The sequence below is a fragment of the Lelliottia nimipressuralis genome, from assembly GCF_004115925.1.
GTDB lineage: Bacteria > Pseudomonadota > Gammaproteobacteria > Enterobacterales > Enterobacteriaceae > Enterobacter > Enterobacter nimipressuralis.
The window spans coordinates 1-57,671 of sequence record NZ_SDDX01000014.1; the positions used below are offsets into that span (position 1 = coordinate 1).

The following is a 57,671-nucleotide window of genomic DNA, read 5'->3' on the forward strand; positions in this document are numbered from 1 at the left end:
TCGAAAAAGAGCCGCGCCAGCCGAGGGAATTCAGGCTGTAGACCGCAATCAGCGGCCCGGCAGTCATGGCGAAGCCAGCCGAGGAGAGCAAAATCGACTGTGCGAAAGTTCTCTTCTCCAGGGAGAAGTTCGAGACCACCGCTTTGGCGCAGGAGCAGGGATAACCGGAATGGCCGATCCCGGATAAAAAACGAAAAGTGACCAGCAGCCCCAGGCCGAATCCCAGCATCCCAAAGCACAGGGCGAAGCCGCCGAGCAGACAGAGTGAGACGCTCAGCACTTTCTTGTAGCCGAAGCGATCGTTCAGCCAGCCTGCGGGGATTTGAAACAGCGAATAGGCGAGAAAGAAGATCCCGGTGATATAACCCAACTGCTCAGGCCGAAGATCAAATTCACGTTCAATGGGCAACAGCGCAAAACCCATCACCGTCTTGTCGAGATACACCACCACATAACCGACAAAGAGCAGGAAGATCATCAGGAAACGATTTTTCATAGCCGATATCCCTTTTGTTATCACCCCGCCAGAGAGTTGTCGACAGGTGAAATTAAAATGCGACATGCATCACATAACAGACTGAACAACAACAGATTATGTGGATTCTTCATCGACGTTAGCAGCTTTGCCACCCGGCCATAAGATACAATTTTTGTACAGGTGATACTTTTTACTGATAGGGGTACGGGTTGCGCTATCTGCCGAAATTACAGCAACTGAAGGTTTTCCAGCAGGTTATCCGCAGCGGCAGTATTCGCGGTGCGGCCAGAGCCTTAGGGCAATCTCAACCGGCGGTCAGCAGAACGCTGCGCGAACTGGAACAGACTCTGGAGACGCGGCTGATTGTGCGCGGGAATCAGGGGATGACGCTGACGGAAACCGGGCGGGCGTTTTCTCAGCGGATGCAGTTTATTCTGGAGGAGCTGGAGCGGGCGGCCGATGAAATTCGCCAGATCGATCAGTTTTCCCAGGGGGCGGTGGCGATGGGCATTTCCTCTCTGCTGGCCCTGACGGTCTTTCCGGCACTAAACGACGCCTTCAGGACGCAGCTTCCTCACTCCACGCTGCTGGTGAAAGAGGGGCAGCTTTCGATGCTGTTGCCCGCACTGCGGGAGGGGCGACTGGATTTCGCCGTCGGGACGGCAGGCCCAGGCTTACCCCTGGACGATCTCGTGCGCGAGCCGCTGTTCAATGCCTCCTTCGGCATTATTGCCCGCAAAGGCCATCCTCTGGCGCAGGCCACCACCTTCGATGCGTTGCAAAATGCGCGCTGGGTGTTGCCGGAGACCGATATGGGGTATTACCAGCAGCTTCGGCTTTCAGCGAACGATTTTCTGCCACAGCTGGCGGAAACGCCCGTGCGCACAGACTCGATGATCTCAGGGCTGAGTCTGGTGTTACAGTCGGATTATCTGACCATTGTGGCGCGTGCGATGCAGGCTCCGTTCGGTTTACAGGATCAGCTCTGCCTGCTGAATATTGACGGCCTTCCGCAAGCCGAGTATCACGTGCTGTATTCGCAAAAATCGCCGCTGACGTTCGCGGCGCGCCGACTGCTGGATCTGCTGCGTCACCATTGTCAGGCGTATGACTGGCACTAACTTTTCAACGGGCACCGAAGATGCGTCAACTCAACAGACTGAATCAGTTTCAACGCCTCTGGCAACCCTCTGCCGGTGAGTCGCAGCAAATTACCGTCGCGGAGCTGGCGGAACGCTGCTTTTGCAGCGAGCGGCACGTGCGTACGCTGTTGCGCCAGGCGCAGGAGGCTGGGTGGCTAAGCTGGAGGGCACAGTCCGGGCGAGGCAAACGCGGCACATTAACCTTTCACGTCACCCCGGACCGCCTGCGTAATGAGATGATGGAGCAGGCGCTGATGCGCGGGCAACAGCACGATGCGCTAGAGCTGGCGCAGCTGGCCGCACCGGAACTGCGCGCCTTGCTGCACCCTTTCCTCGGCGGCCAGTGGCAAAACGATACACCCACATTGCGAATACCCTACTACCGTTCCCTTGATCCGCTCCATCCTGGCTTTTTGCCGGGACGCGCGGAACAACACCTGGTCGGACAGGTCTTTTCCGGGCTGACGCGCTTTGACGACGACAGCCGCGAACCTGCCGGGGATCTTGCCCATCACTGGGAAGTGTCAGCCGATGGCTTACGCTGGCATTTTTACATCCGTTCGACGTTGCACTGGCACAACGGCGATAAGGTCGAAACCACACAGCTGCGCGCGAGCCTGCTCGAACTCTTTGCCCTCCCCGCCCTGCGACGGTTGTTTAACAGCGTGCTGAACGTTGAGGTAACGCATCCCCAGTGCCTGACCTTTGTATTGCATCAGCCTGATTACTGGCTGGCGCATCGTCTGGCCAGTTACTGCAGCCGTCTCGCCCATCCGAAACGCGCCCTGACAGGCTGTGGCCCGTTCCGGTTGACGGTGTTTGAACCCGATCTGGTGCGCCTGGAAAGCCATGAGCAATACCATCTCAGCCACCCGCTGATCAAAGCCATTGAATACTGGATCACTCCGCAACTGTTTGAGCAGGATTTAGGCACCAGCTGTCGTCATCCGGTACAAATCGCGATAGGGCAGCCGGACGAACTGGCTAATCTGCGTCTGGTCAGCAGCAGCACCAGTCTTGGCTTTTGCTATCTCACGCTCAAGCAGAGTGGCCGCCTGAGTAAAAGACAGGCGCAGCGGCTCATCACGATTATCCATCACACGACGCTTCTGCACACCCTGCCGCTGGATGAAAACCTGATTAACCCCGCGCACGAATTGCTGCCGGGCTGGACCATTCCCGAATGGCCGCAGTTGCGGGATGTTCCTCTCCCCGACACGCTGACCCTGATTTACCATTTGCCCGTTGAATTGCACACCATGGCTGAACAGCTCAAACAGTATCTGGCAAAGCAGGGTTGTACGCTCAACGTCATTTTCCATGATGCTAAAACCTGGGACGGCTGCGGCAATCTGGCCGAAGCGGATCTGATGATGGGTGACAGACTGATCGGCGAAGCGCCGGGATATACGCTTGAGCAGTGGCTGCGTTGCGATACCCTGTGGCCGCATCTGCTCAGCGCGCCGCAGTATGCTCATCTTCAGGCAACGCTGGATGCGGTACAGACGCAGGTCAGCGAGCACACGCGGCACAGCGGTTTGCAGTCGATTTTCACCCATCTGATGGAGAATGCGGTTTTAACGCCCCTCTTTAACTATCAGTATCAAATCAGCGCTCCGCCGGGAGTGAACGGTATTCGCCTTAATACCCGCGGCTGGTTTGATTTTTCGCAGGCCTGGCTTCCTGCCCCGAACGCGTGAAGAAGCTGGTCGCCAGGCGTGCCAGACGTTACCATATTGTTTTTACCGATACTGTTGAGACCTATTTATGAAACGTGCCGTCGTCGTGTTCAGCGGAGGACAGGATTCCACCACCTGTCTGGTTCAGGCCCTACATCAATATGATGAAGTGCATTGTGTGACGTTTGATTATGGTCAGCGCCATCGCGCTGAAATCGACGTGGCCCGAGAACTGGCGCTGAAACTGGGCGCACGTGCGCATAAAGTGCTGGACGTCACGCTGTTAAACGAACTGGCTGTCAGCAGCCTGACGCGCGACAGTATTCCTGTCCCTGACTATGAGCCCGATGCCAGCGGCATTCCCAATACCTTTGTACCGGGCCGCAATATCCTGTTCCTGACGCTCACCGCGATTTATGCCTACCAGGTGAAAGCGGAGGCGATCATCACCGGCGTGTGCGAAACCGATTTTTCCGGCTACCCGGATTGCCGCGACGAGTTCGTGAAAGCGCTTAATCACGCCGTGGATCTGGGTATGGCAAAAGAGATTCGCTTTGAAACGCCGCTGATGTGGCTCGATAAAGCCGAGACCTGGGCGTTAGCCGATTACTGGGGCAAACTGGATCTGGTGCGTAATGAAACGCTGACCTGCTACAACGGCATCAAAGGCGACGGCTGTGGGCAATGTGCCGCCTGTAACCTGCGCGCCAACGGTCTGAATCATTACCTGGCCGATAAGCCAGCAGTGATGGCGCTGATGAAGAAAAAAACTGGGCTGAAATAAGCCCTGGCGCGACCGGGTGAAGGACATTCACCCGGTCACAACATTATTCGATTAACAGATCGAGCTTCTCGCGTAACTCGCCTTCTAACGGCAGCGCTTTCTGCGTTTTTAAATCAATGCAGACAAAGGTAATCAGCGCATCAGCCACCACCTGCCCTTCCGGGTCCAGCGTCACGACCTGACTCAACACGCCGCTTTTACCGTTTAACTGTTGCAACTGGCTCGTCACCGTCAGGCGATCGCCCAGCACCGCAGGACGGCGGTAGTTGATATTGATATTGGCAACCACAAAAGCGATGTTGTGCGCCGTGAGCCACTGGAAGCTTTCGCTGTTTTCCAGCCCGTCCCAGCGAGCCTCTTCGAGGAATTCGAGATAACGAGCATTATTCACATGCTGGTAAACATCGAGATGGTAACCGCGTACTTTGATCTGAGTCTGCATAGCGCACTAGCCCTGAAATTGTTATAGGATGAGAGGTCATAACTGGTATGACCTCTTTATCCTGGCAAAATTTTGCCACTGTGCAAGTTATTGTGTGATTACAGTGTCAGGTGCGTGAGGTTGCGCTCAACCAGCGCGTTACCGATCCCCGGTACCTGCTTCAGATCGTCGACGGTTTTAAACGGACCGTATTCGTCACGATAGCCGACAATGGCCTGCGCTTTTTTCAGCCCAACGCCATTCATGACACGCGCCAGATCCTCTGCCGAGGCAGAGTTGATACTAACCCGGGTACCTTCGTCGTCGGTCGCTTTAGTGCTGGCTGTCGCCTTAGGCTGGGAAACTGCCGCGTCCGACGTGGTGGCTTCAGCCGTCGTCGCAACGGTATGCGCCTTCGCCGCCGGTGTCGCCGCCAGTGCGCTAAAACTCATCCCCGTTGTGGCGATCGCAAGCGTCATTAAAAGTGCTTTGATTCCATGTTTCATGCTGTTTTCTCCTTGTTTGTTGACAGCGAAGCCACAATACCCGCCCTCAAAAACAACAACAAACAGCAGATTTCAGAAATGGAAAAGGCCGCGTAAGCGGCCTTTAAATATTGCAGTGCGTTGCGAAAATCTGCGAGCAGCGCCGTAATTACTGCTGCTGCGTGATGATATCGCCCAGCTTGATTTTAGCGTCTTTGCGCAGGTTGCTCATCAGTGCTTCGAAAGCGATCTGGGCATTGTTCTGGGTGATGCCCTGAACCATCGCTTTTTTCTGCTCTTCCGGCATGGTGCCTGCTTTCACTTCGTCAAGCGCCAGCAGAACGATGTTGCCCTGCATGTCAGACGCCGTACCAAAGCTCGGTTTGTCTTTCGCAGGCAGGCTCAGGCCAAACGCCGCCTGGCTCACCGGATCCTGACCTGTACGGCTCAAGGTTTTCGCCTCACCGAAGCTCAGCCCCGCCGCTTTCAGCGCCGCATCACCTTTACCTGCTTTCAGCTCAGCCAGCAGTTTTTCTGCATCCAGCTTCGCCTGCTGTTCAGCTTTGTTGTGTTTGACCAGAGTAGCAATCTGATCTTTCACAGCATCCAGCGGTTTGATGGTTTCGGCTTTATGCTCCGCAATACGCAGAACAAACGCACGATCGCCGTCAACGGTGATAATGTCAGAGTTGCTGCCCGGCGTACCGTTCTCACCCACCAGACCACCGTTGAAGATGGCATCGGCAACCGGTTTGAAGTTCAGCTCTTCAGGCAGGTTATCGTGACCGAACCAGCCTGTTTCTACGGCTTTCACGCCAGCAGCCTGCTCAGCACCCGCCAGAGATTCGTTGTCGTTGCTTGCCGCGTCGCTCACTTTCTGCTGCAGCGCGTAGTACGCATCCAGCGCTTTCTCTTGCTTCACTTTCGCGGCGATATCATCGCGAACGTCAGCCAGCGGTTTAGTTTTAGCAGGCTGGACATCATCCAGACGCGCCACCAGGAAACCGACAGAGGATTTGATCACACTGGACAGCTGGCCTTTCTCTTTCAGGCCCGCGTTTTTCAGCTCGTCTGGTGTGGTAGCGTCTTCCAGCCAGCCCATATCACCGCCGTTTTTCGCAGAGATGATGTCGGTGGATTTCGTTTTGGCCAGTGTCGCAAAGTCGGCGCCTTTAGCCAGCTCGTCGACAACCGCCTTAGCATCGGCTTCAGTTTTGGTCTGAATGACGCTGTAACGGTTACGCTGCGCCTGAGTGAACTGATCCTGGTGCTGGTCGTAGTAAGACTGTACTTCGCTGTCAGACGCTGTTTCCGGCATCGCTGCGGCGTCCAGCTTGATGTAGCTCACGCGGAACTGCTCAGGTGCGGTGAAGTTGTTTTTGTTCTGCTCGTAGTAGGCTTTGATCTCGTCGTCGCTGACTGACTGTTTTGCCGCCAGTGCGTTGACATCAATCGTTGCGGTGCGAACGACACGCTGCTGAGCCACCAGGGCTGCCAGCTCGTCGGTTTCGCCCTTAAGCATGAAATCGGTACCGACTACCGCGTTAATCAGTTGCTGAGTGGTCAGCTGATTACGCAGCGCTTGAGCGTATTGATCCGGCGTCATCCCCATCTGATTAACGATGGCGGTGTAGCGGGAGTTATCGAATTTACCGTTAGACTGGAAAGCCTGGGTCGCGAAAATGGCCTTTTTGACCTGCTCATCGCTAATGCCCAGCCCCAGGTGTCGGGAATACTGATCGAGCAGCGCTTCGTCGATAAGACGATTCACGGTCTGCTGACGGAGGGTTTTCATATAGCCTTCGTTCGCTGCAAGCTCAGAGAACTGTTCGCCGAGCTGTTGCTGCATGCGATTACGTTCCCCGGCAAAGGCATTTTCAAACTGCCCGCGGCTGATTTCCTGGCCATTCACTTTCGCGGCGTAGTTGCTACTACCGCCAATCAGGTATCCACTCACACCGGTCAAAATAAACGACACGATAATGATACCGAAAATAATCTTGAGCACGAGACTGTTAGCAGCCGTGCGTAAGTTGTCCATCATGGTGAAACCACACTCCGCTGTAGGTGACTGGTGACCTCACGCTGGGCAAAATCCTGACCGCAGCGCGTAAGGTTGTATTGTGACAAGAAACCGGGGTAAATGTCAGCCCACAACGCGCATAAACTCGCATAAAGTCGCGCTGGACAAACAAAAAAGGCACATCAAATGATGCGCCCTTGTACTTTTCAACTTCCCTTGAACGAGAAAGCGATCAGTTTACTGCGTCTTTCAGTGCTTTACCTGCACGGAAACCTGGCACTTTAGCGGCAGCGATGGTGATCTCTTTACCGGTCTGAGGGTTGCGGCCAGTACGGGCAGCACGCTCTTTAACAGCAAAAGTACCAAAACCTACCAGCGCAACGTCATCCCCGGATTGCAGAGATTCAGTTACAGAGGCAATTAATGCATCTAACGCACGTCCAGCCGCAGCTTTAGAGATATCAGCACCCGCAGCAATTTTGTCAATCAGTTGAGATTTATTCACTGTTCTCTTCCTCTCTTTATAATTTATATCGCGCCTGAATCCTTCACGACGCGACCGCGCAGCAGTTATATCAGGCCTGCCATGACCTTACAACACCCGTTGTTGATGGCTAACCCAATCAGCAATCTAAATTAGCTATACAAAAAAAGGCTGGCAAGTGAGAAATCACCTGTCAGCCTTGTTTTTCTTAGCGCTCTTTGCGCGAGGTCACTATTTTGCGGTTACGACCTGCATTCCAGAGGGCTCATTCTGCAGCGCGAGGCTCAGAACTTCCTCAATGCGTTTCACCGGATGGATATCCAGATCGGCGATAACATTGTCAGGAATCTCTTCCAGATCACGTTTGTTCTCATGCGGGATCAATACGGTTTTAATACCACCGCGGTGTGCAGCCAGCAGTTTTTCTTTCAAACCACCGATCGGCAGCACCAGACCACGCAGCGTGATCTCACCCGTCATCGCCACATCAGCGCGAACCGGGTTACCCGTCAGACAGGAGACCAGCGCGGTACACATCGCGATACCGGCACTTGGGCCGTCTTTCGGCGTAGCCCCTTCAGGAACGTGGACGTGAATGTCGCGTTTTTCGTAGAAGTCAGGATTAATACCCAGCTTCTCCGCACGCGCACGGACCACGGTCAGCGCTGCCTGAATGGACTCCTGCATGACTTCGCCCAGAGAACCGGTGTAAGTCAGCTTGCCTTTGCCTGGCACACAGGCGGTTTCGATGGTCAGCAGATCGCCGCCCACTTCCGTCCATGCCAGACCGGTCACCTGGCCCACGCGGTTTTCGTTATCGGCACGGCCATAATCAAAGCGCTGTACGCCCAGATATTCGTGCAGATTGTCGCCGTTGATCTCGATGTGCTTCAGGGATTTATCCAGCAGAAGCTGTTTAACCGCCTTACGGCACAGTTTAGAGATTTCACGCTCAAGGCTACGCACGCCCGCTTCGCGAGTGTAGTAACGGATAATGCTGATAATCGCACTATCGTCGACCGTAATCTCGCTCTCTTTCAGCGCGTTACGCTCAATCTGTTTCGACAACAGATGGCGCTTGGCAATGTTCAGTTTTTCGTCTTCGGTATAACCGGACAGACGGATCACTTCCATACGATCCAGCAGCGGAGCCGGAATGTTCATGGAGTTGGAGGTCGCAACGAACATCACATCGCTGAGATCGTAGTCCACTTCCAGATAGTGATCGCTGAACGCCACGTTCTGTTCTGGATCTAACACTTCAAGCAGAGCAGACGCCGGGTCGCCACGCATGTCCGAAGACATTTTGTCGATCTCATCGAGCAGGAACAGTGGGTTTTTAACGCCCACTTTCGCCATTTTCTGAATCAGTTTACCCGGCATGGAGCCGATGTACGTGCGACGGTGACCGCGAATTTCCGCTTCATCACGCACGCCGCCGAGCGCCATACGGATGTATTTACGTCCGGTAGCTTTGGCGATGGACTGACCCAGAGAGGTTTTACCCACACCAGGAGGCCCTACCAGGCACAGAATCGGGCCTTTCAGCTTGTTCACACGGCTCTGAACCGCAAGATACTCAAGGATACGGTCTTTGACGCGCTCAAGGCCGTAGTGGTCGGTATCGAGGATCTCTTGCGCCTGACGCAGGTCTTTTTTGACCTTGCTACGGGCATTCCACGGTACCTGTACCATCCATTCGATATAGCCGCGAACCACGGTCGCTTCGGCCGACATCGGAGACATCATTTTCAGCTTCTGCAGTTCTGCTTCAGCTTTCTCTTTTGCCTCTTTCGGCATTTTCGCCGCGTCGATCTTACGCTTCAGCGCTTCGTTTTCGTCTGGGGCGTCGTCCATCTCGCCGAGCTCTTTCTGAATGGCTTTCATTTGCTCGTTCAGATAGTACTCGCGCTGGGATTTCTCCATCTGCTTTTTGACGCGGTTGCGAATGCGTTTCTCAACCTGCAGCAGATCGATTTCGGATTCCATCATCGCCATCAGATATTCCAGACGCTCGTTCACATCGGACATCTCCAGCACGGACTGTTTATCAGCCAGCTTCAGCGGCATGTGTGCAGCGATGGTGTCCGCCAGACGCGCAGGATCGTCGATGCTATTGAGCGACGTCAGCACTTCTGGTGGGATTTTTTTGTTCAGCTTGATATAGCCTTCAAACTGGCTAATCGCCGTGCGCACCAGCACTTCCTGCTCGCGCTCGTCGAGCTGCGGCGACTCAAGGTACTCCGCTTTGGCAGAGAAGTGTTCGCCATCGTCAGAAAGCGTAGTGATACGCGCACGCTGCAAGCCCTCTACCAGCACCTTCACGGTGCCGTCAGGCAGCTTCAGCATTTGCAAAATAGAGGCCACGGTCCCGACGGTGAAAAGATCGTTTACACCCGGCTCATCCGTTGATGCTTCTTTCTGCGCCACCAGCATGATTTTCTTATCATGATCCATGGCGGCTTCAAGGCAACGGATAGATTTTTCCCGCCCTACAAATAAGGGTATGACCATGTGCGGATAAACCACCACATCGCGCAGCGGCAATACGGGGATTTCAATGCGTTCAGAACGCTCAGGATTCATAGAGCTCTCTCTTAGTTTAGTGTCCGCCAGGTAAGCAGGTCATGTCACTGTGTTACACAACCATAAACATGTAACCAGTATATGGGGATGTTTCCCACACATTCAACGCTATGAATAAGGAAAAATAAAAGGGGAGATAAAATCCCCCCTTTTTGATTAACTGCTTGTATGATTTGGCTAATTATTCGCCAGACGCCTGCTGGGCTTCCGGTTTGCCATACATCAGCATTGGTTTAGATTGGCCGCTGATAACGGATTCGTCGATCACCACTTTTTCGACATCTTCCATGGACGGTAAATCGTACATGGTGTCGAGCAGCGCCGCTTCAACGATAGAGCGCAAACCACGCGCACCCGTTTTACGGACCATCGCTTTCTTCGCGATAGCGACCAGCGCTTCGTCACGGAACTCCAGATCCACGCCTTCCAGATTGAACAATGCCTGATACTGCTTGGTCAGCGCATTTTTCGGCTCTTTCAGGATCTGAATCAGCGCATCTTCACTCAGCTCATTCAGCGTTGCCACTACCGGCAGACGACCGATGAATTCAGGAATCAGACCAAACTTGATCAAATCTTCTGGCTCAACCTGCGACAGCAGTTCGCCTTCGTTCGCTTTCTCGGACTTGGCTTTCACCGTCGCGCCAAAACCAATGCCGGAGCCGGTTTCAACACGGTTGGCGATCACTTTATCCAGCCCTGCGAACGCGCCACCGCAGATGAACAGGATCTTAGAGGTATCAACCTGCAAGAACTCCTGCTGCGGATGTTTGCGTCCACCCTGCGGCGGAACCGCGGCAACCGTACCTTCGATCAGCTTGAGCAGAGCCTGCTGCACGCCTTCGCCCGATACGTCACGGGTGATGGACGGGTTATCGGATTTACGAGAGATTTTGTCGATCTCATCGATATATACGATACCGCGCTGGGCTTTCTGCACGTCGTAGTCACACTTCTGCAGCAGCTTCTGAATGATGTTTTCAACGTCTTCACCCACGTAACCGGCTTCGGTCAGCGTGGTAGCATCAGCCATGGTGAACGGAACATCCAGCAGACGTGCCAGCGTTTCGGCCAGCAGCGTTTTACCGGAACCCGTTGGGCCGATCAGCAAAATGTTACTTTTGCCAAGCTCAACGCCATTGCTGGTATCGCCGTTACGCAGACGTTTGTAGTGGTTGTACACTGCAACTGCCAGCACCTTTTTCGCCGGTTCCTGGCCGATGACGTAATCATCAAGATGATGACGGATCTCGTGCGGAGTCGGCAATGCGCTGCGCTCACGATGAGGCGCTACTTCTTTAATCTCTTCGCGGATAATGTCGTTACATAAATCGACACATTCGTCGCAGATATACACGGACGGCCCGGCAATCAGTTTTCGCACTTCATGCTGGCTTTTGCCGCAAAAAGAGCAGTACAGCAGTTTGCCCGAACCATCTTTGCGTTTATCTGTCATGAGTCCAAACCTCTTTTTAAGTTCTTTGTGCCGCACATGACGACGCAAATGCCATTCTCAGACGCAAGTTACTGTGAAGCAAAATGCCGCCTACCTTAGTATAGCGGCACACTCGCGCCGTGGGCATCAATTACGATGGGTCAAAATGGAGTCGACTAAGCCGTACTCAACTGCCTCTGATGCGGAGAGGAAGCGATCGCGCTCGGTATCACGCTCGATCTGCTCAAGTGATTGACCCGTGTGGTGCGCCATAAGTTCATTCATGCGCCCTTTCACTTTCAGAATTTCACGCGCATGAATTTCAATGTCTGTCGCCTGGCCCTGGTATCCGCCCAGCGGCTGGTGAATCATCACGCGGGAATTTGGCAGACAGAAACGTTTGCCTTTTGCCCCTGCAGTCAGCAGGAACGCACCCATCGATGCCGCCTGCCCCATACAAATGGTGCTGACGTCAGGCTTGATGAACTGCATGGTGTCATAAATGGACATCCCGGCAGTGATCACGCCGCCAGGGGAGTTAATATACAGGTAAATGTCTTTTTCCGGGTTTTCCGCTTCCAGGAACAGCATCTGCGCCACGATCAGGTTCGCCATATGGTCTTCCACCTGGCCGGTCAGAAAGATAACGCGTTCCTTGAGCAGACGGGAATAGATATCAAAAGAACGTTCACCGCGAGAGGTCTGTTCAATAACCATTGGCACCAGAGCCATATGGGGTGCAAAGTTATCTCGTTCGCCACTGTATGACATTTCCGTCTCCTGGATAAAAATTGGAAAATACCTGCTGTACTGATTGTAACCTTATGGACGGATTATCAGCCAGTCTCATTCATCGTGATTACACACTTATGGGGACGGCATCGCCATATTTCAAGCATAACAATCTTTTGTTGTAACGCTAACACTGAAAGGGCGTTTTAGCACTCTTCCTGGGCTATTACTGCGATAAAAAAAACCCGTTACCAAATGGCAACGGGTTTTTGTTCAAACTTTAAACCGTTGGGGCAGAATTACGCCTGCTGGTTCATCAGTTCGTTGAAAGAAGTGGCTTTTTCAGTCACTTTTGCTTTAGCCAGAACCGCTTCAACAGCCTGCTCTTCCAGGGCTACGTTGCGCATGTTGTCCATCAGCTCTTTGTTGCTGCCGTAGAACTCAACCACTTCACGCGGATCTTCGTAAGCAGAAGCCATCTCTTCGATCAGGCCTTTCACGCGATCTTCGTCAGCTTTGAGCTCGTGGGTACGAATCACTTCGCCCAGCAGCAGACCGACTACAACGCGGCGTTTAGCCTGCTCTTCGAACAGTTCGCGAGGCAGTTCCAGCGCTTGCTGCTGGTTGCCACCGAAGCGCTGTGCAGCCTGGCGACGCAGAACGTCGATTTCGCTGTCAATCAGTGCTGCAGGAACGTCGATTTCGTTCGCTTTCACCAGACCTTCGATAGCCTGAGATTTCACACGGTTACGCACGGCGCCGTTCAGCTCGCGCTCCATGTTTTTACGCACTTCTGCGCGCAGACCGGCTACGGAGCCATCTTCAACGCCGAAACGTTTGATGAACTCTTCAGTCAGTTCTGGCAGTTCGCGCTCTTCAACTTTCTTCAGGTTGATAACGAACTTCGCTGCTTTACCTTTCAGGTTTTCAGCGTGGTATTCTTCAGGGAAGGTCACGTCGATGGTGAACTCTTCGCCCGCTTTGTGGCCTTTGATACCGTCTTCGAAGCCTGGGATCATACGACCCTGGCCCATCGCCAGTACGAAGTCAGTCGCTTTGCCGCCTTCGAACTCTTCGCCGTCTACAGAGCCGGAGAAGTCGATGGTGACACGGTCTTCTGCTTCAACAGCGCCGTCTTTGTCTTTCCAGTTCGCCTGCTGCTTACGCAGAGTATCCAGCATACCGTCAACGTCGGTGTCGGTCACTTCAACGATTGGTTTTTCAACTTCGATGGTGTCCAGACCTTTCAGCTCAACTTCTGGGTAAACTTCGAACTCTACGGAGTAGGTGAAGTCTTCGCCCAGTTTGTATTCGCCCGGAACGTAGTTCGGTGCGCCGGCTGGATTGATTTTTTCTTTGATGATGGCATCAATGAAGTTGCGGCTCATCAGGTCACCCAGCACGTCCTGGCGAACAGAAGCGCCATAACGCTGAGCAACGACATTCATCGGTACTTTACCCTTACGGAAGCCGTCAATACGTACTTTTTTTGCTACGTTGACCAGCTCGCTTTTCACAGCAGTTTCGATGCTGTCAGCAGCGATAGTAATCGTTACACGGCGGCCAAGGCCTTGAGTGGTTTCAACTGAAACTTGCATCTTGTTACCTCAAAAAAATCACAGTGCTCGGTCAACTCTGAATTTGTCTCGCAATACCGGGATGCTCACTATTTAGCAGATTCACATTCCCTGTCGCCAGAATCATCCCGAAGACATTCATTAAGACGCGGCATTATAGCGGCATCACTTGGGTGAGTCGAGAACGGTTGGGGCATCTAGCTGCGGCTTTTTTCACAATTTAAGGCTATTTTTGGCCTAAAATTCGCCCCACACGTTCAAAACGCAGACAAAACAAAACGGCCCGCAGGCCGTCTTGACATCATTCTGTATGCAACATACTGGAAAAACTCCAGCGGTTGCAACCCGGATCGATTACGCGATGCTTCCCGCACCCCGACAAGGTGGTGAGGCGAAGATCGTATCCTGCAACCCTTCCCACTCCTTAATGGTGTAGGTATGAAGGGCCAGCGCATGCACTGTGGAGGAGAGTTCTTCCGTCAACGTTCCGTAGATCATACGGTGACGATTAAGGAAGCGTTCCCCTACGAAGCGGTCGCTAACCAGTACAACTTTGAAATGGCTTTCAGAACCGGCCGGCACGTTATGACGGTAGCTCTCATCGACAACTTCGAGGAACACGGGATTAAACGCTGTCCTTAGTTTTTCTTCGATCTGTTCACGTATCATCATGATATTACTCCTCTGACAACGCTGAGATGTCACCCATCCCTTTAAATGTTAGCCGCTTTTACCGCTTCCATTACATCAAGACAACAAATATTTAGCTTTCGTCTGATTTCCTCATTCAAATGGATGAAGTTCACTGTCTCCCTCATACGTTTTGTCCCTGGTGCAGTAAAGAAAATGTCAGTGGTGGTCAGATTTCAGACAAGACGATGAATTTACATGCGTTGACCACTTCCCCTTGCCGTTAGCGATGTTATGATGGCGGCAATTTTTCTCTGTATATGCTAACGATCCGTTGAGAACCTGAAATGTTAAAAAAACTCTTCTTTCCGCTGGTAGCTCTCTTCATGCTGGCTGGTTGCGCCACTCCGCCGACCACCATTGACGTTTCGCCAAAAATTACCCTGCCACAGCAGGACCCGAGCCTGATGGGCGTCACCGTGAGTATCAACGGTGCCGATCAGCGTCAGGATCAAGCGCTGGCAAAAGTGACTCGCGACAACCAGCAGGTAACGCTGACCGCTTCCCGCGACCTGCGCTTCCTGCTGCAGGAAGTGCTGGAAAAACAGATGACCGCTCGCGGTTACATGGTTGGCCCAAGCGGTGCCGTTGATCTGCAGATCATTGTCAACAATCTGTATGCCGACGTTTCTCAGGGCAACGTGCGTTACAATATCTCCACCAAAGCGGATATCGCCATCATCGCCACCGCGAAGAACGGCAACAAGATGAACAAAAACTATCGTGCAAGCTACTCGGTTGAAGGTGCCTTCCAGGCCTCCAACCAGAACATTGCTAACGCAGTGAATAGCGTGCTGACGGATACCATCGCCGATATGGCGCAGGACACCAGCATTCACGAATTCATCAAGCAGAACGCGCGTTAATCCCGCACACTGACCCGGCGCTTCGCCGGGTCAGTCATATAGAAACATGTCCAGTCATTACTTGCGCATTTTCCAGCAGCCAAAATCAGCGATATTGCTGATCCTTGGTTTCGCCTCCGGTTTACCTCTCGCCCTCACCTCCGGCACGCTTCAGGCCTGGATGACGGTCGAGAATATCGATCTCAAAACCATTGGTTTCTTCTCCCTTGTCGGCCAGGCCTATGTCTTTAAGTTTTTATGGTCGCCGGTGATGGACCGCTATACCCCGCCATTCCTCGGCAGACGCCGTGGCTGGCTGGTGATGACTCAGATTCTGCTGTTGCTGGCGATCGCCGCAATGGGGTTCCTGGAGCCATCAACACAATTACGCTGGATGGCCGCCCTGGCGGTGGTGATCGCCTTCTGTTCAGCCTCGCAGGATATCGTTTTTGATGCCTGGAAAACGGATGTGCTACCGGCAGAAGAGCGCGGGACCGGCGCGGCGATTAGCGTTCTGGGCTACCGCCTGGGGATGCTGGTGTCCGGCGGGTTGGCCCTGTGGCTGGCCGACCGCTATCTCGGCTGGCAGGGGATGTACTGGCTGATGGCCGCCCTGCTTATCCCGTGCATTATTGCGACCTTTTTCGCCCCTGAACCGAGCGATGTTATCCCGGTTCCCCGTACGCTCGAACAGGCCGTCGCTGAACCGCTGCGAGACTTCTTTGGGCGCAACAACGCCTGGCTGATTTTACTGCTGATCGTCCTTTATAAGCTCGGCGACGCGTTTGCCATGAGCCTGACCACCACGTTCCTGATTCGCGGTGTGGGGTTTGATGCGGGTGAAGTCGGCGTGGTGAATAAAACGCTGGGGCTGTTTGCAACCATTTTGGGCGCGCTGTATGGCGGCGTATTGATGCAGCGTCTGTCGCTGTTCCGCGCCCTGCTGATTTTCGGCATTTTGCAGGGCGTCTCCAACGCCGGTTACTGGCTGCTCTCTATTACCGATAAACAGATGTTCAGCATGGCTGCCGCCGTGTTCTTTGAAAACCTGTGCGGCGGGATGGGGACAGCGGCATTTGTCGCCCTGTTAATGACGCTCTGCAATAAGTCGTTTTCCGCGACACAGTTTGCGCTGCTCTCTGCCCTTTCCGCCGTCGGCCGTGTGTATGTCGGGCCGATTGCAGGCTGGTTTGTCGAAGCGCACGGCTGGCCAACGTTTTATCTGTTCTCCGTTTTTGCTGCGGTTCCAGGAATATTATTGCTGCTGGTCTGCCGACAGACGCTGGAATATACCCAGAAGACGGATCACTTTATGCCGCGCACGGAATATCAGGGTGCTTATCGTTTTGCCCTGCGGCTGTTGCTGGTCGGCTGTGTGATGCTGGCGCTGTGGCTGATCCTGTTGATTATCAACGCCTCCACGGCGCTTGAACTGCCGTTTGAAGCGATCCTGCTGGACGTCGGCGGGTTACTTGCTGTCATCGGGATTGTCACCGGGGGTCTTCTCGATTTCATGGCACTGCGTAAAACGCGGCTGACCTGAAGCTAAAACCGAAAGGTTATTTACCGTGGTAATAACGATATGAAATTATAACGGAGAAATAACCGACCTCGGCTAGAAAAAATATTTGTTGTTTTGTGCTGGATAGGTTCCGGAAATTATTGGAACCTCCCCTGCTTCGCTATTTTTCGTTAAACGATTCAGCTTCTGGCAGATTAAATTTTCGTATTTCAATTGTCTTTTAATTGATACTTTTTTGTTAATTTATTGTTTATTTTTAACAATGGTTATACCAATTGCCCCGTTTGCGGTATCCTTGTAAGCCCTTTCGTTATAACTCCCGTACCATCGGGCTTTTGTCTTAAAAATAGACATAATTTGCAACACATGTGACACGTGCGGCAGAACCCGGTAACACCTTCCTGACACAGGGCTAATGATGTTTACAGTAATGTAACCTTCCCGTAAAATGCCCCCACACTTTAAACGCCACCAGGTCCCCGTGGAATTGAGGTCGTTAAATGACACTTAGGAAATACAATAAAAGTTTGGGATGGTTGTCGTTATTTGCAGGCACTGTTTTACTCAGTGGCTGTGATTCTGCGCTTCTCGACCCCAAAGGACAGATTGGACTGGAACAACGTTCACTGATTCTGACGGCCTTCGGCCTGATGATGATTGTCGTTATTCCTGCCATTTTGATGGCAGTTGGTTTCGCCTGGAAGTACCGTGCGAGCAATAAAGATGCGAAGTATAGCCCTAACTGGTCACACTCCAATAAAGTGGAAGCTGTGGTCTGGACGGTGCCTATCCTGATCATCCTGTTCCTTGCCGTGCTGACATGGAAAACCACTCACGCGCTTGAGCCGAGCAAACCGCTGGTTCACGATGAAAAACCGATTACCATTGAAGTGGTCTCCATGGACTGGAAATGGTTCTTCATCTATCCGGAGCAGGGCATTGCTACCGTGAATGAAATCGCCTTCCCGGCGAACACTCCGGTGCAGTTCAAAGTCACTTCTAACTCCGTGATGAACTCCTTCTTTATTCCGCGTCTGGGCAGCCAGATCTACGCGATGGCCGGTATGCAGACAAACCTGCACCTGATCGCGAATGAAGCAGGCACCTACGATGGTATCTCCGCCAGCTATAGTGGCCCGGGCTTCTCAGGTATGAAGTTCAAAGCTATCGCGACGCCGGACCGTGCCGCTTTCGACCAGTGGGTCGCTAAAGCGAAACAGTCTACTAACACCATGTCTGACATGGCGGCATTCGAGAAAGTGGCAACACCTAGCGAATACAACAAGGTGGAGTACTTCTCTAACGTGAAACCTGATTTGTTTAAAGACGTTGTGAACAAATTTATGGACCACGGGAAGAGCATGAACATGACTCAGCCAGAAGGTGAGCACAGCTCGCACGAAGGTATGGAAGGCATGGACATGAGCCACGCGGAAACCTCTCACTAAGGGGCCGAGGAAGAAAATGTTCGGAAAATTGACACTGGATGCAGTGCCGTACCATGAACCGATTATCGTGGTTACGATTGCTGCAATTATCATTGGTGGCGCGGCCTTACTGGGCCTGATCACTTACTTCGGTAAGTGGAGCTACCTGTGGAATGAGTGGCTGACTTCGGTTGACCACAAAAAACTCGGTATCATGTACTGCATCGTCGGTATCGTCATGTTAATTCGTGGCTTTGCCGATGCAATCATGATGCGTAGCCAGCAGGCACTTGCTTCGGCAGGTGAGGCAGGCTTCCTGCCACCGCACCACTACGACCAGATCTTTACCGCGCACGGCGTGATTATGATCTTCTTCGTGGCGATGCCGCTGGTTATCGGTCTGATGAACGTGGTTGTGCCGCTGCAAATCGGCGCGCGCGACGTAGCGTTCCCGTTCCTGAACAACCTGAGCTTCTGGTTTACGGTTGTCGGCGTTATCCTGGTTAACCTGTCACTGGGTGTGGGCGAATTCGCACAGACCGGCTGGCTGGCTTACCCGCCGCTTTCGGGAATTGAATACAGTCCAGGCGTAGGCGTCGATTACTGGATTTGGGCGATTCAGCTCTCCGGTATCGGTACGACCCTGACCGGTATTAACTTCTTCGTGACCATTATCAAGATGCGTGCCCCAGGCATGACCATGTTCAAGATGCCGGTATTTACCTGGGCATCTCTGTGCGCCAACATCCTGATTATTGCCTCCTTCCCAATTCTGACGGTTACCGTCGCGTTGCTGACCCTGGATCGTTATCTGGGCACCCATTTCTTCACGAATGATATGGGCGGCAACATGATGATGTACATCAACCTGATTTGGGCATGGGGTCACCCTGAAGTGTACATCCTGGTTCTGCCGGTCTTCGGTGTGTTCTCCGAAATCGCCGCGACCTTCTCGCGTAAACGCCTGTTTGGTTACACCTCACTTGTGTGGGCAACCGTGTGTATTACCGTCCTGTCGTTCATCGTTTGGCTGCACCACTTCTTCACCATGGGTGCGGGCGCGAACGTAAACGCCTTCTTCGGTATTACCACCATGATTATCGCCATCCCGACCGGGGTGAAGATCTTCAACTGGCTGTTCACCATGTATCAGGGCCGTATCGTGTTCCACTCAGCAATGCTGTGGACCATCGGCTTCATCGTCACCTTCTCTGTAGGTGGGATGACCGGCGTACTGCTGGCGGTACCGGGTGCTGACTTCGTTCTGCACAACAGTCTGTTCCTGATTGCGCACTTCCATAACGTTATCATCGGCGGCGTCGTCTTCGGCTGCTTCGCTGGCGTAACTTACTGGTGGCCTAAAGCGTTTGGCTTCACGCTGAACGAAACCTGGGGCAAACGCGCATTCTGGCTCTGGATCGTTGGTTTCTTCGTGGCCTTCATGCCGCTGTACGTGCTCGGCTTCATGGGTATGACCCGTCGCCTGAGCCAGCAGATTGATCCACAGTTCCACCCAATGCTGGTTGTTGCAGCCTGTGGTGCGGTACTGATTGCAATGGGTATCGCATGCCAGCTGATTCAGTTCTACGTCTCTATTCGCGACCGCGAGCAGAACCGTGACCTGACCGGTGACCCATGGGGTGGCCGTACGCTGGAGTGGGCAACCTCTTCCCCGCCTCCGTTCTATAACTTTGCCATTGTGCCGCAGATCCATGAGCGCGACGCATTCTGGGAAATGAAAGAGAAAGGCGAAGCGTACAAGCAACCTGAGCATTACGAAGAGATCCACATGCCGAAAAACAGCGGTGCGGGCATTGTGATTGCCGCCTTCGCAACGGTATTTGGCTTCGCCATGATCTGGCACATCTGGTGGCTGGCGATCGCGAGCTTCGCTGGCGTGATCATTAGCTGGATTGTGAAGAGCTTTGACGAGGACGTGGACTACTACGTACCAGTCCGTGAAGTCGAAAAACTGGAAAACCAGCATTTCGATGAGATTTCTAAAGCGGGGCTGAAAAATGGCAACTGATACTTTGGCGCACCCAACTGCCCATGCGCATGACCACGCGCACCACGATACAGGGCCGATGAAAGTCTTCGGCTTCTGGATCTACCTGATGAGCGACTGCATTCTGTTCTGCTGTCTGTTCGCAACCTATGCCGTTCTGGTGAACGGCACAGCGGGCGGCCCGACTGGCAAGGACATTTTCGAGCTGCCGTTCGTTCTGGTTGAAACCGCTCTGCTGCTGTTCAGCTCCATCACCTACGGCATGGCGGCGATCGCCATGTACAAAAACAACAAGAGCCAGGTTGTCTCCTGGCTGGCGTTGACCTGGTTGTTTGGTGCTGGATTTATCGGGATGGAACTCTATGAATTCCATCACCTGATTGCTGAAGGCATGGGCCCGGATCGCAGTGGCTTCCTGTCAGCGTTCTTCGCACTGGTAGGTACCCACGGTCTGCACGTAACATCTGGTCTGATCTGGATGGCGGTGCTGATGTTCCAGGTTTATCGTCGCGGCCTGACCAATACTAACCGCACACGTATCATGTGCCTGAGTCTGTTCTGGCACTTCCTGGACGTGGTGTGGATCTGCGTGTTCTCGGTTGTCTATCTGATGGGGGCGATGTAATGAGTCATACTAACGATCATGGCGCTTCCCACGGTAGCGTGAAAACCTATATGACAGGTTTCATCCTGTCGATCATCCTGACGGCGCTCCCGTTCTGGATGGTGATGAGCGGAACGGCTTCTCACACGGTGATTCTGGGCACAGTCCTGATCTCCGCTGTGGTGCAGATTCTGGTGCATCTGGTTTGCTTCCTGCACATGAACACCAAATCCGATGAGGGCTGGAACATGACGGCCTTCATCTTTACCGTGATTATCATCGCTATCCTGGTAGTCGGTTCCATCTGGATTATGTGGAACCTGAACTACAACATGATGGTTCACTAAGAGCGGCGAGTATGTTTAAGCAATACCTGCAAGTAACGAAACCAGGCATCATCTTTGGCAACCTGATCTCCGTGATCGGAGGGTTCCTGTTGGCCTCTAAGGGCAGCATTGACTACACCCTCTTCGCATCCACGTTGATTGGCGTGTCACTGGTGGTTGCGTCCGGTTGTGTATTTAACAACTACATCGACATGGATATCGACAGGAAGATGGAAAGGACCAAGAATCGGGTGCTTGTCAAAGGCCTGATATCTCCTGCCGTCTCGCTGGTGTACGCCACCTTGCTGGGCTTTGCTGGCTTTATGCTGCTGTGGTTTGGTGCCAACCCTCTGGCCTGCTGGCTGGGGGTGATGGGTTTCGTGGTGTATGTGGGCGTCTACAGCCTGTATATGAAACGTCACTCCGTCTACGGTACGCTGATTGGTTCTCTCTCCGGCGCTGCGCCGCCGGTGATTGGCTACTGCGCCGTCACGAACGAGTTCGACAGCGGTGCGCTGATTCTGCTGGCTATCTTTAGCCTGTGGCAGATGCCGCACTCCTACGCCATTGCGATTTTCCGCTTCAAGGATTATCAGGCAGCGAACATCCCGGTTCTGCCGGTCGTGAAGGGTATTTCAGTCGCCAAGAATCACATCACGCTGTACATCATCGCCTTCGCCGTGGCGACGCTGATGCTCTCTCTCGGAGGCTACGCTGGATACAAATATCTGGTGGTGGCTGCTGCGGTGAGCGTCTGGTGGCTCGGTATGGCGCTGCGCGGGTACAAAGTGGAAGACGATAAAGTGTGGGCACGTAAGCTGTTTGTGTTCTCGATTGTCGCTATCACCTCCCTGTCCGTGATGATGTCCGTCGACTTTATGGTGCCTGATTCACACAATCTGCTGACTTACGTCTGGTAAGCACGCTGATATGAACAAGCCGGGTGATGATAACCCGGCTTTTTTTTGCCCTGTCGCGCTCCGCTTGCACAGGCCTGCGTAACCGCCAGGCCGGGTAAAATGAAGCCGCCACCGGCAATGTTCAGCCCCCGTAATATCTCTTAAACAAACACCTATTTACCGCACTTAACACCCCGCCTACACTAGTGCCTGCTTTTGAACAGAGGTGGTAATGAACGATTATAAAATGACACCAGGCGAACTGCGCGCAACCTGGGGTTTAGGGACTGTTTTCTCGCTGCGCATGCTTGGCATGTTTATGGTCCTGCCTGTTCTGACTACCTATGGTATGGCACTTCAGGGCGCCAGCGAGGCGTTAATTGGTCTGGCAATTGGCATCTATGGCCTGGCCCAGGCGATATTTCAGATCCCCTTCGGACTACTCTCCGATCGCGTTGGCCGTAAGCCACTGATTGTCGGTGGCCTGCTGATCTTTGTCCTCGGCAGTATCATTGCCGCGCTGTCACACTCTATCTGGGGCATTATTCTTGGCCGTGCGCTACAAGGCTCAGGGGCGATTGCCGCCGCCGTAATGGCGCTGCTCTCGGATTTAACCCGCGAACAGAACCGAACCAAAGCGATGGCGTTTATTGGCGTCAGCTTTGGCGTCACCTTTGCTATTGCCATGGTGCTTGGCCCGATCATTACCCATAAGCTGGGCCTGAATGCCCTCTTCTGGATGATTGCCGTGCTGGCGACGATTGGCATTGCGCTAACGATTTGGGTGGTGCCGGACAGTAAAAATCACGTTCTGAACCGTGAATCGGGCATGGTGAAAGGCTGCTTCAGCAAAGTCATCGTTGAACCGCGTTTGCTGAAGCTCAACTTCGGCATCATGTGTCTGCACATCCTGTTGATGTCCACCTTCGTGGCCCTCCCCGGCCAGTTGGCGGCAGCCGGATTCCCGGCGGCGGAGCACTGGAAGATTTACCTGGTAACGATGCTGATCTCCTTCGTTTCCGTGGTGCCGTTTATCATCTACGCCGAAGTAAAACGTCGCATGAAGCGCGTATTCCTGGGCTGTGTGGCGCTGCTATTAATCGCAGAAATTGTGCTGTGGGGCTCCGGTCCACACTTCTGGGAGCTGGTGCTGGGCGTGCAGCTGTTCTTCCTCGCCTTTAACCTGATGGAAGCCCTGCTGCCATCGTTAATCAGCAAAGAATCCCCAGCCGGATACAAAGGTACGGCGATGGGCATTTACTCCACCAGCCAGTTTTTGGGCGTCGCCATCGGCGGTTCGTTCGGCGGCTGGGTAGACGGATTATTTGATTCGCAGACCGTATTTCTTGCCGGCGCGCTGCTGGCGATGGTCTGGCTGCTGGTTGCCAGCACCATGAAAGAGCCGCGCTACGTAAGCAGCCTGCGGGTGGAAATCCCAGACGGTGTGGAGATAAGCGACGCGCTGAAACAGCGGCTGGAAACAACAGAAGGGGTCAGCGAAGTGCTGATCGTCCCAGAAGAGCGTAGCGCTTACGTCAAAATCGACAGTAAAGTCACCAATCGCTTCGAAGTGGAACAGGCTATCAAAGCCTGAAAAAATGCCCGGCTTGCCGGGCATTTTCGTTTTTAATCGCGAAAGTTCTTAAACTGGAACGGCTGACCCAGGTCGCCGCCGCGCACCAGCGCCATAACGGCCTGCAGATCGTCGCGCGCTTTACCGGTGACACGAATCTCTTCGCCCTGAATTTGCGCCTGCACTTTCAGCTTACTGTCTTTGATGAGCTTAACGATTTTCTTCTGCATCGCGCTCTCAATACCCTGCTTAAGTTTGGCTTCAACAAACCAGGTTTTGCCGCTGTGAACGAACTCTTCCGGCACATCCAGAGACGTCCCTTCAATGCCGCGTTTTAACAGCTTGGCACGCAGAATATCCAGTAACTGATTGACCTGGAAATCGGACTCGCTCAGCACCTTGATGGTCTTATTCGCGTCGTTCAGCTCAAAACTCGCCTCTACACCACGAAAATCGAAACGTGACTCAACTTCACGGCTGGCGTTATCCACACCGTTGCGGACTTCCTGGATATCAACTTCTGAAACAATATCGAAAGATGGCATCTTTTCTTCTCCCTTTACTTTTGTTGCGTTGCATAATACCCGCAACGAGGCATAACTCAACAGAAGCTTAGCTGACGGCGCTATACTTAACCGACACGCCTGGCGCAGTTGCAGGTGAGGAGGAACAATGAAAATTACCGTGCTCGGATGCGGGGCCCTGGGCCAGCTTTGGCTCACCGCATTGTGCAAACATGGACACGAGGTACAAGGCTGGCTACGCGTCCCCCAGCCGTATTGCAGTGTAAACCTGATCGATGAAGATGGAAGTATCTTTAACGAATCGCTCACCGCCAACGATCCAGATTTCCTGGCGCAAAGCGACCTGCTGCTGGTTACCCTTAAGGCCTGGCAGGTCTCGGATGCCGTCAGAGCACTGGCGAACACCCTGCCCCGCACCACGCCCATTCTTCTGGTGCATAACGGCATGGGCACCCTCGAAGAGCTCAAAAGCATCCCACAACCGCTGCTGATGGCGATCACCACCCATGCGGCCCGTCGCGACGGTAATATCATCGTCCACGTGGCAAGCGGCGTCACCCATATGGGACCGGCGCGCGAGCAGGATGGCGATTACAGCTATCTCGCCGACGTGCTGCAGCATTTGCTGCCCGACGTTGCCTGGCACAACAACATTCGCCCACAGCTGTGGCGCAAACTGGCGGTCAACTGCGTGATCAACCCGCTGACGGCGCTCCTGGACTGCCCGAACGGTGAACTGAAAAACCATCCGCAGGAAGTGGCGGCCCTGTGCGCTGAAGTCGCGGCCGTGATTGAGCGTGAGGGCATCCACACCTCGGAAGACGATATCCGTTACTACGTCGAGCAGATTATCGACAGCACCGCTGAAAATATCTCATCGATGCTGCAGGATGTGCGCGCACAGCGGCACACAGAAATCGACTACATCACCGGCTATCTGCTCAAACGAGCCCGCGCACATGGCATCAACGTGCCGGAAAATATCCGCCTGTATGACCTGGTTAAACGTAAGGAGAGTGAGTATGAGCGCGTCGGCACTGGTATGCCTCGCCCCTGGTAGCGAAGAGACAGAAGCAGTCACGACCATTGATTTGCTGGTTCGCGGCGGGATAAACGTCACCACCGCCAGCGTCGCCAGCGATGGCAATCTGACTATCGTCTGCTCGCGCGGCGTGAAGCTGCTGGCCGATGCACCGCTGGTCGAGGTGGCGGACGGCGATTTCGATGTGATTGTTCTGCCCGGCGGCCTGAAAGGAGCGGAGTGTTTTCGCGACAGCCCCCTTTTGGTCGAAACCGTGCGCCAGTTTCATCTCTCCGGGCGAATTGTCGCCGCCCTCTGCGCTGCGGCAGCCACCGTACTGGTTCCCCATGACCTCTTCCCCATCGGCAACATGACCGGCTTCCCGGCGCTGAAAGACCGCATCCCCGAGGGACAGTGGGTCGATAAACGGGTGGTCTGGGATCCGCGCGTCAACCTGCTGACCAGCCAGGGGCCGGGAACCTCGATTGATTTTGCACTCAAGATTATCGATCTGCTTGTCGGGCGAGAAAAAGCCTATGAGGTCGCGTCCTCGCTGGTGATGGCCGCAGGGATTTATAACTACTACGAAGCGTAAATAGACACTGATATTCCCCTCAGGCTGGCCATCGCGCCGGCCTTTATTTTCTCTGCTGATAATTGCGGCGGGAATCACAATTCTTATCTTTCTTTCTGACACTGATTCTCATCATGCCCTTTCACCGTCACTAAAACTGCTTATTTTCATTGAGATACGGATTCCCTTTGTCGTTTCCCCTCTGTTTGACAGCCACAGGCTTCCGTGAAAAACTCACCTCAACTGGCATATACCAGTTAAACACTTCGCCCACTAAAGCGGTCTGGAAATGAAGAATGGCGAAGAACAGAAATCTCTTCTGGAGTAAGCAATGTGATTACATTTCTTGAGAACAGAGTCATTCCTGTCCTGATTCGCGTCGGTGAAAACAAAATCCTGGTGGCGGTGCGTAACGGCATTGCCCTGACGCTCCCCTTCACCATTACCGGCAGTCTGTTTCTGATCCTCGCGAATTTACCGATTCCGGGCTGGACCGACTGGCTTGGCCCTTACGCCGAGAAGCTCAGCGCACCGGTTGCCGTGACCTTCGGCGCCATCGGGCTGATTTCAGCCATCGGCATCAGCTACAACATGGCGAAAGAGTACAGCCTCAACGCCCTGACCTGCGCCATCATCACCATGGTGGTCTTTTTACTGGCCCAGCTTAACGATAAGTACCAGCTCAATGTCGATAACCTGGGGGCTGCCGGGCTTTTCTCCGCCATTATTCTCTCGATTCTGACGGTGCAAATTGTCCGTTTCTTTATTCATCATAACGTGGTGATTAAACTCCCCGAGGGCGTTCCCCCTGCGGTCGCCCAGTCTTTCGCAAGCCTGATCCCGGCGGCGGTGGCGATTACGTTAATCTGGTTCGTTAGGGTCATTCTTAACTTCGATATTAATAATTTCTTTACGCTTATTCTCAGCCCGCTGGTCACCGGCTTAGGATCGCTTCCCGGCATGCTGGTCTTAATCTTTTTGATCTCACTGCTCTGGTGTTGCGGTATTCATGGCGACAACGTCCTCTCCGGCATCACCGCACCGATCTTCCTGAAATACATCGCCGAAAATACCCAGGCCTATTTACACCACCAGCCTATTCCGCACATCACCGCCGACGGGTTTTATATCGTCTTTATGTGTCTCGGCGGCACCGGGGCGACGCTCGGGTTAGTCATGGCGATGATGCGTTCGCGCAGCAAGCTGTATAAATCGGTCGGCAAACTCTCTTTGCCCTCCGCAATATTTTGCATCAATGAGCCGGTGATATTTGGCTGCCCGATTGTCTTTAACCCGTTACTGATGATCCCCTTTACCTTAACCCCGATGATTCTCTGTACGTCGACTTACGCGCTGATGTATTTCGACATTATTGGCCGCCCGGTACTGCAGATCCCATGGACTATGCCGCCTATTTTCGCGGCCTGGTTTGTCACCGGAGGCAATATTCCGGCCGTGATTTGGTCAGTCTGCACCATTGCCATTTCAGCCCTCGTCTGGCTGCCGTTTTTCAAACTCGCAGAACGCAAACAGTTAGAAACAGAAGCGGCGGAAGAACACTCGCGCCGTGAAGCTGAAAAACTCCCCGATCCCATCTTGTAAAAAGGATTCACGATGAAAAAGCTCAAAATTGTCACGATTGGTGGTGGCTCAAGCTATACGCCGGAATTGATCGATGGATTTATCAAACGCTACGACGAACTGCCGGTCACCGATTTCTACCTGCTGGACATTGAAGAAGGGAGAGAGAAGCTGGAGATCGTCGGCAAGCTCGCCCAGCGCATGGTGGCGCAAGCGGGTATCCCGATGAACATTCACCTGACACTGGATCGGGAAGCGGCTCTGAAAGATGCCGATTTCGTTACTACTCAGTTGCGCGTCGGCTTCCTTGATGCGCGCATTAACGATGAGAAAATCCCGCTGAAATACGGCGTGCTCGGCCAGGAAACCACCGGGCCAGGCGGTTTTATGAAAGCCCAGCGCACCATTCCTGTGCTGCTGGATATCTGCAAAGCGATGGAAAAATGGTGTCCGAACGCGTGGCTCATCAACTTCACTAACCCGGCGGGCATTGTGACAGAGGCCATCACTCGCCACTCTGCGATTAAGACCATCGGGATTTGCAGCGGTGCAAACAGCATGATGATGGACATCGCCAAAGCTTATGATGTCCGCAAAGCGGATATCAACGCGCGCATCATCGGCCTCAACCACCTGATCTTTGCCGATAAAATTTACGTGAAAGGCGACGATTGTACCGATGATTTTATCGAAAAACTGGCCGTTGGCAGTGCCAATAACTCGCTGAAAAATATTCCGGATATCGGCTTTACCGCGCGCTTTGCCCGCGCGCTGCACATGTATCCGATCTCCTATCTCAAGTATTACTTCCTGACCCGCGAAATGACGGAAACGGCTATCCGCGATTCCGCAAATAAGGGCACTCGCGGTGAGCAAACGCGTGAAATCGAGCGCAAACTGTTTGAGCTGTACCAGGACCCGAACCTGAACCACAAGCCGAAAGAGCTGGAGCAGCGCGGTGGTGCGTGGTACTCCGACACGGCCTGCTCGATCATCAGCTCGATTTTCAACGACAAAAAAGAAGTGCACGTGGTCAACACAGTGAATAACGGCGCGACGCCAGATCTGCCGGATCACGTCACCCTGGAAACCAATGCCGTCATCGATAAAAACGGTGCCCATCCGCTGGCCTACGGCAGACTGCCGGTGAAAATTCGCGGGTTAATCCAGAGTGTCAAAGCCTACGAAGAGCTGACCGTCGAGGCCGCCGTCACCGGAGATTATGCCACCGCCCTGCTGGCGCTGAGCATCAACCCCATCGTGCCCTCCGCCGCCATTGCCGAGCAGATCCTCGATGAGTATCTGGAAGTGAACCATGCCTATTTGCCGCAATATACGAAACGCTAAGGAACTGCGATGAACGTTGAAATTGTTGAAGATTACCAGGCGCTCAGCGCCACTGTGGCCCAGCGCGTGATCGACACCGTCACCCGCAAACCGGATGCTCTGATCTGCATTGCCGGGGGCGATACGCCGCTGGGCGTGTTTGATGTTCTGGTTCGTGCCAGCGAAGAGGGCAACGTCGATTTTTCCCGCGCGGCGTTTGTCGGCCTCGATGAGTGGCTGGGGCTGGGAAAAGCCGATAAGGGCAGCTGTCGCGAGATGGTCTGGGGGCATTTCTTCAGTCGTCTGACGTTACGGGATGAACAAATTTGCTTCTTTGACGGCCTTACGACCGACCCTGAGCAGGAGTGCCGCCGCGTGGATCGTTTCATTGCGGGCCACGGGAGCATTGATATTATCGTGCTCGGCATCGGCATGAATGGTCATATCGGCTTTAATGAGCCAGGCGCGGCACAGGATACGGAGTGTCACGTTGTCGATCTGGATGAGGTCACCCAGTCGGTTTCCGTGAAATATTTCGGCCAGGCGCGCGACGTGAAACAGGGGATTTCTCTGGGGATGAAAACGATTCTGGCGGCGAAGTCTGTGGTTGTGATGGCCAGCGGTGAGAAAAAGGCCGCTATCGTGGCGCAGACTCTGCGCTCAGATATCGACGCCAGTATTCCGGCGACCCTGTTAAAAGCCCATCCACAGGTGCAAATGCTGGTAGATAAAGGCGCTGCAGCTCAGCTATAAACGCTCCGACAGGCGCGCTCGCGCCTGTCATCTTTCAATGCGTAGATTCTTAACCCGAAACAGATCCGCACGGTTATAGCTAATCGAATAGTTAAAGGCTTTTTTATCACTCAGGCGGGTGACTTCCGTAATTTTCAGCATCGCTTGCCCCGGTGTAATATCCAGCAGCGTAGCCAGCTCGCGGTCGAACAGCGCCGCTTCAATTAACGAATCCGCATCGCTGATTTTTTTCCCGGTGTACTCTTCGATATAGCTATACAGCGATCCTTTTTCGAGAACGGACTGTGGAATCACCGCGATGGTTTGCACTGGAATATTGGTGTCTTCGACCAGAACCGGCTGTCCATCCAGAAGACGCACGCGGCGGATAACCCAGACGTCGTCGCCAGGCTTAATCTCAAGGTGTTGTGCCAGCGAGGGATCGGCCTGAATAGTCGTGAAGGTAATTAAGCGGCTGGTGACCTTGACCCGCCCCTGGAATTCGCGAGAAAACCCCAGAATGCTGTCGCTCTTTTCATTGTTGAGGATATAAATATTGCTGGCGGTATTTTTCAGCACAAACATGCCCTTACCATGAATGCGCTCGATATACCCTTCCTGAACCAGATTCGCCATCGCTTTTTGCACCGTCACCCGCGTCACGTGATACACGCTGGCGAGATCGCGCTCGGAGGGAATACTTTCTCCGATTCGATACTTCTGGTCGAGAATATCCTTTTTTATCTTTTCTTTTATTTCCAGGTATTTATGCATACTACCCTCGCGGCGTCCTGACGGATCGTTACTTTACCATGGGCGCAAAATTTGGAAATAAAAAAGCCGGGTAGCGGCTTCGCCTTACCCGGCCTGTTCGTGCAGCGCGCCCCGAAGGGCATTGGTTACGGGCGATAGACCTTCACATTGGTAAAGCCCTGCTCGCGCAGGTAGAGCGCCTGCAGGCGGCTCATTACGCCACGCTCGCACCACAGGAGATAGGTTTTGTCCTTCTCCAGATCGCCAAACTTGGTGCTCAGCTTATAGAACGGCAGGGAGACAACTTCAACGCCCTCCACGCTCAGCGGGCTGGCATCCTGCTCGTCGATAGCGCGGATATCCACGATCACGTCGTTGGCGCTGAATCCGCTTACGGTTTCTACTTCCACCACGTCCTGATCGGTCTGCTGCGCAATTTCACGGATATCAACGTTCGTTGCTTCAGCAACCACTTTTTCGAGGATCTCGAAATCGAAGTTTTGCTCTTCCGCTTCGATCTTCGCCTTCACCGCTTTCACGGTCGGGCTTTTCGAGATCACACCGCAGTATTCCGGCATGGTACGGGCAAAATCTTCCGTACCGATTTTGCGCGCCAGATCGATGATGTGCTCTTTGTCGTGGGAGATCAGCGGACGGAGGATCAGCGTATCTGAGACGTTATCGATCAGACGCAGGTTGGTGAGGGTCTGGCTGGAGACCTGGCCCAGGGCTTCGCCTGTTACCAGCGCCTGCACGCCGTAGCGCTCGGCCACTTTCGACGCCGCACGCATCATCATGCGTTTCAGCACCACGCCCATCTGGCCGTCGTCCACTTTTTCGAGGATTTCGCCGACCACAGGCTCAAAGTTGATCGCCACAAAACGCACGCGGTGGGAACTGCCAAAACGGTTCCACAGATAATGCGCGACCTGACGAACGCCGATCTCGTGCGCCGCACCGCCCAGGTTAAAGAAGCAGTAATGCACGCGACAGCCGCGACGCATCAGCATGTAGCTGGAGACGCCAGAATCGAAACCACCGGAAATCAGGGACAGCACATCTTCTTGCGTCCCAATCGGATACCCGCCAATCCCTTCGTAGCGGCCTTTGACCAGCAGCAGGCGATCGTTTTCGATCTCAAGATTGACGGTCACTTCCGGGTTGGTCAGCTTCACGCGCGCCGTTTCAACGTGCTGGTTCAGACCGCCGCCAACATAACGTTCGGCTTCGATCGAGCTGAATTCATGTTTACCACGACGCTTTACGCGCACGCAGAAGGTTTTGCCTTCGATCTGATCGCGGTACTGGGCCAGCGACAGTTCAAAAATATTGTGCAGTGAGGTAAACGGAACGTCCTCAACTTCCAGAATATGGTGAATCCCGGGAATGCGGGTCAGCGCATCGCGAATATCCAGACGCTTGTTTTCGTCCTTGGCGCGCACTTCAACGTGATCCCAGTGACGAACCACGGCAAGGGTTTCGTCATAATTTTTTAAAACGTTACGAATGTTTCCGGTCAGAATTTTAATAAAGCGCAAACGCACAGATTGGCTTTTGATGGTGATTTCCGGGAACAATTTAATGATAAACTTCATGGCGGCAATGTTTCGTTGGCAAGCCCGTAAAGGCTTGTGATGGAAAAGAGTACAGCAGCCCACACCCGTGGCTGCATCCAGGCGCGGAAGTATACCACTATAGCGGTGCTCCTGTGCACATTGCGCGTTATTTGCTTATCCGCCCGAGTCCGCTACCATGACGGGGCTGAAAATATGAGAGTCTACATTCACTATGCCGAAGAAAAATGACGCACCAGCCAGTTTCGAAACTGCGCTGAGTGAGCTGGAGCAAATTGTGACTCGTCTGGAAAGTGGCGACCTGCCGCTGGAAGACGCGCTCAATGAATTCGAACGCGGCGTGCAGCTTGCGCGCCAGGGGCAGGTTAAATTGCAGCAGGCCGAACAGCGTGTGCAAATTCTGCTGTCCGATAGCGAAGACGCCGCCACAACCCCTTTTACACCGGACGCTGAGTAAATGGATTTCGCCAAAGCGCTTCAGGAATGTGTGGAACGAGCCAACGACGCGCTGCGTCGTTTTATTGAACCACAGCCTTTTCAGAACACTCCACTGGTTGAAGCCATGCACTATGGCGCACTCTTAGGTGGAAAGCGTCTGCGCCCGTTCCTCGTCTATGCTACGGGCAATATGTTTGGCATCAGCAATGACACGCTGGATGCGCCAGCGGCCGCCGTTGAGTGCATTCATGCCTACTCGCTGATCCACGATGATTTACCGGCGATGGACGACGACGATTTACGTCGCGGCCAGCCGACCTGCCATATCAAGTTTGGCGAAGCCAACGCCATTCTGGCCGGTGATGCTCTGCAGACGCTGGCGTTCTCTATTCTGAGCGATGCGCCGATGGTTGAAGTGGCCGACCGTGACCGTCTGGCGATGGTTTCTGAGCTGGCGATGGCCAGCGGCATCGCTGGTATGTGCGGTGGTCAGGCGCTGGATCTGGAAGCGGAAGGTCGTCAGGTTAATCTGGAACAGCTTGAGCGCATCCACCGTCATAAAACAGGTGCGCTGATCCGTGCAGCCGTTCGCCTGGGCGCGCTGAGCGCGGGTGAACAGGGGCGTAAAGCCCTGCCCGTTCTGGACAGATACGCCGAAAGTATCGGTCTGGCTTTCCAGGTTCAGGATGACATTCTGGATGTGGTGGGCGATACTGCAATATTGGGAAAACGTCAGGGTGCAGACCAGCAGCTTGGCAAAAGTACCTACCCCGCCCTGCTGGGCCTTGAGCAAGCCCAACGTAAAGCCCGGGACCTGATCGATGATGCCCGCCAGTCGCTGAATCTGCTGGCCGCACAATCGCTTGATACCTCGGCACTGGAAGCGCTAGCGGACTATATAATCCAGCGTGATAAATAAACATACTAAATCTCGATGAGCCTTTGATGAGTTTTGATATTGCCAAATACCCGACACTGGCGTTGGTTGACTCCACCCAGGAGTTACGTCTGTTGCCGAAAGAGAGCCTGCCGAAGCTGAGCGACGAACTGCGTCGTTACCTGCTCGACAGCGTGAGTCGTTCCAGCGGACATTTCGCCTCCGGGCTTGGCACGGTGGAGCTGACCGTTGCGCTGCACTACGTCTACAACACCCCGTTTGACCAGCTGATCTGGGATGTCGGTCATCAGGCTTATCCGCACAAAATTCTCACCGGCCGTCGCGATAAAATTGGTACCATCCGCCAGAAAGGTGGGCTGCATCCGTTCCCATGGCGCGGTGAGAGCGAGTACGACGTCTTAAGCGTCGGCCACTCCTCCACATCAATTTCTGCGGGTATCGGCATTGCCGTGGCGGCGGAAAAAGAGAACAAACAGCGCCGCACCGTCTGCGTGATTGGCGATGGCGCGATCACGGCGGGTATGGCGTTTGAGGCGATGAACCACGCGGGCGATATCATGCCCGATATGCTGGTGATCCTTAACGACAATGAAATGTCGATCTCAGAAAACGTCGGTGCGCTCAACAACCACCTGGCGCAACTGCTCTCCGGCAAACTCTACTCCACCCTGCGTGAAGGCGGTAAAAAAGTCTTCTCCGGCGTGCCACCGATCAAAGAGCTGCTGAAACGCACCGAAGAGCACATCAAAGGCATGGTGGTTCCCGGCACCCTGTTTGAAGAGCTGGGCTTTAACTACATCGGCCCGGTGGACGGGCATGACGTGCTGGGTCTGGTCTCTACGCTCAAGAACATGCGCGACCTGAAAGGCCCGCAGTTCCTGCACATCATGACTAAAAAAGGGCGTGGCTACGAGCCCGCGGAAAAAGACCCGATCACCTTCCACGCCGTGCCTAAATTCGATCCGACCAGCGGCTGTCTGCCAAAAAGCAGCGGCGGGATGCCAAGCTATTCGAAAATTTTCGGCGACTGGCTGTGCGAAACAGCGGCCAAAGACAACAAGCTGATGGCCGTGACGCCTGCCATGCGTGAAGGCTCCGGCATGGTGGAGTTCTCCAAAAAATTCCCGGGCCAATATTTTGACGTGGCGATTGCCGAACAGCATGCGGTGACGTTCGCAGCCGGTCTGGCAATTGGTGGCTATAAACCGATTGTGGCTATCTACTCGACTTTCCTGCAGCGCGCCTACGATCAGGTGATCCACGACGTCGCTATCCAGAAGCTGCCGGTGCTGTTTGCTATCGACCGTGCTGGTATCGTCGGTGCCGACGGGCAGACGCACCAGGGGGCGTTTGATCTCTCCTTCCTGCGCTGTATCCCGGACATGGTCGTGATGACGCCAAGCGACGAGAACGAATGCCGTCAGATGCTCTTTACCGGCTATCACTATCAGGACGGCCCAAGCGCAGTGCGTTATCCGCGCGGCAACGCCGTGGGCGTCGAGCTGGAACCGCTGGCGAAATTACCTATCGGGAAAGGCATTGTTAAACGTCACGGCGAAAAACTGGCGATCCTCAACTTCGGTACATTGATGCCTGAGGCGGCGAAAGTCGCGGAATCGCTCAATGCGACCCTGGTGGATATGCGCTTTGTCAAACCGCTGGATGAAACGTTAATTCTGGAGATGGCGGCGCGTCACGATTCGCTGGTCACCCTGGAAGAGAACGCCATTATGGGCGGCGCAGGCAGCGGCGTGAACGAAGTGCTGATGGCACATCGCAAGCCAGTTCCGGTGCTGAATCTCGGCCTGCCAGACTACTTTATTCCGCAAGGAACCCAGGACGAAGCCCGCGCGGCGATTGGCCTGGATGCTGCCGGAATTGAAGCGAAAATCCGTAGCTGGCTGGCGTAACATCTCCCCTCTTTTCCCTCCTGCTATGCTTAAAGATAGTATTTTAAGCAATCAGCAGGAGTGGAAGCATGCAATACAACACGTTAGGAAAAACAGATCTTAAGGTTTCCCGCCTTTGTCTGGGCTGTATGACATTTGGCGAACCTCAACGGGGAAACCATGCCTGGACGCTGCCGGAAGAGAGCAGCCGCCTGATCATCAAACATGCCCTCGATGGCGGCATTAACTTCTTCGATACGGCGAACAGCTATTCCGACGGCAGCAGCGAAGAAATTGTGGGCCGCGCGCTGCGGGATTTACCCGTCGCGACGAGGTGGTGGTTGCCACCAAGGTTTACTATCCCTCAGGCGATTTAACTGAAGGGCTGTCCCGCGCGCAAATCCTGCGTTCAATTGATGCCAGCCTGAAGCGGCTGAACATGGATTATGTCGATCTGCTGCAAATCCACCGTTGGGACTACAACACCCCGATAGAAGAGACCCTTGAAGCGCTGGACGACGTGGTAAAAGCGGGTAAAGCGCGCTACATCGGTGCGTCGTCAATGCACGCCTCGCAGTTTGCCGAAGCGCTGGATCTTCAGAAGCAGCACGGCTGGGCGCGATTCGTCACTATGCAGGATCACTACAATCTGATCTATCGCGAAGAAGAGCGCGACATGCTGCCGCTGTGCTATCAGGAAGGCGTGGCGGTGATCCCCTGGAGTCCGCTGGCACGCGGTCGGTTAACCCGTCCGTGGGGAGAAACCACCGCGCGCTCCGTTTCCGATGAAGTGGGTAAAAATCTGTATAACGATACCCAGGCGAGCGATGCGCTGATCGCCGAACGTCTGGCCGGTATCGCCGAGGAGACAGGGGCTACCCGCGCGCAGGTGGCGCTGGCGTGGCTTCTGAGCAAACGCGGTGTGGCGGCACCGATTATCGGTACGTCGCGGGAAGAACAGCTGGATGAGTTGTTGAATGCGGTCGATTTGACGCTGACGCCGGAGCAGATTGCCGAGCTGGAAACACCCTATCAGCAACATCCGGTTGTCGGATTTAAATAAAAAAAGCCGGGCGGCGGCTTCGCCTTACCCGGCCTGCAATGCGTGTGATTTTATCAGCCGGGAAGCCCAGCGCGACCCGGCAGCAAACCACACGACATCACGCGAAGTGATCGTACCCTTTCCAGTCGAGTGTCACAGGGGTGCCGTTTTGCACAAACTGCATCCCCTCGCTCTCAGGCAAAATCTGCCCGATACAGGTAAACGGCGCGCCGAGATTGCCCAGCGCAACATCCAGCGTACCGCGGTTCAGCTCCGGGACGGTAAAGCAGAGTTCGTAATCTTCACCGCCGGACAGCGCCCAGCGCAGCGCCTGCTCAGGCTCGACGTGTTTACGCATCTGCTCTGACAGCGGGAAGGTATCGAGATCGACTCGCGCCCCGACGCCACTTGCCTTAAGAATGTGCCCGAGATCGGAAATCAAACCGTCAGACAGATCGATCGCCGAGCTGGCGCGCTCGCGCAGCGCCTGGCCGTGCAGAATGCGTGGCGTTGGGCGCAGGTGGCGTTTCACCAGATACGCGGCGTCATCGGCGTCGTTCACGGTTAAACGATCCTGCAAAATCGCCAGCCCCGCCGCGCTGTCGCCTGGCGTACCGGTGACATAAATCCAGTCGCCCGGCTTCGCGCCCGAGCGTTTCAGCGCGCGTCCGACTGGCACATAGCCGTGGATCGCCAGCGTCATCGACAGCGGACCGGCCGTGGTATCACCGCCAATCAGCTGCATATCGTAATAATTCAGTTGTTCAAACAGCGCGTCGCTGAAGGCTTCAAGCCAGGCTTCATCGACGCTCGGCAAGGTAAGAGCCAGCGTCAGCCACGCCGGATCGGCGCCCATCGCCGCCAGATCGCTTACGTTCACCGCCAGCGCTTTGTAGGCCAAATCGGCCGGATCGATATCCGCCAGGAAATGGCGCCCACACACTAAGGTATCGGTGCTGATAGCCAGGGTCTGTTTTTCGGGAATATTGAGAAGTGCGCAGTCGTCGCCAATGCCCGTTTCAACATCAAGACGGGAGCTACGAACGCGGTCAAAATAACGGGCAATCAGGGAGAATTCGCCGCATGCCATACGTTATGCCTCAGCAAATAAAAATAAAAAAACCGGAGCCGCACAGCCAGGCGGCAGTGCGAAACTCCGGTTTGCGGATCACTTTTTGTGGGGACGGATCGCAGGTGCGGCTTTATCCAGCACGCCATTCACAAATTTGTGGCTGTCTTCAGCACCGAAGGTTTTTGCCAGTTCGATAGCTTCATTGATGGCCACTTTGTATGGCACATCCTGACGTTTAGACAGCTCAAACAGCGCAATGCGCAGCACTGCTTTCTCAACCTGGCCCAGCTCTTCAAGCAGACGGGACAGGTACGGCTTCATCAGACCGTCGAGATACGCGCTATTAGTCGCCACTCCCGACAGCAGTTCACGGAAGTACAGGACGTCAACGTCTTTGACGTCTTGTTCCGCCAGGAACTGGTATTCAACATCAGCGATGTCGTTCTGGGACAACTGCCAGGAGTAGAGCGCCTGGACGGCACACTCACGGGCGCGGCGACGAGCAGCAGGTTTCACGGAATTCCCCTTACAAAAAAATCAGGCCTTAATGGCTTTCAATACGTTGATCATTTCAAGCGCGGTCAGTGCAGCTTCTGCACCTTTGTTACCGGCTTTGGTGCCAGCGCGTTCGATGGCTTGTTCAATACTTTCAGTAGTCAGTACGCCGAATGCGACAGGAATTTCAGCATCCTGTGCCACGTGCGCCAGACCATTGCTTGCACCACCCGCAACGTATTCGAAGTGAGCAGTACCGCCACGAATCACCGTACCCAGCGCAATCACCGCGTCGTATTTACCGGTTTTCGCCAAAGCGCCCGCTGCCAACGGCAGTTCGTAGGCACCTGGAACCCAAACAACGGTAATATTGTCATCTTTAACCTGGCCAATACGTTTCAGGGCGTCAATCGCACCGTCCAGCAGGCTTTCGTTGATGAAGTTGTTGAAACGCGCAATAGTGATGGCGACGCGAGCGTCCGGGGTAGCAACAGCAGCTTCAATAATATTCATACTCTTCCTTTACGGGTTCATTTGGCCCCGCAGGGGGGCGGATTTTATCATAATACTTCGCGCACTGCTTCTCTATTTCAGAAAGCCTCACGCAGGGATTAAATGCAGGCACACGTCGGGGCCAACCTGCCGAATTTCGCTGAATTTGAGTTGTGGCGCATCGGCCAGTTTTTCAAGGCCGGGCAGCACAAACAGGCCACGCGCATCGGTACCTAACAGTTTAGGCGCAACGTAGACAATCAGTTCATCCACCAGCCCTGCCTGCAATAACGCACCGGCAAGCGTAGGTCCGGCTTCAACCCAGATGCTGTTCACCTGCTGTTTACCCAGCAGCATCATCAGCACCACTAAATCGATATGACCGTGATGCTCCGGCACCATAATGCTGCGCACCGCGTCCGGCCATTCACGACTGTCTTCTTGCGTACGTGCAATCCAGGTTTCACCCGGCTGCTGCACGATACGGTGTTCGGGCGTCAGGCGATTCTGACGATCCAGCACAATACGCAGCGGCTGGCGCAGATTTTCCTCGGGATAGAGCGCCCGGGTATCGGCATCAAGCTCTTCCCAGCGCACGGTCATCGCCGGATCGTCTGCCAGCACCGTCTCACTGCTGGTGAGAATAGCATGGCTTTGCGCGCGCAGACGTTGCACATCGCGCCTTGCCTGCGGGGAGGTGATCCACTGGCTTTCACCGCTGGCCATCGCCGTGCGACCGTCAAGAGAGGCGCCCAGCTTCAGCTGAATGTAGGGGAAGCCCGTCCGCATCCGCTTGAGAAACCCCTTATTCAGCGCCTCAGCATCGTTCATCATCAGCCCGTGGCTGACGTCGATGCCCTCCTGCTGCAGGCGATAAAGTCCCCGCCCCGCCACCTGCGGGTTCGGGTCCTGCATGGAGGTCACCACGCGCGCCACGCCTGCGGCAATTAACGCTTCGCAGCACGGCGGTGTGCGGCCATGATGGCTGCAGGGTTCAAGGGTCACATAGGCCGTTGCGCCACGGGCTTTTTCGCCCGCCATGCGTAAGGCGTGCACTTCAGCATGCGGCTCACCGGCGCGATAATGAAAACCCTCGCCCACAACAACGCCGTCTTTGACAATCACGCAGCCCACGTTCGGATTGGGATGGGTGGTGAAGCGTCCGCGCTGCGCGAGTTTCATCGCTCGCGCCATGTAAATCTCATCCTGCATGGGCTTAATCCTGTAGGCGGGCGATCTCTTCGCCGAACTCTTTGATGTCTTCGAAGCTGCGATAGACGGAAGCAAAGCGGATGTAAGCCACTTTATCGAGCTTTTTGAGCTGCTCCATCACCAGGTTGCCGATCATTTTGCTCGGCACTTCGCGCTCGCCGGTGCCACGCAGATGCGATTTAATGTGATTAAGCGCCATTTCGACGTCATCTGCGCTGACTGGCCGTTTTTCCAGTGCTTTTAGCATCCCTCTGCGCAGTTTCTCTTCGTTAAATGGCTCACGTACATCGTTACTTTTCACCACGCGCGGCATCACCAGCTCTGCCACTTCGAAGGTGGTGAAACGTTCGTTGCAGACCAGACACTGCCGACGACGACGGACAGAGGAGCCTTCACCTACAAGACGGGAGTCGATTACTTTGGTATCCACAGCGGAACAGAATGGGCAATGCATACGGTGTCCTGGCTATCTGGTTAACTGAACTCTATTTTACCCTGAACTGGGCCGACAACAAAGGAAGAGCGCTTTTGAGACAAAGGATCTATACCTGACGGCGAGTTACTGGCTACCATTAGGACATCCGTTATTTCAAGGAATTAAACGCAATGACAAGACGTTACCTAAGAATCCTCGTGGTGGGAAGCCTCTTCACCCTTAGCGCCTGCGCACAGCAAAGCGAAGTTCGCCAGATGAAACAGAGCGTTAATACGCTCAACACGGCGATGACTAAGCTGAACCAGGAAACGGTTAAAATCACGCAGCAAAATGCCCTGAATGCGAAATCCAGTAGCGGCGTTTATCTTTTGCCTGGCGCCAACACGCCTGCACTGTTGAAAAGTCAAATTGATACGCTGCGCATGTCGTTGGTCAATGTGGCACCTAACGCCGACGGCACACGCGCCACCCTGCGCATCCAGGGCCAGTCCAACGATCCGCTGCCAGCCTTTAGCGGCAAGGTCGAATGGGGCCAGCTGCAGGGAACGACCGAAAGCTATCAGGAGGTTAACGTGCAAAACCAGCTGATTACCGCACCTGCCAGCGTGCTCGCACCGAGCGATGTCGATATCCCACTGCAGTTAAACGGCACCACGCCAGAGCAGTTAGGTTTCATCCGTATCCACGATATTCAGCCTGCCGCCCAGTAACACTCTTTAGCGGAACGTTTACCGCGTTCCGCTCTCTCTTACATTCCGAAACATTGGCAAGATAAATGATTGCCGTTACAATCCCCGCCGTTTAAAGTACGCAAACGTGAACGCAATCGATTACGCGCATGAGAGATATGTGAAACAACACATATTTTTGTGAGCAGGGATTCCTATAATAGGCTTCGCAGAAACACGAAATATTTAGAAACGCAATTCGCGCATCTTTCACATCCCGAAAGGGATTTTCAATCAGTGGCATGATTATGAAAAAAACAGTATTAGCAGCCGGTGCAGTTCTGGCACTGTCTTCCTCTTTCGCTGTCAACGCAGCTGAAAATTCAAAACCTGAATATGTTTCCGACTGGTGGCACCAGAGCGTCAACGTGGTTGGTAGCTACCACACCCGCTTCGGACCTCAGATCCGTAACGATACCTATCTGGAGTACGAAGCTTTCGCCAAGAAAGACTGGTTTGATTTCTACGGTTACGCCGATGCACCGGTCTTCTTCGGTGGTAACACCGATGCGAAAGGTATCTGGAACCACGGTTCTCCGCTGTTCATGGAAATCGAACCGCGCTTCTCTATCGACAAGCTGACGGGCGCAGACCTGAGCTTCGGTCCGTTCAAAGAGTGGTATGTCGCGAACAACTACATCTACGATATGGGCCGCAACGCATCGGGCCGTCAGAGCACCTGGTACATGGGTCTGGGTACTGACATCGACACCGGTCTGCCGATGAGCCTGTCCATGAACGTGTATGCCAAATACCAGTGGCAGAACTACGGTGCCGCGAACGAAAACGAGTGGGATGGCTACCGTTTCAAAGTGAAATACTTTGTGCCAATTACCCAGCTGTGGGGCGGTAACCTGAGCTATATCGGTTTCACCAACTTTGACTGGGGTTCAGACCTGGGCGACAACGACTTCCGTGACCTGAACGGTAAGAAAGCGCGTACCAACGACTCCATCGCCTCCAGCCACATCCTGGCGCTGAACTACGATCACTGGCACTACTCCGTGGTTGCTCGTTACTGGCACAACGGTGGCCAGTGGAACGACGATGCGAGCCTGAACTTCGGTAACGGTGATTTCAGCGTACGTTCTACCGGTTGGGGTGGTTACCTGGTTGTAGGTTACAACTTCTAATCCTGCCGCAGGCCGGAGTAGCGAACCGCCATCCGGCATCAAAAAGCCAGCGCAATGCTGGCTTTTTTGTTATTTACAGACCAGCGCCCGGCCCTGATCCAGCAGCCACGGACGTAAATAGCCGACGGTGTTGGACATCGGCAGCACCTCATCCGGCAGCCTGATTCCGATGTGCTCGGCAATGTATGCCCGACGCGCCACAATGCGCTGCCAGAGCGCGGGGTAGTCACTTGCCAGCGTATGACGCAGCGTATCATCCGCCAGCGCGACGGTATCTTCAATGCTGGCCCCGGCGTATCCCGCTCTCGACGGAATAATGTCGATTTGCAGGAGCATCCCACTTTTCAAGGTCGCGGCCGAACCGGGGCCAATGGGCGAACAGAGCCACTCTTCATCCGCCACCAGATGCCCCGGATTCAGGTGCCAGTGATACTCGGCTTTTGGTAATACCCGCTCGATTACGTCATACATCTCGCCGCCTTTCATCCCGATGTGCAGATGTTCAAGCCAGGCGACGACCGCACAGAAATAGGGTTTCGCCACCACCTCGAGATAGTCTGCGACGTCGGGCGCAAGCTCCGACGCATTCGCCACTACATACGCCGCTCTGCTGGTCAGCCCGCCTTTGTAGCTGGTGGTGAGGGAGAATTTATCACCGCGCTGAATAACTTTGTCACCGGGATAAAGGTTAGCCCAGGCAAAGCGATCGCCCGTCGCAGCGATGGTGACGACATTATTCGGCTGGCCTTCTGCCGCCAGCAGCGCCGCGATCTGTTTTTCGGTTTTACCGGGTTCGATGGCATTTAGCGCCGTGAGGATCGCCGTTGAGGCCAGATTCGCACCATATTCGTAGTGCGCCAGTTCGTTGGCGTTATTGACCGTACGCGCGCCGCCGTCAGGATCGATAAAAATGCCCGTGGCATTGCGCAGCTGCGCCGTCCCCTCTCCCGCCAGGCGAATGGCATCGACAATAAAAGCGGGTAAATCAAACATCTGATGCGCATCGTCGCCCGAGCCGGTAAAGAGCTTCCAGCCCGCCAGCCCAAGCGTTTTACCTGCCGTTACGCCCGCTTCCTTCAGCAGTTCCGGCAGCGGTTTTTTGTTATCCATCGGCTGATTTGGCAGCGAAAACCACGGGGCATGGATCACCCGGTTTGTGAGCCGTGCATGGGCGGCCAGCTTCAGGTTTTCATTGCCCAGCACCAGCACCGCCTCCCCCGAAGCCTGCAGCACCAGCAGCGCCTCTTCAAAGCGGGGAATAAACCCGGTCAGATATTCGAAGTTACCGCCGTGCTCTTTATCCGCGTAGACAATCAGCGCGTCCAGCCCGTGCTGTTGCATCTTGCTCAGTACACTGGCTTTTCGCTGACGCAGGGTTTCGTCGCTCAACGTTACGGAAGGCACACCATGCCAGACGGCAGGCTGGGGAATGGAAGAAAGGGTGACCATCGGCATTACTCCATGTCATTGCGATTCACAATGCGAGAGTAACCAAATTTGAGATAGCTGTAATAAAAAAATCCCGGCCTTGCGACCGGGATTCCGTTATCAGATTGCTGTTGCCGTTACGGCAGGATAGACGGCTGATCCGCCCCTTCCTTTTCAACTTTCTGCTGCAGCAGATGCTCACGCTTCATGCCCAGTTTCAACGCCAGCGCGGACGCGACGTAGATAGAAGACGCCGTACCGATAGACACACCGATCAGCATGGTCAGCGAGAAGCCTTCCAGAATCGGGCCACCGAAGAGGAACAGCATCAGGATAACCATCAAGGTTGTCCCGGATGTGATCAACGTACGGTGCAGCGTTTGGGTCAGAGAAACGTTAAAGATTTCGTACGGTGTACCGCGACGGATCTTACGGAAGTTCTCACGAATACGGTCAGATACCACGATGCTGTCGTTCAGTGAGTAACCGATAACCGACATCAACGAGGCCACGATGGTCAGGTCAACCTCAATATGGAACAGAGACAACACACCCATGGTGATAACCACGTCGTGCGCCAGTGCGATAACCACACCGGCCGCCAGACGCCATTCGAAACGGAAACCAACGTACACCAGAATCGAGATCAGCGCGGCCAGCAGTGCCAGAGCACCATTCTGCGCCAGATCTGCCCCGACGCTTGGGCCGACGAATTCGATACGTTTAACCGTGGCATCCTGGCTGGTCGCTTCGTTAATCACGTTAACGACTTTGCTGCCCAGTTCCTGGCTGCCATTGGCATCGTGAACCGGAGGCATACGCACCATGATGTCGCGGCTGCTGCCGAAGTTCTGCAGCTGCGGCTCTTCGAAGCCCGCTTTCTGCAGCGCCAGACGCATCTGGTCCATGTCAGCCGGTTTTTCCAGGGTAATTTCGATCACCGTACCACCGGTGAAATCGAGACCCCAGTTAAAACCACGGACACCGATAATGGCGATAGACACAATCAGGAGAAAACCTGAAATGCCGAAGGCCCAGTAGTCCCAGCGCATAAAGTCCCAGACTTTACGGCCATGGTTCAATTGTTCAACAGTATATTCCTGTGCCACAACGCACTCCTCAGATAGACAGCTTTTTGACGCGCTTGCCGCCATACAGCAGGTTCACGATGGCACGGGTGCCGACAATAGCGGTAAACATTGACGTTGCCACACCGATACCGGTGGTGATAGCAAAGCCTTTGATCGCGCCAGTACCCACTGCATACAGGATCAGAACCTTAATCAGTGTTGTCACGTTCGCATCGAAGATGGAGCTGAATGCGCCTTTATAGCCTTCATCGATCGCTTGTTGTACGGAGCGACCGTTGCTCAGTTCTTCTTTAATACGCTCGTTTATCAATACGTTGGCGTCAACCGCCACCGCAAGGGTTAGAACGATACCCGCAATACCCGGCATGGTCAGCGTCGCCCCTGGCAGCAGGGACATGATACCGATGATCAGCACCAGGTTTGCAATCAGCGCGGTGGTCGCAATCAGGCCAAACTTCTTATAGAAGAAGAGCATGAAGATGATTGAAACCGCCAGACCGGCCAGACAGGCTTCCAGACCCTGAGTGATGTTTTGCATACCCAGCGTTGGACCGATAGTACGCTCTTCAACAATCTGAATCGGCGCAATCAACGCACCGGCACGCAGCAGCAAAGAGAGCTGACGCGCTTCGTTCGGGTTATTGATGCCCGTAATACGGAAGCTGTTGCCCAGGCGAGACTGGATGTTGGCGATGTTAATCACCTCTTCCTCTTTCACCAGAACCGCACGACCGTTGGCATCTTTCTTACCGCTGTCTTTGTACTCCACGAACAGAGTCGCCATCGGTTTACCGATGTTATCCTTCGTGAAGTTGGACATGATGTTACCACCCGCGCTATCAAGCGAGATGTTAACCTGCGGCTGGTTGTATTCATCCTGGTTCGAAGTGGAATCGGTGATGTGGTCACCGGTCAGAATCACGCGTTTGTACAGCACAACAGGCTGACCTTCACGTGTCTGTTTCACTTCTGAGTCACCCGGAACACGACCCGATGCCGCAGCGGACTGATCCACGTTGGTGTTCACCAGACGGAATTCCAGTGTGGCTGTCGCACCCAAAATCTCTTTGGCGCGCGCGGTATCCTGGATACCTGGCAGCTCAACCACGATACGGTCAGCACCCTGACGCTGTACCAGTGGCTCAGCAACACCCAGCTGGTTCACACGGTTACGCAGGATATTGATGTTTTGCTGAACCGCGTATTCGCGCGCTTCGCTCAGACGCGTATCGGTCATGACGGCACGCAGCTGATTGCTACCCTGGCGTGAAATCACCAGATCGCGATGACGTGCAGCCAGATAATCGACCGCCTGATCGCGAGCCGTTGCGTCACGGAAGGTGATGCTCAGACCGTAGTTATCTTCCTTACGCACGGTGGTGTAAGGAATGCTTTTTTCACGCAGATCGCTGCGCAGGCTATCAATGTTCTGTTCCTGCAGCTTGCCGAGCGCGGTATCCATATCCACTTCCATCAGGAAGTGAACGCCGCCACGCAGATCAAGACCGAGTTTCATCGGCTCTGCATTGATGGAGGCTAACCAACGCGGGGTTGCAGGAGCAAGGTTTAACGCCACGACATATTTGTCACCCAGCACGCCCATCAGCGCTTCACGTGCGCGGAGCTGCGTGTCGGTGGTGTCGAAGCGAGCAAGAATTGCGCCCTCTTCCAGTGCCACAGACTTAGCGGTAATTTTTTCTTCTTGTAACGTTTTCTGGACCTGGATCAGCGTTTGCTCACTGGCGGCGACACCGCGCGCGCCAGTGATTTGAACGGCCGGATCCTCACCATACAGGTTGGGAAGTGCGTACAGCAGGCCGACGATAATCACGACGACCAGCATGATGTACTTCCACAAAGGATAACGGTTTAACACGGCAGTTCCCTTTGGGAAAAGTTGGATTACAGCGCCTTCATCGTGCCTTTCGGCAGTACGGCAGCAACGAAGTCACGTTTGATAACCACTTCAGTGGTGTCGTTCAATGCGATAGAGATGTAGCCAGTTTCAGCCACTTTCGTCACACGACCCACCAGACCGCCATTGGTCAGCACTTCATCGCCTTTCGCGATGGAGTTCATCAGGTTTTTGTGTTCTTTGGTACGTTTCTGCTGTGGGCGCAGGATCATGAAGTAGAAGATCAGACCAAACACCACCAGCATCAGAATCAGAGACATCGGGCTGCCCTGCGACGGAGCGCCTGTTGCTGCTACCGCATCAGAAATAAAAAAACTCATTCAAATTCCCTCATTATTAAATTAGTCAACGTTCAAAGGTGGAACATCACGACCCTGGCGTTGGTAAAAATCAGTCACGAAGCTCTCTAATTTACCCTCTTCGATAGCCTTACGTAAACCAGCCATTAAACGCTGATAATAACGAAGGTTATGAATGGTATTGAGACGCGCGCCTAAAATCTCATTGCAACGATCAAGATGATACAAATATGCGCGAGAATAATGACGACAGGTATAACAATCACACTCAGCATCCAGCGTGCTGGTGTCATTTTTATGCTTCGCGTTACGGATTTTCACCACACCGTCGGTAACAAACAGGTGTCCGTTACGCGCGTTGCGGGTTGGCATGACGCAGTCGAACATATCGATGCCGCGGCGCACACCTTCAACCAGATCTTCTGGTTTACCCACGCCCATCAGGTATCGCGGTTTATCCGCAGGGATTTGCGGGCAAACATGCTCCAGAATACGGTGCATGTCTTCCTTCGGCTCACCCACAGCCAAACCGCCGACAGCGTAGCCATCAAAACCTATCTCTACCAGACCTTTAACAGAGATATCGCGTAAATCTTCGTAAACGCTGCCCTGAATAATCCCGAACAGCGCATTTTTGTTTTCCAGCCCGTCAAAACGGTCACGGCTACGCTTCGCCCAACGCAGAGACATCTCCATGGAACGCTTCGCGTAATCCCAGTCTGCAGGATATGGCGTGCATTCGTCGAAGATCATCACGATGTCAGAGCCGAGATCGTACTGAATTTCCATGGATTTTTCAGGATCGAGGAAGATCGGATCGCCGTTAATCGGGTTACGGAAGTGTACGCCTTGTTCGGTGATTTTACGGATATCACCCAGGCTGAACACCTGGAAACCGCCGGAGTCGGTCAGGATTGGACCTTTCCACTGCATGAAATCATGCAGATCGCCGTGCAGTTTCATCACTTCCTGGCCTGGGCGCAGCCACAGGTGGAAGGTGTTACCGAGGATAATCTGTGCGCCGGTCGCTTCAACTTCTTCCGGCGTCATCCCTTTTACGGTGCCGTAGGTGCCCACAGGCATAAAGGCTGGCGTTTCAACCACGCCGCGATCAAACACCAGGCGGCCACGGCGCGCGCGTCCGTCGGTGGTATCGAGTTCAAATTTCATTTTTTCTCCAGCGTCAGAAAAACAGTCCGACGTTTTCATACGGTGTCGCGGAATCAGTCCCCGACACGCTCATTCAAAGCCTGCGGATTGTACGTGATAAACATCGCGTCCCCGTAGCTAAAAAAGCGATAATTTTGTTCTACCGCAGCCTTATAGGCGTTCATTGTATGCTGATAACCGGCAAACGCCGACACCAGCATAATCAAAGTCGATTCAGGCAGATGGAAGTTCGTCACCAGCGCATCGATCACTTTGTATTGATAACCTGGGTAAATAAAGATTTGCGTGTCGCCAAAGAATGGCTCAATCAGGTCGGTTTTAGCCGCCTGCGCCGCGCTTTCCAGCGAACGAACGGAGGTCGTGCCGACCGCAATCACGCGGTTGTTGCGCGCTTTGGCGGCGAGCACAGCGTCAACCACCCCTTGCGGCACTTCCGCGTATTCGGAGTGCATGATGTGGTCTTCAATAGAATCCACGCGCACCGGCTGGAACGTCCCCGCGCCGACGTGCAGCGTGACAAACGCCATCTCGATGCCTTTCTCGCGCAGTTTTTCCAGCAGCGGTTCATCAAAGTGCAAACCGGCAGTCGGTGCAGCAACGGCGCCGGGTTTTTCGCTGTAGACCGTCTGGTACAGCTCGCGGTCGGCGTCTTCGTCCGGGCGGTCGATGTACGGCGGCAGCGGCATGTGGCCGATGGCGTTCAGAATATCCAGCACCGGGCGTTCGTCGTTAAACTCGACTTCAAACAGCGCGCCGTGACGGGCCGTCATGGTGGCGTTGATGCTTTCGTCATCACCCAGCAGCAGCTCAGCGCCCGGCTTCGGCGCTTTGGAGGCGCGAATATGTGCCAGAATACGTTTGTCATCGAGCATACGTTCGACCAGCACTTCAATCTTGCCACCGCTGGCTTTACGGCCAAACAGACGCGCCGGGATCACGCGGGTATTGTTAAAGACCAACAGATCGCCAGGGTTGAGCTTATCGAGCAGATCGGTGAAAGTACCGTGCGTCAGCGCGCCCGTTGGCCCGTCCAGCGACAGCAAGCGGCAACCACTGCGCTCCGGCTGCGGATAGTGGGCAATCAGGGATTCAGGTAATTCAAAGGAGAAATCGGCGACGCGCATGACTTATACTCGTGACTTAAAAACAGGCGGCTTAGTCTAGTGCTCACACCTCTTTGCTGCAACAACTAGCCGTATCCGGATACCAAAACGCATGAATTTTCTCGCACACCTGCACCTCGCCCACCTCGCCGACAGCTCACTTTCGGGCAATTTGCTGGCCGATTTTGTTCGCGGCAACCCGGCAGACGACTATTCCGAGGAGGTGGTGGAGGGTATTTTCATGCATCGTCGCATCGATGTGTTGACCGATAACCTGCCGGAAGTGACAGAAGCGAAGGCGTGGTTTCGCCCCGAAACCCGCCGCGTGGCGCCGATTACGCTGGATGTGATGTGGGATCACTTTCTCTCGCGCCACTGGTCACAACTCTCACCCGAGCTGCCGCTGCCGGAATTTGTTCGCTATGCCCATTCGCAGGTGGCGCTCATTCTGCCGGACTCGCCGCCGCGCTTTGTCAATCTGAACGACTATCTGTGGTCCGAACGCTGGCTTGAGCGTTACAGCGAGATGGAATTTATTCAGCGCGTGCTTAACGGCATGGCAAGCCGCCGTCCGCGGCTGGATGCCCTACGCGACTCCTGGCAGGATCTGGACACCCATTACGACGCGCTGGAGGCCCGTTTCTGGCAGTTCTATCCGCGCATGATGGCGCAGGCGAAAAACAAACAACTTTAATAGAAGTGTGATTGATAGGTAAAAACTGGCTGAACGATTGTCAGCGCCTCTTTGTCTTAATGCTGAACACTCTCTATACTGGCCCGCGTTGCGTTCCAAATAACCTTAGTTACTACAGGAGAATCACATGGTTCTGGTCACTCGTCCGGCTCCGGATTTTACAGCTGCAGCCGTTCTCGGCAACGGTGAAATCGTTGAAAACTTCAATTTCAAACAGCACACCAACGGTAAACCTACCGTTCTGTTCTTCTGGCCAATGGACTTCACTTTCGTTTGCCCGTCTGAACTGATCGCATTCGACAAACGTTACGAAGAGTTCCAGAAACGTGGCGTTGAAGTTGTGGGTGTTTCCTTCGACTCCGAATTTGTACACAACGCATGGCGTAACACCCCTGTCGACAAAGGCGGCATCGGTGCAGTGAAATACGCAATGGTTGCGGACATCAAACGCGAAATCCAGCAGGCTTACGGTATCGAACATCCGGACGCTGGCGTTGCACTGCGCGGCTCCTTCCTGATCGACGCGAACGGCATCGTGCGTCACCAGGTAGTGAACGATCTGCCACTGGGTCGTAACATCGACGAAATGCTGCGTATGGTTGACGCGCTGCAGTTCCACGAAGAGCACGGCGAAGTGTGCCCGGCTCAGTGGGAAAAAGGTAAAGAAGGCATGAACGCGTCTCCAGACGGCGTGGCTAAATACCTGACTGAAAACGTCTCCAGCCTGTAATCGGCACGGATGATAAAAAAGGCTCGCTTAGGCGAGCCTTTTTGTTTTCTCTGAACCCTGCGCCGGGAGTGAGCTTCGCCCTACCCGGCCTCATCATCAGGTTAAAACGCGAAACACGAGCAGCCCAGTACGCCCCAGAATGCCTGGTCATCCGATACCGGAATACCCGACTGGCGTGCAATACCGTGCTGGTGCCCATGCACTCCGCAACTGCCGATGCACTGATGCATCTGCACAACGGCTCCAACATTTGAGGCCACTGGCGGCGCTGAGCGGTAATGCCCCGGCACTTTCACCACTGGCGACCACTCCGGCAGAACCGGGATCGGCGGCGGCGACAGCGGACTAAACTGTCCGGCGGCATACACCACTTTGCCGTCCACTACCGTCAGCACCGATTCGATGCCTTTGATCTCCTCTTCCGGCACGCTGAAGTAGTCTTTCGACAGCACCACCAGATCCGCAAGCTGCCCTGCCACGATGCGGCCTTTCTTGCCCTGCTCGCTGGAGAACCACGCGCTGCCTGCCGTCCACAATTCCAGCGCGATATCACGCGGCAGACGGTTGCTATCGTCATACATCGACAGCCCGCCCACGGTGCGACCGGAGACCAGCCAGTACAGCGCCGTCCACGGGTTATAGCTCGCCACACGGGTGGCGTCGGTGCCTAAGCCCACGGGCACGTCCAGCTCCAGCATTTTCGCGACCGGCGGCGTGTGTTTCACCGCCTCTTTGCCGTAACGATCGACAAAATACTCGCCCTGGAACGCCATGCGATGCTGCACCGCAATCCCGCCGCCCAGCGCTTTTACGCGCTCAATGTTACGCTCAGTGATGGTTTCCGCGTGATCGAAGAACCAGTGCAGGCCGTTAAACGGTATGTCGCGGTTCACCTTTTCGAACACGTCCAGCATCCGGCTGATAGATTCGTCATAGGTGGCGTGAAGACGGAAAGGCCAGCGCTGCTCTACCAGATGACGCACCACGCGCTCCAGCTCGTCTTCCATCCCCTCAGGCAGATCCGGGCGCGGCTGCAGGAAATCTTCGAAGTCCGCCGCCGAGAAGACCAGCATTTCCCCCGCTCCGTTGGCGCGATAGAAATCGGTGCCTTGTCCCGGTTTGAGCATATCGGTCCAGCGTTCGAAATCTTCCAGCTCCTGCTTTGGCCGCTGGGTAAAGAGGTTATAGGCGATGCGAATCGTCATCTGCTCTTTGGCGTGCAGCTCTTCGATGATTTCGTAATCTTCCGGGTAATTCTGGAAGCCGCCACCCGCATCAATCGCGCTGGTTAACCCTAAGCGGTTAAGCTCACGCATAAACTGGCGCGTCGAGTTCACCTGCTGTTCCAGCGGCAGTTTTGGCCCTTTCGCTAGCGTGGAATAGAGGATCATCGCGTTCGGTTTGGCGATCAGCATCCCGGTGGGGTTGCCGTTATTATCACGGACGATTTCACCACCCGGCGGGTTTGGCGTCTCTTTGGTGTAGCCGACAGCTTTCAGCGCCGCGCGATTCAGCAGCGCACGATCGTAGAGATGCAGCACAAACACCGGTGTGTCCGGCGCCGCGTCGTTCAGCTCCTGGATCGTCGGCATTCGCCGTTCGGCAAACTGAAATTCGCTCCAGCCGCCCACTACGCGCACCCACTGTGGCGTCGGGGTGCGATCGGCCTGCTCTTTCAGCATCCGCAGGGCATCGGCCAGCGACGGCACGCCTTCCCAGCGCAGCTCAAGGTTGTAGTTCAGCCCGCCGCGAATCAGGTGCAGGTGCGAATCGTTGAGACCGGGGATCACCGTGCTCCCTTTCAGATCAACTATTTGCGTCCCTTCGGTGGCGTAACTCATCACCCGGTCGTGGTTGCCGGTGGCGAGGATCTTGCCGTTGGCAATGGCCACCGCCTCAGCGAGCGGATTTTCACGATCAAGGGTGTGGATCTGACCTTTGGTTAAGATCAGTGTGGCAGTTTGAGACATAACGTACTCCTTTGAGCCGAATCAGGCTTTTTTCAGCCATCCGGCGAACAGGCGGGTCACGATGGGCATCCACAACCAGACCACCAGCGCGACCACACAAGCATCGTTAAGCAAATGCAGGAATAAAGACCCTTTCAGGCCTGGAAGCAGCGCGCCGGTCAGTTGCGGTACGACGAGCGTGCTGGGGAAAATCACCATCAGCGTCATCAGAAACTGTTTCCACTGTTTCGGCTTGCGCACATGCGTCTCCGGCGGCGTAAACCAGAACGCGGCCTCGGTGCGCACTTCCGTTTTGTCCCCTTCGGCCAGCAGCGGTTCAATCTCTTTGACCAGCACTGAACGGGTATCGGACTGCGTCCAGGCATAGAGGTGTTCGAGGGTGTCGAAGCGGATAATGACCGTCCACAGATCTTGCCCTTCCGTCGGGCGAATCACGTTCGCGCCGAGGTGTCCGGGAAATTCTGCGGCCACGGGCATGATTTTGCCCAGCCACTGTTCGTATCGCGCCGCCTGTCCGGCCAGCAGGGTATGGGTGATCACCAGCGTCACATGTGAATTTTGCGCCATGAGAGTATCCAGGTCTGATGAAAATGGCGGGTTCAATCAACCCGCCGGAGGGATTTACGCTTTACGCTCAGGCGCGCCGTGAACCAGGGTATAGGCATAATCGACGCCCATCCCGTACGCTCCGCTGTGCTCACGCACCAGATCCATTACCGCGTCGTAAGTCTCTTTGCGAGACCAGTCGCGCTGGTACTCCAGCAGTACCTGCTGCCAGGTCACAGGAACGGCACCGGCCTGCACCATACGGTCGATAGCACGCTCATGAGCATCGACGGAAGTGCCGCCCGAGGTATCAGTTACCACATAGACTTCGAAACCCTCATCCAGCGCCATCAGCGCCGGGAAGGTAAGGCACACTTCGGTCCAGAGGGCCGAGATGATGAGTTTTTTGCGGCCCGTTGCTTTGACTGCCGCAACAAACGCATCATCTTCCCAGGAGTTCATCGAGGTGCGTTCAATTGGTTTCACATCCGGGTGAACAGCCAGTAATTCCGGCCAGATATAACCGCTAAAACTTTTAGTTTCGACCGAGGTGTAGATAACCGGCACATCAAATATTTTGCCCGCTTTCGCCAGTGCAACCGTATTATTCTTAAGGAGTTGGCGGTCAATATTCGCCACACCAAACGACATTTGCGGCTGGTGATCAATAAAAATAAGCGTGGAATTTGATGGGTCAATCAGTTCGCGGATAGACATAAATGTACCTTTTAATCAATACGTTAAAAGAAAACTAAATGTGTGCGATATGTGGTCGGGCCCTGACTGATAAAGCAAATTGAGTATAGCGAGAATTGATTGACGTGATATTAAAGATATTTGTCCGCTCTGTTTAATTTAACCGAACGACTTTGGGGAATATTCTGCAACGGGCAACGTATGCCCGTTGCAGAAAGGGGCTAATTACCGAACCAGACCGTGGCAGAAATGGCAGGCAGAGACAGCACGCCCTCCTGGATATCTCCTTTGCCCTCTTTAAGTTGCCAGGTCTGGAGATTGAGCAACGGAGAGTCGTCCAGCACCACTTCACAGGCCTCCCCGCGGTTAATCGCCACCAGCACGCGCTGCTGGTTATAGACGCGGGCAAACACCACCACGTTGTCGTGGGCATAGACCACCTGACAGCCGCCGTAGCGCAGCGCCTGACTGTGTTTACGCAGTTTCGCCAGCCGCTGATAGAGTGCCAGCAGGTTTTTGTCCTGTTTCTCACTCTCCCACGGGAAGGTTTTGCGGCAGAACGGATCGTTGTTGCCATCCAGCCCCACTTCATCGCCGTAGTAGATGCACGGCACTCCCGGCCAGGTAAAGAGCCAGGTGACCGCCAGCGGCAGGCGCGCCACATCTTTACCTAACAGCGATTTAAAGCGCGCGGTATCGTGGCTGTCGAGCTGATTGAACATCCGCAGCTGCTGCTGATGGGACAAGCTTGCGCGATAGTTATTCATCCACGCCATGCAGGTCTGGGCATCGATGTGCTGCGGATCGTAAGAGATATCGGTATTGGCGAGGAATCCCCATACCGGGAAGGTAAATCCGCGGTAGTTCATCGCCGCGTCTTCCGCATCGGCCTGTAGCCACTGGCGCGCATCGCCAAAATGCTCGCCAAACACAAAAGCTTCAGGCTGCGCGGCCTTGGCCGCCTGGGTAATGCCGGTTACGTGCTGAAGATTGTTCCTCGCGCCGCCCGCTTCACCAAGCATATGCACCACGTCCAGACGCCAGCCGTCCATGTTCCACGGCGCTTTCAGCCAGTGGCGCACGATGCTGTCTTCGCCGCCGTAGATTTCGTCAACCAGCGTCGGGGACTGAAAATCGAGTTTCGGCAGGCTCGGATAGCCCAGCCAGTCGAGCGCTCGCCCCTCTTCGTTAAAACTGTACCAGTCGCGCTGGGCAGATTCCGGATTGTGACAGGCGCCGCCCGTGGCGCGATTGTGGCGGTCAAACCAGGCGTGGGAATCCCCGCTGTGGTTAAACACGCCGTCGAGAATCAGGCGCATCCCTTCACGGTGCGTGTTCTCCCGCAGGCGCAGCAGCGCCTCGTCGCCGCCAAACTGCTCGTCGACGTGGCGATAATCTTCCGTATCGTATTTATGCACGCTCGGGGCTTTAAACACCGGATTGAGGTATAGCGCCGTTACCCCCAGTTTTTTCAGGTACGGCAGTTTTTCACTGATCCCGTCCAGATCGCCGCCGTAAAACGTCGATCCGCCGGCCTGCGCCGTCAGCGGTTCATCCCAGGTTTTACGGATAATGTCGTGGCCCGCCGCATGGTGGAAATAGACCTGATCCTGATCGGCCGTGCGCTGCTGGCTGCGGGCAAAGCGGTCAGGGAAGATCTGGTAGAAGACCTGGTCGTACACCCACTGCGGGCCGTTGTCCGGGTAATCGACGGCAAACTGCTCCAGCCGTGCGGGTGGGAAACGGCTAAAGCCCTGCGGGGTGAACCACAGCTGGCGGTTGTTCCACAGCAGCTTAAAGCTGTAGCGACGGCGCGGCTGGCCCTGGGACAGATCAATGGTGGCTCGCCAGGCGGTGACGCCCGGCTGCGGCTGCGTGCGCTGTTTATGCATAGTCAGCGCCGTCTCTTCGTTATCCACTTCGGCGCGCAGCATGACGCGCTCCGGCTGATTTTCTCCCGTCAGCCACAGCGTAATCACTAAGTTGTCTTTGTTTTGCTTAACAAATGGGGCAACCGGAAGGTGCCAGGCGTTCAACATCACGTATCCCCTTTGATGAAATTGAGGCCACCTTGCCACAGCGTAGTGGAGGATAACTCATCATGAAAAGGTTTATTGGGGGAGGAGGTGGAGGGAGGAGGCGTTTTACCGCGAAAAGCGTGCTTGCCGGGTAAGCAGAGCGCCACCCGGCATTTTTTACGTTACTGCGCTTCGGCCAGCTGGCGCTCGCGGCGGCGTTTAAACGCCCATCCCACCAGCAGCAGAACAATCCACGCAAAGCCCACGTACAGGGAGATACGGGTGTCCGGGTGATAGCCAATCAGCCCGATGATAAAGACCAGGAAAATCAGGCCAACGACCGTGGTCGCGACGCCGCCCGGCACTTTAAATTTCAGCGCTTTCACCTCTTCCGGCGGCAGACGGCGGCGGAATGCAATCTGCGAAATCAGAATCATGATCCACACCCAGACCGTCGCAAAAGTCGCCAGAGACGCAATCACCAGGAAGACGTTTTCCGGCATGATGTAGTTCAGATAGACCGAGAGCAGCAGCGCGACAGTCATCACCATCACCGTGACCCACGGCGTGCCGCGACGAGAGGTTTTCGCAAACACTTTCGGCGCGTTGCCCTGCTCTACCATGCCGTGCAGCATACGCCCTACGCCGAAAACGTCGCTGTTAATGGCGGAGAACGACGCCGTGAGCACGACAAAGTTCAGGATACTGGCGGCAAACGCGATGCCCAGATGCTGGAAGGTCAGCACAAACGGGCTGCCGTTGGTCCCGACCTGATTCCATGGATAGATGGACATAATCACAAACAGCGTGCCCACGTAGAACACCAGAATACGCATCGGTACGGAGTTGATAGCGCGCGGAATAGATTTCTCGGGATCTTTGGCCTCACCCGCGGTGATACCGATGATTTCGATACCGCCATAGGCAAACATCACCATCTGCAGCGACATCACCATCCCCAGCCAGCCGTTGCTGAAGAACCCGCCGTTACTCCACAGGTTGTGGATGCCGGTCGGTTGCCCGCCGTTGCCAATACCCCAGATGATGATGCCAAAGCCCGCCACAATCATGATGATAATCGTCGCCACTTTGAAGAAGGAGAACCAGAACTCCAGCTCACCGAAGACCTTCACGCTCATCAGGTTGATGGCGCAGATGATCAGCACCACACTTAGCACCCAGATCCAGTGCGGCACCAGCGGGAACCAGACGCCCATATAGATGCCGAACGCCGTCACGTCGGCTATCGCCACGATCAGGATTTCGAAACAGTAGGTCCAGCCGGTAATGTAGCCCGCCAGCGGGCCGAGGTTTTCCTGGGCATAGCGCGAGAAAGAGCTGGCTGACGGATTGTGTACCGACATTTCACCCAGCGCGCGCATGATGATATAGGCCGCGACGCCGCCGATAATGTACGCCAGCAGCACGCTGGGTCCGGCCATTTTGATGGCATCTGCCGAGCCATAAAAAAGGCCTGTCCCGATTGCCGAGCCAAGCGCCATGAAACGAATGTGGCGGGTACTTAGCCCACGTTTGAGTTTGTTCGTGCTTTCCATTTAAATCTTGCCATTCAACTCGAAAAAAACAAAAAACCACGGGGCCATAAGCCCCGTGGTTAAACAATTTGTCGTTGATTAATGCGCGCTGGAAGTCACCTGACGCCCTGCTGCACGGTCCCAGATAATAGCCAGAACCAGTGCGACAACGGTCGGCATTAACCAGGCCAGGCCTTGCTCTGACAGCGGCAGACGCTGTGTCCAGGCTGGCAGGATCCCACCGAATGCGGATGCTTTAATCCCGTCAAGGATACCAAAAAGCAGGCTGATAAACATCGTTGGGGCAATAATTCGCGAGGAATTGTTCCACCAGGGACGGGTAAAGCTCAGCACCACCAGCACGATACACGGCGGATAAATCGCGGTCAGCACAGGAATGGAGACCTGAATCAGGTGGCTCAGACCAAGGTTAGAAACCGCCATTGAGAAGCCACCAAGGATGAACACCAGCGTGCGATAGGACAGCGGAATATACTGGGCGAAGAACTCGGCACAGGCGCAGGTCAGGCCAACAGCCGTCACCAGACAGGCCAGGAAAATCAGTACCGCCAGCAGGAAGCTCCCCGCTCCGCCGAAGGTGTGCTGAACGTAGGCATGGAGGATCGCCGCGCCGTTCGCGTTTTGATCGACCAGCGTCGCGCTATCAGAACCCAGACGGAACAGCGCCAGATACAGCAGCGTCAGACCGACGCCCGCCATCAGGCCAGCCCAGATGGTGTAGCGGGTCAGCAGACGCGCTTCGGTCACACCGCGAGAGCGCGCGGCGTTAACGATGACGATACCAAAGACCATCGCGCCCATGGTGTCCATGGTCA

53 protein-coding genes and 1 pseudogene (1 of these 54 running past the window's edge) are annotated in these 57,671 nt (G+C 54.6%); 24 read left to right on the forward strand and 30 right to left on the reverse strand.

The window, feature by feature from the left end; all coding sequences use genetic code 11:
• Nucleotides 1-496, reverse strand: a 496-nt coding sequence (locus ETG88_RS11935; RefSeq protein ID WP_129035463.1) for an MFS transporter, incomplete at its 3' end; no start/stop codon positions are given.
• A gap of 191 nt (nt 497-687) precedes the next feature.
• Here ETG88_RS11935 and ETG88_RS11940 point away from each other — a divergent pair.
• The 3 genes from ETG88_RS11940 (at nt 688) to queC (ending at nt 4,083) form a co-directional block, all read left to right on the forward strand.
• Nucleotides 688-1,599 carry a LysR substrate-binding domain-containing protein gene (locus ETG88_RS11940; protein WP_100777398.1) on the forward strand — a complete coding sequence of 304 codons (912 nt, stop codon included), beginning with the start codon at nt 688-690 and terminating at the stop codon, nt 1,597-1,599.
• 20 nt (nt 1,600-1,619) lie between these two features.
• Nucleotides 1,620-3,320, forward strand: coding sequence for an SgrR family transcriptional regulator (locus ETG88_RS11945; protein ID WP_129035464.1), 1,701 nt, complete (start codon nt 1,620-1,622; stop codon nt 3,318-3,320).
• Between the two features lie 67 nt (nt 3,321-3,387).
• On the forward strand, nt 3,388-4,083 hold the full coding sequence (gene queC / locus ETG88_RS11950; protein ID WP_100777400.1) for a 7-cyano-7-deazaguanine synthase QueC: 696 nt from the start codon (nt 3,388-3,390) through the stop codon (nt 4,081-4,083).
• A 43-nt stretch (nt 4,084-4,126) separates the two neighbouring features.
• Here the strand turns inward: queC and ETG88_RS11955 are convergent, their stop codons facing one another.
• From ETG88_RS11955 to bolA, 9 genes are all read right to left on the reverse strand, one after another.
• Complete coding sequence (locus ETG88_RS11955) at nt 4,127-4,525, reverse strand: YbgC/FadM family acyl-CoA thioesterase (RefSeq protein ID WP_095281007.1); 399 nt, start codon at nt 4,523-4,525, stop codon at nt 4,127-4,129.
• A 98-nt stretch (nt 4,526-4,623) separates the two neighbouring features.
• Nucleotides 4,624-5,010: a helix-hairpin-helix domain-containing protein gene (locus tag ETG88_RS11960; protein WP_129035465.1), complete on the reverse strand. Its 387-nt coding sequence runs from the start codon at nt 5,008-5,010 to the stop codon at nt 4,624-4,626.
• A gap of 148 nt (nt 5,011-5,158) precedes the next feature.
• Nucleotides 5,159-7,033, reverse strand: a complete 1,875-nt coding sequence (gene ppiD, locus ETG88_RS11965) for a peptidylprolyl isomerase (RefSeq protein WP_129035466.1) — start codon at nt 7,031-7,033, stop codon at nt 5,159-5,161.
• Nucleotides 7,034-7,244: 211 nt separating this feature from the next.
• Nucleotides 7,245-7,517 (reverse strand): nucleoid-associated protein HU-beta, encoded by a 273-nt coding sequence (hupB, locus tag ETG88_RS11970; RefSeq protein WP_010428111.1) that lies wholly within the window; start codon nt 7,515-7,517, stop codon nt 7,245-7,247.
• A gap of 210 nt (nt 7,518-7,727) precedes the next feature.
• Complete coding sequence (gene lon, locus ETG88_RS11975; protein WP_100777403.1) at nt 7,728-10,082, reverse strand: endopeptidase La; 2,355 nt, start codon at nt 10,080-10,082, stop codon at nt 7,728-7,730.
• A gap of 181 nt (nt 10,083-10,263) precedes the next feature.
• Nucleotides 10,264-11,538 (reverse strand): ATP-dependent protease ATP-binding subunit ClpX, encoded by a 1,275-nt coding sequence (clpX, locus tag ETG88_RS11980; protein ID WP_095281003.1) that lies wholly within the window; start codon nt 11,536-11,538, stop codon nt 10,264-10,266.
• A gap of 126 nt (nt 11,539-11,664) precedes the next feature.
• Entirely contained in the window at nt 11,665-12,288 is a 624-nt protein-coding gene (gene clpP, locus ETG88_RS11985) for an ATP-dependent Clp endopeptidase proteolytic subunit ClpP (protein WP_003021624.1), read from the reverse strand.
• Between the two features lie 260 nt (nt 12,289-12,548).
• Complete coding sequence (tig, locus tag ETG88_RS11990; protein ID WP_100777404.1) at nt 12,549-13,847, reverse strand: trigger factor; 1,299 nt, start codon at nt 13,845-13,847, stop codon at nt 12,549-12,551.
• 333 nt (nt 13,848-14,180) lie between these two features.
• Nucleotides 14,181-14,498 carry a transcriptional regulator BolA gene (gene bolA / locus ETG88_RS11995; RefSeq protein WP_100777405.1) on the reverse strand — a complete coding sequence of 106 codons (318 nt, stop codon included), beginning with the start codon at nt 14,496-14,498 and terminating at the stop codon, nt 14,181-14,183.
• 305 nt (nt 14,499-14,803) lie between these two features.
• Here bolA and ETG88_RS12000 point away from each other — a divergent pair, with 305 nt between their 5' ends.
• The 8 genes from ETG88_RS12000 to ETG88_RS12035 all read left to right on the forward strand — a co-directional run bounded on the left by ETG88_RS12000 (nt 14,804) and on the right by ETG88_RS12035 (nt 23,741).
• Nucleotides 14,804-15,382: a lipoprotein gene (locus ETG88_RS12000; protein WP_100777406.1), complete on the forward strand. Its 579-nt coding sequence runs from the start codon at nt 14,804-14,806 to the stop codon at nt 15,380-15,382.
• A gap of 46 nt (nt 15,383-15,428) precedes the next feature.
• Nucleotides 15,429-16,904: a muropeptide MFS transporter AmpG gene (gene ampG, locus ETG88_RS12005; protein WP_102104295.1), complete on the forward strand. Its 1,476-nt coding sequence runs from the start codon at nt 15,429-15,431 to the stop codon at nt 16,902-16,904.
• A gap of 479 nt (nt 16,905-17,383) precedes the next feature.
• Nucleotides 17,384-18,331: a cytochrome o ubiquinol oxidase subunit II gene (cyoA, locus tag ETG88_RS12010; RefSeq protein ID WP_100777408.1), complete on the forward strand. Its 948-nt coding sequence runs from the start codon at nt 17,384-17,386 to the stop codon at nt 18,329-18,331.
• A 16-nt stretch (nt 18,332-18,347) separates the two neighbouring features.
• Nucleotides 18,348-20,339 carry a cytochrome o ubiquinol oxidase subunit I gene (cyoB, locus tag ETG88_RS12015; protein WP_100777409.1) on the forward strand — a complete coding sequence of 664 codons (1,992 nt, stop codon included), beginning with the start codon at nt 18,348-18,350 and terminating at the stop codon, nt 20,337-20,339.
• Complete coding sequence (locus tag ETG88_RS12020; RefSeq protein WP_095280996.1) at nt 20,329-20,943, forward strand: cytochrome o ubiquinol oxidase subunit III; 615 nt, start codon at nt 20,329-20,331, stop codon at nt 20,941-20,943. The genes cyoB and ETG88_RS12020 overlap by 11 nt, the downstream gene beginning before the upstream one ends.
• Nucleotides 20,943-21,269, forward strand: a complete 327-nt coding sequence (locus ETG88_RS12025) for a cytochrome o ubiquinol oxidase subunit IV (protein ID WP_100777410.1) — start codon at nt 20,943-20,945, stop codon at nt 21,267-21,269. The genes ETG88_RS12020 and ETG88_RS12025 overlap by 1 nt, the downstream gene beginning before the upstream one ends.
• Nucleotides 21,270-21,280: 11 nt before the next feature.
• The gene (gene cyoE / locus ETG88_RS12030) at nt 21,281-22,168 is read left to right on the forward strand and encodes a heme o synthase (RefSeq protein WP_100777411.1); all 888 of its coding nucleotides are present in this window, start codon (nt 21,281-21,283) and stop codon (nt 22,166-22,168) included.
• Nucleotides 22,169-22,379: 211 nt separating this feature from the next.
• Nucleotides 22,380-23,741 carry an MFS transporter gene (locus ETG88_RS12035; RefSeq protein ID WP_100777412.1) on the forward strand — a complete coding sequence of 454 codons (1,362 nt, stop codon included), beginning with the start codon at nt 22,380-22,382 and terminating at the stop codon, nt 23,739-23,741.
• 32 nt (nt 23,742-23,773) lie between these two features.
• Here the strand turns inward: ETG88_RS12035 and ETG88_RS12040 are convergent, their stop codons facing one another.
• Nucleotides 23,774-24,265: a YajQ family cyclic di-GMP-binding protein gene (locus ETG88_RS12040; protein WP_095280993.1), complete on the reverse strand. Its 492-nt coding sequence runs from the start codon at nt 24,263-24,265 to the stop codon at nt 23,774-23,776.
• A gap of 127 nt (nt 24,266-24,392) precedes the next feature.
• Here ETG88_RS12040 and panE point away from each other — a divergent pair, with 127 nt between their 5' ends.
• The 5 genes from panE to ETG88_RS12065 all read left to right on the forward strand — a co-directional run bounded on the left by panE (nt 24,393) and on the right by ETG88_RS12065 (nt 29,499).
• Nucleotides 24,393-25,304 (forward strand): 2-dehydropantoate 2-reductase, encoded by a 912-nt coding sequence (gene panE, locus ETG88_RS12045; RefSeq protein WP_129035467.1) that lies wholly within the window; start codon nt 24,393-24,395, stop codon nt 25,302-25,304.
• Entirely contained in the window at nt 25,267-25,860 is a 594-nt protein-coding gene (yajL, locus tag ETG88_RS12050) for a protein deglycase YajL (RefSeq protein WP_129035468.1), read from the forward strand. Before panE ends, yajL begins: the two co-directional genes overlap by 38 nt.
• 312 nt (nt 25,861-26,172) lie before the next feature.
• Nucleotides 26,173-27,441 carry a PTS sugar transporter subunit IIC gene (locus ETG88_RS12055; RefSeq protein WP_129035469.1) on the forward strand — a complete coding sequence of 423 codons (1,269 nt, stop codon included), beginning with the start codon at nt 26,173-26,175 and terminating at the stop codon, nt 27,439-27,441.
• A gap of 12 nt (nt 27,442-27,453) precedes the next feature.
• A complete protein-coding gene (locus ETG88_RS12060; RefSeq protein ID WP_129035470.1) occupies nt 27,454-28,767 on the forward strand; it encodes a 6-phospho-beta-glucosidase in 1,314 nt (437 codons plus the stop codon).
• A 9-nt stretch (nt 28,768-28,776) separates the two neighbouring features.
• The gene (locus ETG88_RS12065) at nt 28,777-29,499 is read left to right on the forward strand and encodes a glucosamine-6-phosphate deaminase (protein ID WP_129035471.1); all 723 of its coding nucleotides are present in this window, start codon (nt 28,777-28,779) and stop codon (nt 29,497-29,499) included.
• A 27-nt stretch (nt 29,500-29,526) separates the two neighbouring features.
• Here the strand turns inward: ETG88_RS12065 and ETG88_RS12070 are convergent, their stop codons facing one another.
• Nucleotides 29,527-30,252, reverse strand: coding sequence for a GntR family transcriptional regulator (locus ETG88_RS12070; RefSeq protein ID WP_129035472.1), 726 nt, complete (start codon nt 30,250-30,252; stop codon nt 29,527-29,529).
• 125 nt (nt 30,253-30,377) lie between these two features.
• Entirely contained in the window at nt 30,378-31,826 is a 1,449-nt protein-coding gene (thiI, locus tag ETG88_RS12075; protein ID WP_102104302.1) for a tRNA uracil 4-sulfurtransferase ThiI, read from the reverse strand.
• Between the two features lie 193 nt (nt 31,827-32,019).
• On the opposite strand from thiI, the gene xseB reads away from it, so the two are divergent.
• From xseB to ETG88_RS12095, 4 genes and pseudogenes are all read left to right on the forward strand, one after another.
• Nucleotides 32,020-32,262 (forward strand): exodeoxyribonuclease VII small subunit, encoded by a 243-nt coding sequence (xseB, locus tag ETG88_RS12080; RefSeq protein ID WP_100777420.1) that lies wholly within the window; start codon nt 32,020-32,022, stop codon nt 32,260-32,262.
• Nucleotides 32,263-33,162 (forward strand): (2E,6E)-farnesyl diphosphate synthase, encoded by a 900-nt coding sequence (ispA, locus tag ETG88_RS12085; protein ID WP_102104303.1) that lies wholly within the window; start codon nt 32,263-32,265, stop codon nt 33,160-33,162.
• A 26-nt stretch (nt 33,163-33,188) separates the two neighbouring features.
• Complete coding sequence (gene dxs / locus ETG88_RS12090) at nt 33,189-35,051, forward strand: 1-deoxy-D-xylulose-5-phosphate synthase (RefSeq protein ID WP_129035473.1); 1,863 nt, start codon at nt 33,189-33,191, stop codon at nt 35,049-35,051.
• Nucleotides 35,052-35,119: 68 nt separating this feature from the next.
• Nucleotides 35,120-36,093 (forward strand): annotated as a pseudogene (locus tag ETG88_RS12095) (aldo/keto reductase).
• A 97-nt stretch (nt 36,094-36,190) separates the two neighbouring features.
• On the opposite strand, the gene thiL reads toward ETG88_RS12095, so the two are convergent.
• The 5 genes from thiL to nrdR form a co-directional block, all read right to left on the reverse strand.
• The gene (gene thiL, locus ETG88_RS12100) at nt 36,191-37,162 is read right to left on the reverse strand and encodes a thiamine-phosphate kinase (protein ID WP_102104306.1); all 972 of its coding nucleotides are present in this window, start codon (nt 37,160-37,162) and stop codon (nt 36,191-36,193) included.
• A 78-nt stretch (nt 37,163-37,240) separates the two neighbouring features.
• On the reverse strand, nt 37,241-37,660 hold the full coding sequence (nusB, locus tag ETG88_RS12105; protein ID WP_100777425.1) for a transcription antitermination factor NusB: 420 nt from the start codon (nt 37,658-37,660) through the stop codon (nt 37,241-37,243).
• A gap of 21 nt (nt 37,661-37,681) precedes the next feature.
• A complete protein-coding gene (gene ribH, locus ETG88_RS12110; protein WP_100777426.1) occupies nt 37,682-38,152 on the reverse strand; it encodes a 6,7-dimethyl-8-ribityllumazine synthase in 471 nt (156 codons plus the stop codon).
• 87 nt (nt 38,153-38,239) lie between these two features.
• Nucleotides 38,240-39,343 (reverse strand): bifunctional diaminohydroxyphosphoribosylaminopyrimidine deaminase/5-amino-6-(5-phosphoribosylamino)uracil reductase RibD, encoded by a 1,104-nt coding sequence (gene ribD, locus ETG88_RS12115; protein ID WP_102104307.1) that lies wholly within the window; start codon nt 39,341-39,343, stop codon nt 38,240-38,242.
• A gap of 4 nt (nt 39,344-39,347) precedes the next feature.
• Nucleotides 39,348-39,797 (reverse strand): transcriptional regulator NrdR, encoded by a 450-nt coding sequence (nrdR, locus tag ETG88_RS12120; protein ID WP_064325018.1) that lies wholly within the window; start codon nt 39,795-39,797, stop codon nt 39,348-39,350.
• Nucleotides 39,798-39,949: 152 nt separating this feature from the next.
• Here nrdR and ETG88_RS12125 point away from each other — a divergent pair, with 152 nt between their 5' ends.
• Entirely contained in the window at nt 39,950-40,489 is a 540-nt protein-coding gene (locus ETG88_RS12125; protein WP_129035474.1) for a SadB/YajI family lipoprotein, read from the forward strand.
• Between the two features lie 266 nt (nt 40,490-40,755).
• Nucleotides 40,756-41,640 carry a nucleoside-specific channel-forming protein Tsx gene (locus tag ETG88_RS12130; RefSeq protein WP_102104413.1) on the forward strand — a complete coding sequence of 295 codons (885 nt, stop codon included), beginning with the start codon at nt 40,756-40,758 and terminating at the stop codon, nt 41,638-41,640.
• Nucleotides 41,641-41,709: 69 nt separating this feature from the next.
• Here ETG88_RS12130 and ETG88_RS12135 read toward each other — a convergent pair whose 3' ends face one another.
• The 6 genes from ETG88_RS12135 to queA all read right to left on the reverse strand — a co-directional run bounded on the left by ETG88_RS12135 (nt 41,710) and on the right by queA (nt 48,667).
• Complete coding sequence (locus ETG88_RS12135; RefSeq protein WP_129035475.1) at nt 41,710-43,095, reverse strand: M24 family metallopeptidase; 1,386 nt, start codon at nt 43,093-43,095, stop codon at nt 41,710-41,712.
• 110 nt (nt 43,096-43,205) lie between these two features.
• Complete coding sequence (gene secF / locus ETG88_RS12140; protein WP_100777430.1) at nt 43,206-44,177, reverse strand: protein translocase subunit SecF; 972 nt, start codon at nt 44,175-44,177, stop codon at nt 43,206-43,208.
• Nucleotides 44,178-44,187: 10 nt separating this feature from the next.
• Entirely contained in the window at nt 44,188-46,035 is a 1,848-nt protein-coding gene (gene secD, locus ETG88_RS12145) for a protein translocase subunit SecD (RefSeq protein ID WP_100777431.1), read from the reverse strand.
• 26 nt (nt 46,036-46,061) lie between these two features.
• Nucleotides 46,062-46,394, reverse strand: coding sequence for a preprotein translocase subunit YajC (yajC, locus tag ETG88_RS12150; protein WP_064325012.1), 333 nt, complete (start codon nt 46,392-46,394; stop codon nt 46,062-46,064).
• A 21-nt stretch (nt 46,395-46,415) separates the two neighbouring features.
• Nucleotides 46,416-47,543, reverse strand: coding sequence for a tRNA guanosine(34) transglycosylase Tgt (tgt, locus tag ETG88_RS12155; protein ID WP_100777432.1), 1,128 nt, complete (start codon nt 47,541-47,543; stop codon nt 46,416-46,418).
• 53 nt (nt 47,544-47,596) lie between these two features.
• The gene (queA, locus tag ETG88_RS12160; RefSeq protein ID WP_129035476.1) at nt 47,597-48,667 is read right to left on the reverse strand and encodes a tRNA preQ1(34) S-adenosylmethionine ribosyltransferase-isomerase QueA; all 1,071 of its coding nucleotides are present in this window, start codon (nt 48,665-48,667) and stop codon (nt 47,597-47,599) included.
• A gap of 91 nt (nt 48,668-48,758) precedes the next feature.
• On the opposite strand from queA, the gene acpH reads away from it, so the two are divergent.
• Together acpH and ETG88_RS12170 are read left to right on the forward strand one after the other, a co-directional pair.
• On the forward strand, nt 48,759-49,340 hold the full coding sequence (gene acpH / locus ETG88_RS12165; RefSeq protein ID WP_129035477.1) for an ACP phosphodiesterase: 582 nt from the start codon (nt 48,759-48,761) through the stop codon (nt 49,338-49,340).
• A gap of 127 nt (nt 49,341-49,467) precedes the next feature.
• Nucleotides 49,468-50,070: a peroxiredoxin gene (locus ETG88_RS12170; RefSeq protein WP_100777435.1), complete on the forward strand. Its 603-nt coding sequence runs from the start codon at nt 49,468-49,470 to the stop codon at nt 50,068-50,070.
• Between the two features lie 101 nt (nt 50,071-50,171).
• Here the strand turns inward: ETG88_RS12170 and ETG88_RS12175 are convergent, their stop codons facing one another.
• The 6 genes from ETG88_RS12175 to brnQ all read right to left on the reverse strand — a co-directional run.
• The gene (locus ETG88_RS12175; RefSeq protein ID WP_100777436.1) at nt 50,172-52,040 is read right to left on the reverse strand and encodes an amidohydrolase; all 1,869 of its coding nucleotides are present in this window, start codon (nt 52,038-52,040) and stop codon (nt 50,172-50,174) included.
• 21 nt (nt 52,041-52,061) lie between these two features.
• Nucleotides 52,062-52,607: an antibiotic biosynthesis monooxygenase gene (locus ETG88_RS12180; RefSeq protein WP_100777437.1), complete on the reverse strand. Its 546-nt coding sequence runs from the start codon at nt 52,605-52,607 to the stop codon at nt 52,062-52,064.
• Nucleotides 52,608-52,661: 54 nt separating this feature from the next.
• Nucleotides 52,662-53,303 (reverse strand): hydrolase, encoded by a 642-nt coding sequence (locus ETG88_RS12185; RefSeq protein WP_100777438.1) that lies wholly within the window; start codon nt 53,301-53,303, stop codon nt 52,662-52,664.
• Between the two features lie 200 nt (nt 53,304-53,503).
• Nucleotides 53,504-55,321: a maltodextrin glucosidase gene (gene malZ / locus ETG88_RS12190; protein ID WP_129035478.1), complete on the reverse strand. Its 1,818-nt coding sequence runs from the start codon at nt 55,319-55,321 to the stop codon at nt 53,504-53,506.
• Nucleotides 55,322-55,482: 161 nt separating this feature from the next.
• Nucleotides 55,483-56,856: a proline-specific permease ProY gene (proY, locus tag ETG88_RS12195; protein ID WP_100777440.1), complete on the reverse strand. Its 1,374-nt coding sequence runs from the start codon at nt 56,854-56,856 to the stop codon at nt 55,483-55,485.
• Nucleotides 56,857-56,934: 78 nt separating this feature from the next.
• Nucleotides 56,935-57,671: the 3' portion of a branched-chain amino acid transporter carrier protein BrnQ gene (gene brnQ / locus ETG88_RS12200; RefSeq protein ID WP_100777441.1), read on the reverse strand. The gene runs 583 nt beyond the window's last position; 737 of the gene's 1,320 nt are visible here — the last part of the coding sequence; its start codon lies beyond the right edge, outside the window; the stop codon is at nt 56,935-56,937.

Coding starts and splice junctions, on each gene's coding strand:
- ETG88_RS11945 (WP_129035464.1), top strand. CDS start 1,620: ATGCGTCAACTCAACAGACTGAATCAGTTTCAACGCCTCTGGCAACCC.
- queC (WP_100777400.1), top strand. CDS start 3,388: ATGAAACGTGCCGTCGTCGTGTTCAGCGGAGGACAGGATTCCACCACC.
- ETG88_RS11955 (WP_095281007.1), bottom strand. CDS start 4,525: ATGCAGACTCAGATCAAAGTACGCGGTTACCATCTCGATGTTTACCAG.
- ETG88_RS11960 (WP_129035465.1), bottom strand. CDS start 5,010: ATGAAACATGGAATCAAAGCACTTTTAATGACGCTTGCGATCGCCACA.
- ppiD (WP_129035466.1), bottom strand. CDS start 7,033: ATGATGGACAACTTACGCACGGCTGCTAACAGTCTCGTGCTCAAGATT.
- lon (WP_100777403.1), bottom strand. CDS start 10,082: ATGAATCCTGAGCGTTCTGAACGCATTGAAATCCCCGTATTGCCGCTG.
- clpX (WP_095281003.1), bottom strand. CDS start 11,538: ATGACAGATAAACGCAAAGATGGTTCGGGCAAACTGCTGTACTGCTCT.
- clpP (WP_003021624.1), bottom strand. CDS start 12,288: ATGTCATACAGTGGCGAACGAGATAACTTTGCACCCCATATGGCTCTG.
- tig (WP_100777404.1), bottom strand. CDS start 13,847: ATGCAAGTTTCAGTTGAAACCACTCAAGGCCTTGGCCGCCGTGTAACG.
- bolA (WP_100777405.1), bottom strand. CDS start 14,498: ATGATGATACGTGAACAGATCGAAGAAAAACTAAGGACAGCGTTTAAT.
- ETG88_RS12000 (WP_100777406.1), top strand. CDS start 14,804: ATGTTAAAAAAACTCTTCTTTCCGCTGGTAGCTCTCTTCATGCTGGCT.
- ampG (WP_102104295.1), top strand. CDS start 15,429: ATGTCCAGTCATTACTTGCGCATTTTCCAGCAGCCAAAATCAGCGATA.
- cyoA (WP_100777408.1), top strand. CDS start 17,384: ATGACACTTAGGAAATACAATAAAAGTTTGGGATGGTTGTCGTTATTT.
- cyoB (WP_100777409.1), top strand. CDS start 18,348: ATGTTCGGAAAATTGACACTGGATGCAGTGCCGTACCATGAACCGATT.
- ETG88_RS12020 (WP_095280996.1), top strand. CDS start 20,329: ATGGCAACTGATACTTTGGCGCACCCAACTGCCCATGCGCATGACCAC.
- ETG88_RS12025 (WP_100777410.1), top strand. CDS start 20,943: ATGAGTCATACTAACGATCATGGCGCTTCCCACGGTAGCGTGAAAACC.
- cyoE (WP_100777411.1), top strand. CDS start 21,281: ATGTTTAAGCAATACCTGCAAGTAACGAAACCAGGCATCATCTTTGGC.
- ETG88_RS12035 (WP_100777412.1), top strand. CDS start 22,380: ATGAACGATTATAAAATGACACCAGGCGAACTGCGCGCAACCTGGGGT.
- ETG88_RS12040 (WP_095280993.1), bottom strand. CDS start 24,265: ATGCCATCTTTCGATATTGTTTCAGAAGTTGATATCCAGGAAGTCCGC.
- panE (WP_129035467.1), top strand. CDS start 24,393: ATGAAAATTACCGTGCTCGGATGCGGGGCCCTGGGCCAGCTTTGGCTC.
- yajL (WP_129035468.1), top strand. CDS start 25,267: ATGAGCGCGTCGGCACTGGTATGCCTCGCCCCTGGTAGCGAAGAGACA.
- ETG88_RS12060 (WP_129035470.1), top strand. CDS start 27,454: ATGAAAAAGCTCAAAATTGTCACGATTGGTGGTGGCTCAAGCTATACG.
- ETG88_RS12065 (WP_129035471.1), top strand. CDS start 28,777: ATGAACGTTGAAATTGTTGAAGATTACCAGGCGCTCAGCGCCACTGTG.
- ETG88_RS12070 (WP_129035472.1), bottom strand. CDS start 30,252: ATGCATAAATACCTGGAAATAAAAGAAAAGATAAAAAAGGATATTCTC.
- thiI (WP_102104302.1), bottom strand. CDS start 31,826: ATGAAGTTTATCATTAAATTGTTCCCGGAAATCACCATCAAAAGCCAA.
- xseB (WP_100777420.1), top strand. CDS start 32,020: ATGCCGAAGAAAAATGACGCACCAGCCAGTTTCGAAACTGCGCTGAGT.
- ispA (WP_102104303.1), top strand. CDS start 32,263: ATGGATTTCGCCAAAGCGCTTCAGGAATGTGTGGAACGAGCCAACGAC.
- dxs (WP_129035473.1), top strand. CDS start 33,189: ATGAGTTTTGATATTGCCAAATACCCGACACTGGCGTTGGTTGACTCC.
- thiL (WP_102104306.1), bottom strand. CDS start 37,162: ATGGCATGCGGCGAATTCTCCCTGATTGCCCGTTATTTTGACCGCGTT.
- ribH (WP_100777426.1), bottom strand. CDS start 38,152: ATGAATATTATTGAAGCTGCTGTTGCTACCCCGGACGCTCGCGTCGCC.
- ribD (WP_102104307.1), bottom strand. CDS start 39,343: ATGCAGGATGAGATTTACATGGCGCGAGCGATGAAACTCGCGCAGCGC.
- nrdR (WP_064325018.1), bottom strand. CDS start 39,797: ATGCATTGCCCATTCTGTTCCGCTGTGGATACCAAAGTAATCGACTCC.
- ETG88_RS12125 (WP_129035474.1), top strand. CDS start 39,950: ATGACAAGACGTTACCTAAGAATCCTCGTGGTGGGAAGCCTCTTCACC.
- ETG88_RS12130 (WP_102104413.1), top strand. CDS start 40,756: ATGAAAAAAACAGTATTAGCAGCCGGTGCAGTTCTGGCACTGTCTTCC.
- ETG88_RS12135 (WP_129035475.1), bottom strand. CDS start 43,095: ATGCCGATGGTCACCCTTTCTTCCATTCCCCAGCCTGCCGTCTGGCAT.
- yajC (WP_064325012.1), bottom strand. CDS start 46,394: ATGAGTTTTTTTATTTCTGATGCGGTAGCAGCAACAGGCGCTCCGTCG.
- tgt (WP_100777432.1), bottom strand. CDS start 47,543: ATGAAATTTGAACTCGATACCACCGACGGACGCGCGCGCCGTGGCCGC.
- queA (WP_129035476.1), bottom strand. CDS start 48,667: ATGCGCGTCGCCGATTTCTCCTTTGAATTACCTGAATCCCTGATTGCC.
- acpH (WP_129035477.1), top strand. CDS start 48,759: ATGAATTTTCTCGCACACCTGCACCTCGCCCACCTCGCCGACAGCTCA.
- ETG88_RS12170 (WP_100777435.1), top strand. CDS start 49,468: ATGGTTCTGGTCACTCGTCCGGCTCCGGATTTTACAGCTGCAGCCGTT.
- ETG88_RS12175 (WP_100777436.1), bottom strand. CDS start 52,040: ATGTCTCAAACTGCCACACTGATCTTAACCAAAGGTCAGATCCACACC.
- ETG88_RS12180 (WP_100777437.1), bottom strand. CDS start 52,607: ATGGCGCAAAATTCACATGTGACGCTGGTGATCACCCATACCCTGCTG.
- ETG88_RS12185 (WP_100777438.1), bottom strand. CDS start 53,303: ATGTCTATCCGCGAACTGATTGACCCATCAAATTCCACGCTTATTTTT.
- malZ (WP_129035478.1), bottom strand. CDS start 55,321: ATGTTGAACGCCTGGCACCTTCCGGTTGCCCCATTTGTTAAGCAAAAC.
- proY (WP_100777440.1), bottom strand. CDS start 56,856: ATGGAAAGCACGAACAAACTCAAACGTGGGCTAAGTACCCGCCACATT.